A 57,671-nucleotide genomic window follows, 5' to 3' on the forward strand; every position below is an offset into this window, starting at 1 on the left:
AGAATTGAATAATTATTCATGCTCTGTGTTCCATTCATAGTTGAGCCTTCAATCGGGGAAGTCAAGCATGGACTGCCCCGGGCGAATGACTTGAGGGAAGCGCCAGGTGCCGGGCAGCGTCATGCTGCTCGCACCACTCCCCATCCCGGCATGGTTCCAGTGTAGCTCTGGAGACATTCTTGCTGCCTGAGTGCAGCACCCTCTGCGGTAGATTCCGATCAGGCAATGATCCAGGAATGATTTGTCATCTTCGTTCCGGACCAGCCGCCGGTGTGACGCGCCAAAACCCATGCTGGAACCCGGAAAAAGAGACTCGCTGACAGCGTCGTAGATTTTCGAAATGTGACGTTGCGGTAACGTGCCGATTGTTTTGTGGTCGACCGGCCCGGGATAAAGATTGTAACCTCTGGTTGTCGGGCACCCGTTCGACTAGGTTGTAGAATGTGCACCGAGGGCGGTTCGCGGTGGAGATCCAAGATTTCAATGTCTTCGGCACGAATTGTCGGCTCGGACCAACATTTCTCGGCACTTAACGACCTGGATTGCACCCGGGAGCCGATCCATCAGCCTGGGTCGATCCAGCCGCACGGCGCACTTCTGGCGATCAGTCCCTCGGCCGACCTGACGATCGTCGCCGGCAGCCGTAACATCGGCAGGATTCTCGAATGCGATCTTGCCCTATCGGGCATCATCGGGCTCGCAATCGGCGATATCCTTGGGCTGGATTTTGCCCGATCCGTGCAGATTCGGCTTCGAAACGGCGAGCTCCGGGCGGAAGCGCCCTGGCAGTCGATGCTCGAGTTGATGTCGAATGGCCGGCCGGTGCTGCTCGATGCCTCGGTACATCTCCATAACGAGCTGATCCTGGTGGAACTGCAGCACGCAGGCATGCAGGGTCTGGATGCAGCGGGTCTTCTCCGGAAACTCCAGAATATACTCGCCGGTCTTCGGGACGCGGAAAACAGCCTGGAAGAACTGGCCGGCGTCGCGGCGCAGGCCATCCGCCACCTGGTCGGCTACGAGCGGGTGCTGATCTATCGTTTCGATGCCGACTGGAACGGCGTGGCGATCGCAGAGGACAAGGAAGCGGACTGGGATTTTTCCCTCGTCGGCATACGCTTCCCGGCCTCGGATATCCCGGCGCAGGCGCGCAGACTATACGAGCGCAGCCCGATGCGATGCGTCGTCGATCGGGATGCGACACCGGTTCCGCTCGACCGGATGCCGGACCTCCTTGACGACCCGCTTTCGCAGGGGCCGATCGACCTGTCGTTCGCGCAGCTGCGCAGCCTGTCTCCGGTGCATCTGCAGATCCATCGGGAACTCGGCATCAACGGCACCATGTCCCTGTCGATCATGCGCGACCAGAAGCTCTGGGGACTGGTGGTGTGCCATCATCGTCTGCCGCATCATCCATCGGCCTCCCAGAAATCGGCTGCGTCGCTGATTACCAATGCCTTCGCGCTCGGGATCAGCGCCACCGAACGCAACCATGTCGAGCAGGCGCGGCGGGAGGATCTGGACCGGCTGTCCACCCTGCTGGCCTACATGGCCGAAGCGGACTCAGTGACCTCGGCGCTGACCACCGGCACCACCACGATCGGCAACCTGCTCAGTTCGTCCGGTGCGGCCGTGCTCTACGACGGCGAGGTGGCGCTGGTCGGACGCACGCCTTCGGAGGCGGAGGTGCGCGAGCTGGCGGAGTGGCTGCGAGTCCACCGGGGCAACACGACGCTGTTCCACACCAACAGGCTTTCGGTCGAGCTCCCCTCATGGGACAGGCTCACCTCGGTCGCAAGCGGCGTGATGGCGGTGTTCCTGTCCAGCGACCAGCGCGACATGCTGCTGTGGTTCCGGCCGGATGAGCCCGAACTCATAAGCTGGGGCAGCGGCGCGCATCTCAGCCCGGAGAGCAAGGCATCACGACCGGCGCCGATGTCTTTCACACGCTGGAGCGAGGTGCAGCGAGGCGTGGCGGTTCCCTGGACCAACTGGGAATCCGAGATCGCGGAAACACTTCGCCACGGCATCACCGAGGTCATCGTCCGCGCCCTGCACCGGATTCGCGACCTGAACGAGAAGCTGCGCCAGGCGCAGAAGATGGAAGCCGTGGGGCAACTCACCGGCGGCATCGCGCACGACTTCAACAACCTGCTGGCCGGGATCATCGGCAGCCTGGAGCTGCTGCAGATCCGCGTGGGACAGGGCCGCATCGGCGAGATCGACCGCTATATCGCCATGGCGATGACCTCGGCCAATCGTGCCGCCTCGCTGACCCATCGGCTGCTGTCCTTCTCGCGCCGGCAGACGCTCGACTCCAAGCCGGTGGACGTGAACCAGCTCACCACCTCGATGGAAGACCTGATCCGGCGCACGGTCGGCCCGGCGATCAAGGTCGAGACGGTCATCGCGGTCAGCCTGTGGAAGGCGCTGTGCGACGCCAATCAGCTCGAAAGCGCCCTGCTCAACCTGGCGATCAACGCGCGCGATGCGATGCCGGACGGTGGACGGCTGAGCATCGAGGCGGCCAATGCCCGCGTCGACGACGATTACGGGCAGCGCCATCCCGAGATCCTGGCAGGACAATACGTGGTGGTCTCGATCACCGATACCGGGACCGGGATGACCCCGGAGGTGGTTGGCCGGGTGTTCGAGCCGTTCTTCACGACCAAACCGCTCGGCCAGGGCACCGGCCTCGGGCTCTCCATGGTCTACGGCTTCGCCAAGCAGTCGAACGGCTATACCCGCATCGAGAGCGAGCCGGGCCGCGGCACCAGCGTGCACATCTATCTGCCGCGGGCACCCGGCATCGTCGAGCTGGAGCCCAGCGTCACCCTGTCGCTGTCGGACTCTGCGGTCAGTTCGGGCGAAACCGTGCTGGTGGTCGATGACGAACCGGTCATGCGCATGCTGATCGGCGACATGCTGCGCGATCTTGGTTTCGTCGTGCTCGAGGCGGCGGATGGGGCGGAGGGGTTGCGTGTGCTGCAGGCTACGCAGGGCGTCGACCTGCTGATCAGCGATGTCGGCCTGCCCGGAGGCATGAACGGCCGGCAACTGGCGGACGCGGCGCGGGTCCAGCGGCCCCAGTTGAAGGTGCTGTTCATCACCGGTTATGCCGGGAGCATGCTGGTCGGCGACGGTGTGCTCGAGCCGGCGATGCATGTCATCACCAAGCCGTTCGCACTCGACGTTCTGGCCGCCAAGATCCGGGAGATGATCTGAACGGCCGGATGGGTGTAAGAGGCGCGAAACAAGTCTGAGTCCCGATGCCATTCCACGTGTCCAGCCCGCCATCCGGCGACGCGGTCGAGCTTGTCGCCCACCTCATCCAGATGGCCCTGACGCCGGTCTTCCTGTTGTCCGCGATCGGGACGTTGCTCGGTCTGTTCAACACGCGCCTGGCTCGCGTGTCGGACCACATGGAGCACATCACCGAACTTCTGGATGCCGACACCAGCGGAAGCGACAAAGCCCGCCTGACGTCCCAGCTTTCCCGGTTGAAGTCCCGGACCCTCATGCTGGACGCCTCGATCGCGCTCGGTGCGATCGGTGGCGCATCGACCTGCGGTGCCGCGTTCGCCCTATTCCTGGGCGGGGTGCGAAACACCCAGGTCGCAGGCTGGCTGTTCACGCTGTTCGGCGTCGCCCTCGGCTGCGCGGTCTTTTCGCTGATCGCCTTCCTGGGCGACAGCCTGCTGGCGTGGCATGGGCTGCATCGTGACGGAGCGATGCCGAGGCCGCCAAAAGCTTAGCAACCCGACCATTCCGACACTGTTCTTGTGCATGACACCCAGGAACAGGAGGACGCCGTGGCGGATATCCAGGAGCCCGACACTTATGGCGAGGGCAAGCACGGGCAGGCCCGCCAGCTTGCGGACGCCGCGCTGAAAGCTCAGCGCGAAGGCCGTCTCGACGATGCCGACCGGCTATTCGCGGAAGCGACGCGGACCGATCCGCAGGCAGTCGAGGATGCGCTGATGCAGAGCGACGAGGGTGCGAAATACGATGCGGCCGAGATCGGCACCGATGCGGAAGTGGCGAGCATCAGCCGGACCATCGAACCCGGCTCCGACGCACCGTCACGCGCCGGGATCACCGGAACCGGCAGCGGCGCCGACGGCTAGGGAGACCGTCTTCAGTCCTGGCGCAATAGGATTGCCGGACTGGCTGCAAGCCCGCGACGGGTTGCGAGGTAGCCGGCCACGAGCATCAGCACGATCGCCAGGGCCATCACGGCGGCGACGGTGCCGGGAAGAAACGCCCACGGCGCCTTGAGCACGAGGTGCATCAGAAGCCAGCTCAGGCCCGCACCGACCCCGACCGCGCAGAGGCCGGCGATCGCGCCGAGGATGGCGAACTCGATCAGCCAGGCGGCACGAAGCTGGGCGCTCGTCGCCCCCAGAACGCGCAGCACGGCGGCCTCGGCAACCCGCTGACGCTGCGCGGCTGCGAGTGTCGCAGCCAGAACCAGCCCGCCCGACACCAGGGCCACGGCGCCGATCGCAGCCAGCGCCAAGGCGAGTTTGCGCACAAGGCCGCCGAGCTGCGTCAGGATGTCGGCGACGCGGATACCGGTCACGTTGGGCAGCGCGTCGGTCACGGCGGTCAGGATCGCGGCGTCGTCGGCCGGACGCCCGGTCGAGGCGACCGTGGCGACGACCGTATGCGGTGCGGCGGAGAGCAGGCCCGGTGACGCCATGAAGGCGAAGTTGAGCTGGAGCGAGCGCCAGGCGATTTCGCGCAGGCTCGCCACCTTCAGGTCGATGTCGCGACCGAGCACGTTCAGCCGGACGATCGAGCCGACATGCACGCCCCAGCCCTTGGCGAGGCCGGCATCGAACGACAGCAGCGGCGGCCCGGCATAGTCGGGTGCCCACCACTGCCCGGCGACGACATGGGTGTCGGGCGGTGCGGCGCCGGCGATGGTCAGGCCATGGTCGCCGCGCAAGGCCCAGCGCGTACCGGCTGTGGCCTGGACATCCTCGGCCGGCACGCCGTCCACCGCCACCACGCGGGTACGCAGGCTCGGCAGTTCGCGGACGTCGCCGACCGTCGGCATGGCGTGGAGCAGCGCGTCGAACCGAGAGACCTCGTCCGGCTGCAGGTCGATGAAATAGAAAGACGGCGCGTGTTTCGGGAGCTGGTCCAGCACCGCGGCCCTGAGGTCGCCCTCGGCCAGCGCGACGGTCGCCAGCACGGTCAGGCCGGCACCCAGCGCCAGCAGCAGTCGTGCAGCCGGTGCGGCCGGACGACTCAGTGCCGCCAGGCCCAGCCTCGCCCCGACACGCGCCACACCCGGACGCGGAGCGGGCCTCGGGATCGCCCGGGCGAGCCTGGTCAGGGCCCAGCCGGCCAGCCTGAACCCGACCAGGACGATCGCCGACACGACGCAGAAGCCGAGCGCGAGCCGCCTGTCGGGCGAAGTCAGCACGGCGAGCAGGACCAGCAGCGCCGACAGCCCGACCAGCCCGGCGACGGTCCGTGGCCGTCGTCCGATCCGGTCCGTCGATCCGCCGGCGGGACCGCGGAACAGCACCGCGGGCGGGACCGAGATCGCGCGCGACAGCGGGGCCAGGGTGAACAGGGAGGCGACGACGATGCCGAAGATCGAGGCCAGCCCGACAGGTGCCCATTGCAGCCCGCCCTGCGGCGCCACCGGCAGCAGGCTGGACAGCAGCTGCACCGCAATCGGTGGCAGCACGAGCCCGACGATAGCGCCGAGCACGATACCGGCGGCGCAGAGTCCGCCGACCTGGAGGCCGAACACCGTGACCGCCAGCACCGGCGGGCTCCCAAGCGAGCGCAGCACGGCGATGGTCTCGGTGCGGGACTCAAGCCAGCTCGAAACGCCGGCGGCAACGCCCATTCCGCCCAGCAGCAGCGCGGCCAGGGCGATCAGCGTCATGAACAAGGCGACCTGATCGACGACACGGGTCAAAGCCGGCGCGGCATCGTCGATGTCGCGGATGTGCCAGGCCTGGCCGGGGAAGCGGGTCCCGACCTCCTGTGCCAGAACACGCGATCGGGCCAGGCGGGCCGCCGCGGTCTCGGCCCGGTCCAGGTCCGGAAGCACGACGCGCAGCGATGTCGTCAGCAGCGCGCCGGGCCGCTGGAGGCCGGCCGCCGCCAGGGCGGACCGGGCGATCAGGATGGACGGCGCCAGTGCCGCCTGGCCGCCGGCGTCGGGCAGCCGGTCCAAAGCCGGGCCAAGGCGGAAGAACGTGTCGCCGAGGCGGAGCCGGGTACCGGGGCTGGCGCCGAGGCGGTCGATGATCAGCGGGTCCGCCAGCAGGCCCGGCTCGCCGCCGGCTCCCGCCAACGCGCCTGCCAGTGGGCCGGTGCCGCCAAGGGCCACCTGCCCCACCAGCGGATAGGCTGCGTCGACCGCATTCAGCTCGACCAGCATGCGACGCCCGGCGGGCCCGTAGAGCATGGAGCGCATGCGGACGACGTCGGACGTGCGCGCGCCCCGGGACTGCAGGAACGTAGCCAGCTCGGCCGGGAGAGGATCGCTGCTCTCGATCGCCAGGTCACCACCGAGAATGGCACGGCGCTGCTCGGCCACGCCGGACTGGATCGCATCGCGCAGGCCACCGATGGTGCCGATCGCAGCGACGCCCAGTGCCAGGCAGAGCAGGACGATGCCCATGCCGCGCAACACCCCGGTGCCGCCTCGCCAGTCGCGCAGCGCCAGGCGCAGCGCCAGGCGGACGGTGGCCGTCATCCCGCGCGGTGTCGCGTTCGCCATGGTCGCGAGCGGCCGGGTCTCGCTCACGCGGTTGCCTCTGCGGCGGCCCGGAGCTGTCCATCCGAGACGACGAGCTGGCGATCGCAGCGCGCCGCCAGGGCGGGATCGTGGGTGATCAGCAGGAGGGCGGTGCCCTGCTGGCGCTGCAGTTCGAACAGCAGCGCCTGCACGCTCTCGCCGGTGCGCACATCCAGGTTACCGGTCGGCTCGTCGGCCAGCAGCAGGGCCGGCCGTGGCGCGAAGGCGCGGGCCAGCGCTACCCGCTGCTGCTCACCGCCGGACAGCTGGCCAGGCAGATGTCCGAGGCGGTGGCCGAGGCCGACCTGGCGCAACGCGGCCTCGGCGGTTTCGAAGGCGCCCTCCCGGCCTGCGAGTTCCAGCGGCACCGCGACGTTCTCGAGGGCGGTCATGGTCGGGATCAAGTGGAAGGACTGGAACACGATGCCGATCCGCCGGCCGCGAAAGCGGGCCCGCTCGTCCTCGTTCAGGCTGGCGAGGTCGATTCCATCGACCAGCACATGGCCCCGCGTCGGACGCTCGAGCCCGGCGAGAAGCATGAGCAGGCTGGTCTTGCCGGAGCCGGACGGCCCGACGATCCCGACCGACTCTCCGGCCGCCACGGCCAGCGACATGCCGCGCACGATGTCCAGGGCATCGGGAGAACGCTCGCCAACTGTGGGAGCGGGCGCACGTTGCAGCCGCAACGCCCGGCGCCACCCCGCGTTGACGGCGACCGGACGGGACTGCACCGTCAGCCAGAGGTCGCGCGCCTCTACGAGAGCCGGGCGATCGTCCCGGGAAGGCGCCGATCGGTCACGTTGGGGCGTATGTCCATCCATGAAGGTTCCATATGGCCGCATGTCGCGCTGCACCAAGAGAGCGCGTCACCTGTGGCCGCTGATTGGCGCATCCGTGTTGGCGATCATGCTGTGGATACCGCATGGGCTCGCGGCCGGTTCCGGCACGTCGGCTGCTCCGGCGGGACAGGAAGCCGTGGCCCAGCCTGAACGCACGATCCGGATCCTCGCACTCGGCGACTCGCTGACCGCGGGCTATGGACTGCCGCACGACCAGGGCTTCGTGGCACGCCTGCAGGCGGCCCTCGACCAGGCGGGCGCGCATGCGACGCTGCTGGATGCCGGCGTGTCGGGCGACACCAGCGCCGGCGGGCTGGCCCGGCTGGACTGGGCTCTCGGCGATCACCCGGACGCGGCGATCGTCGAGCTCGGCGCCAACGATGGCCTGCGTGGGCTCGATCCGGGCCAGATGGAGCATAACCTTGGCGCGATCCTGGACCGGCTGGCAGCACTACATATCCCGGTCCTGTTCAGCGGGATGTTCGCGCCGCCCAATCTCGGGGCGCCGTACGGCCGGGCATTCCGCGAGGTGTTCGATCGGCTGTCACGCCGGCCCGGGCTGCTCTACGACCCGTTCTTTCTGCAGGACGTGGCCGGCAAGCATGGGCTGAACCAGGCGGACGGGATGCATCCGGCACCCGCCGGCGTGGCGATCATCGTGCACCGGATCACGCCGCTGGTCCTGAAGCTGGTGCAGACCGCACGGAACACGCCGACGCGGTAGGCGCCGCTCGAAGTTGCGTGTCCGGACGCCGTCGTCGACCCAGTCGCGCCGCCTGTACGCGCGCCGTTTCCGACGGCATGTAGAGGCCCGATCCGACCAGAACGCCGCTGCTGGCTGCCTTCCGCGGATTGGCGTTCCCGACTGCAAGAAATTGACGGTTCATGATGTCGTCGGTGAAAAGAGGATGCAGCCATCAACACTGGGCAGCTGGTAATCCGGCGCGCCTTTTCGCGCCGGGTCGGCGTTCTCAGAACAACTCGATATGGGTTTTGAAGCCAAGCAGAGCCGCATCATGCAGGTTCGTCTGCGCATTCGGACGGATGAAATACTGGAAATCGGGCGCGAAGGTGACGCCGCGCATCACGTGGATCTGGTAGGTCGCCTCGATATCCATGGTGTGGCTCTGGATGCCGGGCGTGCTGTCATTATAGAACTGCCCGCCATTGCCGGTAATGGGCAGGCCGAGTTCCTGCTGCAACTCCTCGGTCCGGGTCAGCGCATTCGATACCTGCAGGTAATTGAACGCGACCCCGACCAAGTCCTTCGGTCGCGCCTTCCAGAAGCCCTGGTCGAGCAGGGCGACTTCGTACTGGTCGTTGCGCGTCGAAGTGGACGGGTCGTTGTGGTAGAAGCCGCCCAGCACGATCAGGCCGTTGGTATTGCCCGGCCCGTTGCGCAGCAGCATCTGGTCGACCAGCACCCAGGCCGCCGTGGTGCCTTTACGCTGGCGCGGCGGCAGTCCGGTCTGACCGAGTGCACTGCCATTGACGTCGAAAAAGCCGTCCTTGTGGTTCTGGTTGTCATAGGCGAAACCGAGCTTGTAATGGCCCGGCAGCTTGTCTGGCCCGAACATCGGTTCGTAGCCGACTTCAACCGGAAATGCCTCACCGTTGATCTGTGCTGAGCTGAACCGGAAGCCCGAGCGGAAACCATTGGTGGCACTGTAGATGTTGGCCTCGGTAAAGAAGATACCCGTCTGGATATAGGTACTCTTGGTCGGACGCACCCGCACCCGGGTCGCCCAACCGCCATCCGGATAGGACGAATGAGCAGTGTTGTCCGACGATGCCTTGGGGTTACCGCAGAACGAGTTGTTCATGAAGTTGCAGTAGAGCGGCGACGCTGAGAAGTCGTTCAGGAACGGGATGCGGCCAGCGGTGATGTCGAAGCGCCCTCCGGCCAGCGTCTCCTCGCCGTATGCATAAACAAGATGCACCGCCACGTTGCCGCCAGCGCCATAGATCTCCTGGCTGGGGTTGAGATTGTCGCCGAAGATCCGGCTGGCCGGAATGCCGTAGCGGCCGACAACGACGCTATGCGTCGAGAAACCGGACAGCCCCGCCAGGCGCTGCCAATCGATATCGGTCTCGAACGCATACTGTCCGGCGTTGGTCGAGCCCTTGCGCGGACCGGAGACGATGCCGGAAAACTCGTTGGTGTCGTCGAGCAGGAGGTCGATGCCCGCCTTGCGCAGCTCACCGGTCCCGAACATGTCGCCGAACAGCGCTTCCGGAGCCGGCAACGGAGGTACCGCGGTGACGCTGGCCGGCAAGGCGACCCCAAGCGGCGTCGAGACGCGGGCACTCGGGTTGAGGGAGGTCTGCGCCCCTGCAGGAGCAGCCGCGAGCGCGATCAACAGGGCCAGACCGCTTGCTGCTGCTTCGATGGCTCTGGAGCCGCTTCTAACCGCAGCATCACGGCGGCACGCGGGCATCGTGCTGGTCTCGATCATAGTCTCTCTCCCAGGGCAGCGTTCCGGATCGTATACTGCCGCAGCTGGTGAACCCCCATGTTGTGACAGGTCGAAGCCGCGTCGTCCGCCGCTTTGGCCGGTCGCACGGAACACGGCACCTGGTTGTTGCAACATTGCCGCACTCGGGCCGCGGCGGTTCATCTGGCCGAAACGTGATGATGAAGAACCCAGTTCGAACCGAACTGAGCGGCCACGATGGCTGCAAAGCCCTGCGTTTATGCGCTCGGCGTCAGGGAGACGAGCGGCTCCGGCAATACGCTTCGGCAAGCCGACCGCTTCCGAGGCAGGCCCTGATCTCAAGAGCCCCGCCTAGCGGCTGCCGGCGTCCCAGAACGCGGTCTCCAGCCGAACGGCGGTCCGGAAATCGCGGAGCAGTAGCGGGAAGCGATCGGCGGCACCGCGGGTGGCGCCAAGCGACTCCAGCCGTGCAAGTCCATCACGAACCAGCCCGTGATAGGCCGCTCCGGAATAGGTCTGGATCCAGTCGTAATACGGGTTGCCATCGCGTCTGGTCGCGGGGTCGGCCGCGATGCGCGAGCCGATCTCGCCGTAGCCGACCAAGCAAGCGGACAGCACCACCATCAGGTCGAGCAGGTCTCCGGCCTGGGCGCGGTCCAGCAGGAAACCCGAATAGGCCAGCAGTTCGAGCGACTGCGGCTCGGCCTGAAGCGCCGCCTCGTCGAGGCCCCACTGGGCGCAATAGGATACGTGGATAGTAAGCTCGCCCAGCAGCAGGCCTGCGACGATACCGGACGCGGTGCGCATGCCCTCCAGCGTATCGCTTTTGTAAATCGCCAGTGCGTAGCAGCGCGCATACTGCAGAAGGTAGAGATAATCCTGCACCAGGTAGCGCCTGAAACGCTCCGGCTCGAGAGTGCCGTCGGCCAGGCCGCGCACGAACGGATGGTCGATATAGGCCTCCCATTCGGCGCCGGCTTCCCGGCGCAGCCGGCCGAACAGGCCCTGGGTGATGCTCGGCATCGCCGTCTCGGCACTCCAGACCATGCGTCTTTCCTCCTGCTCGCGACCGACGAGGGCCCGCGATGACCGGAGCAAAGTATGGAATTTGGTCTGGGCGCGCGACCCCCGCTATCCTGGCCGTATGCCTGCATCGGTGATTGCGCCTGAACATCGGACGGCGACAGCCGAGCCGAAACTGCCCGGACTACTGTTCGAGCGGCTGAGCCTGCATTACGGCGGGTGGGTCATTTTCAGCGATCTGGACCTAGTGATACGCGGCGGCGAGTTCGTGGTGCTGCTGGGCGCCAGCGGCGTCGGCAAGAGCAGCCTGCTGCGGATCGCCGCCGGCCTGGCCAGGCCGGAGACCGGTCGCGTCGTCGCTACCGACGGGCTCGGGCTGGCTGGCCGGATCGCCTACATGGCGCAACAGGACCTGCTGTATCCCTGGCTGACCGTGCTCCGGAACGTCATGCTCGGGTCGCACCTGCGCGGCGAGCCACGCGACCCGGACCGGGCGCTGCACCTGCTGGAACGGGTCGGGCTGGCGGACCGCGCCCGCGCGTTGCCGTCCGAACTGTCCGGCGGCATGCGCCAGCGCGCGGCGATCGCGCGCACCCTGTACGAGGATCGGCCGATCGTGCTGATGGATGAGCCGTTCTCCGCCCTGGACACGCTCACCCGCACCCGCGTGCAGGATCTCGCAGCCGAGCTGCTGGTCGGCCGCACCGTGCTGCTGATCACCCACGATCCGCTGGAGGCATGCAGGCTCGGCCACCATCTGGTGGTGCTGTCCGGCCAGCCGGCGACGCTCGGGGCGCCGATCTCGATCGACGGCCCGGTCCCGCGCGCGCTCGACGATCCCGAGTTGCTGCGCACGCAGGGTCGCCTGATGCGCGCACTGACCGAGGCGTCGGCAGGATGAGCCGGTTGGCGAACGCCGGCCGGCCGATGGTCACGCTGGCGGTGCTGGTCCTGGTCTGGTGGATCGTCAGCCGGGGTGCGGCGATCCCATCGTACCTGCTGCCCGACCCCGCATCCGTCGCCCGCGCTCTGTGGAGCCAGCGCACGCTGCTGATGTGGAGCACGTTCACCACCTTCAGCGAGACCGTCCTCGGGCTGCTGATCGGCACGCTGCTGGGAGCCTCGTGCGCGCTGGCGATCGTGTTCTCGCCTTTCCTGCAGCGCTGGCTGATGCCGGTGCTGCTGGTGAGCCAGGCGGTGCCGGTGTTCGCGCTGGCGCCGCTGCTGGTGCTGTGGTTCGGCTTCGGCATGAGCTCGAAGGTGGTGATGGCGGTGCTGGTGATCTTCTTCCCGATCACCGCGTCGCTGTCGGACGGTCTGCGACGGACCGACCAGGGCTGGATCGACCTGGCGCGCACGATGAATGCGCGCCCTCTCTCGATCCTGCGGCATGTGAGGTTTCCGGCCGCCCTGCCCGCGTTCGGCTCCGGGCTGCGCGTGGCGACCGCGATCGCGCCGATCGGGGCGGTGGTGGGCGAATGGGTGGGTGCGTCGTCCGGGCTCGGCTACGTCATGCTGAACGCGAACGCGCGCATCCAGACCGACGTCATGTTCGCAGCCCTTCTGGTTCTGGCGATGATGACCATCCTGTTGTGGACGGCGGTCGACAGGCTGCTGCGGCGGCTGTTGCATTGGGCGCCGGACACCACCGGCGGCGCCGGCTGACACGGCCGGATCCCGGATGCGGATGCACGAGCCGTTAAGGATTGCCCGCTAGAACCCTCCGGATCGCCGTCACCGACCGCGGCACTTGGATGTCATCATGCCAGAAGCCTCACCGTCCCGCGGCCAGGCGGCGAAATCGCCGTTGAGACCGATGGACAGTTCGCCGGAGCGGGTGCTTGCCCTTGCCGACGAGGCCGCCTCGATTGCAGCGGCGAAGGGACGGGCGATTACCGAGATCACCGTCCGGACACGCATCCTGGCCCTGAACGCTACCATCGAAGCGGCGCGGGCCGGGCCGGCCGGCAGGGGTTTCGCGGTCGTTGCCGACGCGGTCAGATCGGTTTCGAGCGAAGTCGGCCGGCTTGCCGCCGAGATGGAGACGGAGCTGGCCAATTCGCTCGGCGAGCTCAGGGAGGTGGGGGCCCGCATGATCGCGGAAACACGCGGCGAACGGCTCGTGGACCTCGCCTTCAACGCCGTCGAGATCATGGATCGCAACCTCTACGAACGGTCCTGCGACGTACGCTGGTGGGCGACGGACGCGGCGATGGTTGCGGTGGCGGGCAATCCCGGCGCCGAGGCTGCTTCCCATGCCCGGGAACGGCTCAAGGTGATCCTGTCGTCCTACACGGTCTATCTCGATCTCTGGATTTGCGGGCTCGATGGCCGGATCCTGGCGCATGGCAGGCCGGATCGCTTCCCCGGCGTCGCGGCGCTGGACGTGTCCCGGGAGAGCTGGTTCGGCAAGGCGATGAAAGCCGCGAGCGGCGAGACATTCGCGGTGGCGGATGTCACGGCCTGCACCGGCCTGAACGGCGCCCTGGTCGCGACCTATGCGGCGGCGATCCGGGAGGCAGGCTCGTCGCGTGGCCGGATCATCGGTGTGCTCGGCATCCATTTCGACTGGTCGCCCCAGGCCCAGGCGATCGTAAACGGGGCCCGCCTCGGCCCGCATGAGAAACGGCGCACGCGGGTCCTGTTGCTGGACGCCGGACATCGCGTCCTGGCTGCGAGCGACCGGACCGGAGTGCTGAGCGAGATCGTGGCGCTCGAGACGAAGGGCGCGGAGGCCGGGAGCTATCGAGGCAGCGACGGCGGCATGGTCGCCTTCCATCGCACGCCCGGCTACGAAACGTATCGCGGGCTTGGATGGTATGGGGTCATCCTGCAGCGGCCGTCCGGAGCCGCCTCTTGATTATTTGAGATGACCGGTCATATTGCCGCCGATGGCTCGATCTCCGACGCACAATGTCCGTGAGCGGCTCCTCGATGCCGGCGTCACGACCTTCAGCAGGTCCGGCTTCCACGGGTCCAGCGTCCAGGACATCACGGACGCTGCGGGCGTGCCGAAAGGCTCGTTCTACAATCATTTCGAGAGCAAGGAAGCGCTCGGGGTAGCCGCGTTGGATCAGTACTGGTCCGATGATGCAGGCGACCGGCTCAAGATCCTGGGTCAGCCCGGCTTGGCGCCTCTCGAACGCCTCAGGCACTATTTCGAACGGGCAACCGTCGATCTGGCGGCCAAGAACTACACCTGCGGCTGCCTGGCCGCGAACATGACCGCCGAGATTTCGGACCATAGTCCGGCGATCGCCAGTCAGCTTTCCGCCATCTTCGCGACCTGGAGCAGCCAGATCGCCGATTGTCTCGGCGAAGCCCAGGTGGCCGGCGAGCTCCGGCCATCGGTGGATGCCGGCATGCTGGCGACGTTCGTGCTCAATGCCTGGGAAGGTGCCGTCCTCCGCGCCCGGATCGAGAAGGGCGAACGCCCGCTCCGGCAGTTCATCGATGTGCTGTTCACGCAGCTCCTGCGCTAATCCGCCCGCCCGGGCTGCCCTTTTTTTCGGAATTTAAAAGATGACCGGTCATCTCGATCTTCTCGTAAGTGGCGAGTTCACGCCCAATACCCGATCCCGTGGTCATGTCGGCAATCGCCGCCGGCTCTGGCTCGCAGGCGCCGCGATCGCCGGCCTCTCGATCGGGGGTGCAGGCGCATTCGGTCCGCGCTGGCTGCATTCGGTCAAGTCGCCGCTGGCAAACCCGGCTACGACGCCGAGCACCGCGGTGCGTATGCGCTGAACCAGCGGGCTCAACTCGCCTGGAGGAACTGCAGCCCGGCCAGCCGCGCGTAGATGCCGCCGTCGCGGATGAGGCTGTCATGGGTGCCGGTGGCGACCACGCGGCCGGCCTCGATCACCACGATCCGGTCGGCATTGCGGACCGTGGCCAGCCGGTGGGCGACCACCAGCGTGGTGCGGTTGCGGGACAGGGTCACGAGCGCCGCCTGCACGGCCTGTTCCGATTCGGCATCCAGCGCACTGGTCGCCTCGTCCAGCAGCAATACCGGCGGATCGCGCAGGATCGCACGGGCGATGGCGACGCGCTGGCGCTGGCCGCCCGACAGGCGGACGCCCTTCTCGCCGAGGAACGTGTGGTATCCCTCGGGCAGATCCTCGAGAAAGTCGGCATGCGCGGCATGGCCGGCAGCACGCACCTCGGCATCGGTGGCGCCGGGGCGGCCGTAGCGGATGTTCTCCATCGCGGTGGTGCTGAAGATCACCGGATCCTGCGGCACGATGCCGATCCGGCCGCGCAGGTCGGCGGGCGACAGCTGCGAGATATCCACCCCGTCCAGCCGGATAACGCCCTCGGCCGGATCGTAGAAGCGGAGCAGCAGTTGCAGCACGGTCGTCTTGCCGGCACCCGAGGGACCGACCAGTGCCACGGTTTCACCCGGCGCCATCTCCAGCGAGAAACTCGACAATGACGCGGTATCCGGACGGGCAGGATAACGGAAGGTGATATCCTGGAAGCTGACCCGGCCCTCGGGCTTCGCCGGCAGTTGCTCCGGGCGGGCGGGTGCCGTGATGGAGGGACGCTCGGCGAGCAGTTCGCGCAGGCGGTCCGCGGCGCCTCCGGCTCGCTGCAATTCCCCCCAGAGCTCGCTCATCTGCGCGCCGGAACTGGCCAGCAGCACGGCATAGAAGATGAAGGCGGAGAGGTCCCCGCCACTGAGCCGCCCGGCGATCACGTCGCGGCCGCCGACCCACAGGCTGAACACGATTGCCCCGAAACCGAGCAGGATCACCGCGAAGATCAGCGTCGCCCGCGTACGGATCCGCTGCACGGCGGCAGCGACCGAGCGCTCGATCTCGACCCCGAACCGGGCGCGGTCGATCGGCTCGTGGGTGAAGGCCTGCACGGTGCGGAGCGCGTTGATGGTTTCCTCGGCATAGGCGCCAAGGTCGGCGATACGGTCCTGCGCCGAACGGGACAGCCGGCGTTCGCGCCGCCCGAACAGCACCAGCGGCAGCAGCACCAGCGGCACCACCAGCATGATCAGGCAGGCGAGCTTGGGGCTGGTCACCAGCAGCATCGCCAGCGAACCGACCAGCAGGATCGCGTTGCGCAGCCATTGTGACATGGCCGAGCCGATCAAGGCCTGCAGCACCGAGATGTCGGCGGTGAGGCGCGTCAGGATGTCGCCGGTCCTTGCGGTCTCGAAGAACGAGGGCGACAGCGAGATCACCCGCTCGAACAGGTCGCGCCGCAGGTCGGCGGCGATCCGCTCGCCCAGCCACGACACCAGGTAGAAGCGCAGGAAGGTCGCTACCGCCAGCCCGGCGACAACGATGAACATCAGCAGCGCCGCGCGATCGAGATGCGCCATGCTGCCGCTCGCGAAGCCGAGATCGATCAGCCGCCGCACCCCCTGCCCGAGGGCCAGCACCAGTCCGGCCGCAACCATCAGTGCCGCCGTCGCCCCGACACTGCGCCAGACGTACGGCCGCATGTAGGGCAGGAGCAGGCCGAGCGAGCCGATCCGGGGGGTGGGCATGATCAGCGCGAACCGATGTTGTGGAGGCCCGACGTTAGACGGGATCGGCCAGGCACACCTAACAGGCCGGGCTTCCGACCGGCCTGCGCCGGAACCGGATACCGCTGCCGCGTGGCACCTCTATCGGTTCGGTGCCTGGCTGAATGAAGCGCCCGGCACCTCTCCCGCCAGCGGATAGGCAGGCAACTCCGCCGGCGCGATTCCTTTGGTCGGCGGGTGCGTGGCGAGCCGCCCGAGAGCGACCGCGACCGCGGTGTCCAGCTGGATATCCTGTCCGCTGACGCCCTCGTCAGGCCGGTCATCGACCTCGGTGTCGGGGGCGACGCCCGTATTCTCGATGATCCAGTGACCGGTCGGATCGGCAAGGGCATCCTTCGGGATCGTCATCGCGGTGCCATCCATCAGCGACCATGGCCGGTTGATTCCCTGTACGCCGCCCCAGCTTCGCGTACCGACCAGAGGGCCAAGACCATACTGGCGAAAGTAATAGGGAAACTGGTCCCCGTCCGATCCCGAACCCCAGTTCAGCAATGTCACCATGGTGCGCGGCGGCACGACGACCGGCAGGGTCGAGACCGCGCGTTCCCGGTTGACGAAGACCCCCGCGAGAGAACGCCGAAGCACGTCGAGCACCGCCTGGCTGGTGAAGCCACCCAGGTTCCAGCGCACGTCGATGACCAGTCCATCCTTGCAGGCCTGCGGGTAATATTGCCGGACGAACTCCCCCCAGCCTTCTCCATCGAAGTCGCTGAGCAGCACGTAGCCGATGCGCCCGTGCGACAGCCGGTCGACACGTGCGCGGTTCCGCAGCATCTGGTCGAAGCCGCGCAACGTGATCTCGCTGCCGAGCGGCATGACCTGCAGCGTGCGCCGTGGGCCGCCTGCGGAAGACGCAACGGTAATGGACGCCTGCTGCAACGAGCCGGCCAGAAAGGCATCCGGATTGTCCGGCGCCCTCAGTTCGCGGCCGTTCACCGCCAGCAGGAAATCGCCATCATGCAGATCGAGGCCAGGCTCGGTCAGCGGGCTGCGGAACTCGTCGCGGCTGTTGTCGCCGGTGAGGATCCGGCCGAACCGGTATCGGCCGGATACAGCGTCGAGAACGTAGTCAACTCCCAGCAAGCCGGTCCGTATCGGCTGACGCGTATCGAGGCGCGACCCGGCGAGCAGGAAGGTATGGGAACTGGCGAGTTCGCCCTGCATCTGTCCGAGCAGATAGAGGAAATCGTCCTTGGAGCCGAGATGGGGAAGCAACGTCGCGTAGGCATCCCGCACCGCCTGCCAGTTCGTGCCGTTCATAACCCTGCTGAAGAACACGTCGCGGTCGAGCCGCCACGCATTCCGCAACATCTCAGTCCATTCCTGCCGCGGATCGATAGTCACCTGCAGCACGGACGGATCCAGCGCGACCTCCTCGCCTGGGGTCAGGCCGGTTCCGACGATATGCCAGCCGCCGTCGCGGCGGACAGCAACCGCGCCGCCTCCTGCGGCAAGGCTGTGACTATCGAGCCCGCGCGAGACGATCCGGTCGATGCGTGTCGACAGATTGAAAACATGGAACTGCGAATCCTGTCCCGGCAGGTCGCCGTCGATCAGTTGCGGGGGCTTGGTCTCGTAGAAGAGTCGGTCGCCCCTGACCTCCAGGCTCCCGATCACCGAAGGCACGACAGGAAGTGCCACGGCGCGTCCCATCAGGCCCGTCAGCTCCATGTGAAAAGGCGCCGGCGACGCCGGACGCGGCGCGACCGGTTGCAGCGGCGACGGGTCACCGGCGTCGAGCGTGGCTGCATACAGACCGTCCGAGTTGACGGTGGCGATGATGGTCTCCTCGTCACGGTCCGAGACCAGCGGCTGCTCGTTGCGTTGCGACACGAAGAACAGCACGCGGCCGTCCGCGGAGAAGCGCGGCATGCGATCGCTCTCCATCGGAGAGCTCACGATCGTATCCTGTCCGGTAGCCAACGCCTGCAGATGGATCGCACGCTGCCGGTTGGATCGCATCGTGCTGTAGGCCACCCACTGTCCGTCGGGAGAGAACGTCGCATCCCGGATCTCGGCCTCGGGATCCTGTGCGATCCGTCGCGGCGAGCCGCCATCGACGGGAACCAGCCACAGCTCGTGCGCGGCATTGGCGACCAACAGCTGCGTTTCATCCGGGGACCAGGTCGGCGTGTAGAGGGTGCCGGATGCGAAATGCGTCAGCAGTCTCTCCGGACCACCTTCACTTGGCCGGAGTGCGAGCTGTTGTTCTCCGTCGGCATCGGTCTCGTAGGCGATCCGGTGTCCATCCGGTGACCAGGATGGGTGATCCTCATCGGCTCCCGGCGTCGCGGTGAGGTTCCGCCAACCCGTGCCGGCGCGCAGTCCGAACAGGTCGCCCCGTGCGGAGAGCGCCAACTCGGTGCCGTCGGGCGACAGATCGTAATCGATCCCGTGCATCGCATCGACCACCCTTACGGTGCTTCCAGCCGACACCATGCGGGGCGAGGTGCGGACGCCGTCGTCGGGCACGTCCACCACCAGCCGCCGGAGCGTTTCCGATGGCAGGTCCACCGCATACAGCAGCCCGCCCTCCTGGAAGGTGATGGTCCGGCCGCCGAGGGACGGCGAGTCTACATCGAACGTACCGAAATGGGTGATCTGCCTGACCAGCTTCGTGGCGGTATCGTAGGCCCAGATGTTCATGCGGAAGCCGGCCCCGCGATCGGACAGGAAGTAGATCGTGTTGCCGAACCACATCGGAGCGGTGTCGGTGCCCTTCCAGTTGGTAATCCGGCTCAGCCGCTTGCTGTCGAAATCGTAGGTGAAGATATCCTGCTGTTGGCCTCCGAGATATCGTTTCGGAAGAGCGTCATTACGAAAGACCCTGTTGAACGCGATGGAATGTCCGCCGGGGCCGTATGAGAGGAGGCCGGAATGATCCAGGGGTAATGGTTGTGGCCATCCGCCCTCGATCGGGACCGAATAGGCGCGCACGATCTTCTGCGATGACGATCGGCTCGACGACAGGAATACGATGCGGCGCGAGTCCGGTGTCCACGCGACGAGCTCGGCATCGCTGACCGCGCTCGATGCGATGAACGTCAGGCGTCTTTCAGCTCCCCCGGATGCGGGAATGATATAGACGTCGCTGGTGCCTGCCCTTCGGGCCGTGAAGGCTATCCAGCGGCCATCCGGGGAGAAGCGGGGGAAATAGACGTCGCCGGGATCGTGGGTCAGCCGCAAAGCCGGGCCGCCGGAAACCGGTGTCGTCCAGAGCGCACCGTAGGCGACGAAGGCGACAAGCTTGTCTGACGCGTTGGCGAACCGCATCAGCGGAGGAACGCGGTGGTCGGAGGCCTGCGCCGAAACGGTGGCACCGAGCATCCAGACAGCGAAGATGCCGGCCCTGTGGAGACTGAGCTTTCTTGATCTCGACGGGCGACACGCCTGTCCAATTTCTGGCCGGGCCGTTGGCACCAAAGTCACCGCGTTCTCCATGCATCTCGAGCGGCAAAGCTGTAGCAAAGGGAATGCCATACCCGCTTCTGTCACAACTCGTTGTAAGGGCTAACCTTTTTCGGATCTGGTTGGCCGCTATCCTGAACCGCGCGCCGAAGATGGCGAGACCGGCCATTCGGTGGTGCAACAAGCCATTGGCTCGCGATACTGAACTGGCCGGGTCCAGCTATGCCCAGTTTCACCCGGCATACGCACTCGTTGCTTCCGGCTGATGACCATGGCCGTGATGCCATGACTGCCTTGCAGCATTTGGCCGTCATAATCGGCAGCAACCAGGAGTTGTTACCCGACGACCCGCGGTGCTGCCTCTCGAACCCCGAAACATGCTGGAAGAAAGTCTTGGCGAGTCGGGGCCTTGCCCGGCCAACAAGCAATCGAGACTGCACGCGCAGCCTGACACGTCCACCTGGCGCATTCGGCGGTGCTGCCTCGGCAGATGTCTATCAAGCTCGAGCACAAGCATGGAGGAGGCGTGTCAGGCCGCCTCGGGCGGACCGATCGCCACACCTCCGGCAGGCGTTCCTCGGGCGAGGCCAGATCGCTCGGACGGATCGGCGCCGCATGTCCATAGGCTGTGGATCATCTGATTCCGCTCGCCAGAACAAAGCTTAAATCCCAAAAGCTTAGCTTGGAATGTCCACCGGACCGACGTATCTGTGAGTAGGTTTTACGGCGTTTTTAACAAGATCTAGTGGATATGGCTCGCATGAGCAGCTAGATATAGGAGTGCGAGTCGCGCCGATGCGCTCGTGGTTCTACTGCCTTGCGACCCTCGGAGAGTTTCCCATGGACGGACATGTTTGGCCCCAATCCTGCACGTCCGGGAGCCTGCTGGGCCATACGGACCGGCTCGCCGGGGCGTTCGGAATTGCGCCCCTCGCCGGGCGTCCGCTCGATCGCGGCATGGGCGAGGCGGTGGGCCGCCGGACCGTCTTCAGGCCGGAAGACCATGAGAGCTTCGGGAACGTCGCCGACCGGGTCGCCCTCGGCAACACGCTGCTGGTGGCCGACACTGGAACGGCCGAACGGGCGCAATTGCGGAATGCGATCGCGACCGGGGCCCTGCTGACCTCTGGCCGGCATCTCCAGCATGGAGACGCCGCACAGCGGGACCGCAACCTCGAGCTGTTTACCAACTGCGCCACTGCAATCAGTTCGTTCGCCAAGTTCTACCTGCTGCTGAACGGATCCGGCGTCGGCCGTGCCTATGATGACGAGCTCTGCGCGGTGGATTGGGCCGATGCGCCGACCATGCTGCTGCACATGTCGCCCGATCACCCGGATTTCCCACGCGACCGCGCCGGGCTGCACCGCTTCGGCGTCGAGATGCAACTCCTGCCCTGGGGCACGACGCTCGACCGGTTCGATGCCGTGGCCGAGGCCCTGGTCCGGGCCTCGCTGAACGAGTGCCTGCTGGCCAGCCCGACCGACGCGCCGGCGCATGCCGTGCATCACCTGATCGACGACAGCCGCGAAGGCTGGGCGAAGGCGGTCGAGATCCTGGAGGCTATGGCCTTCCGCGGCGAGCGCGATGGCTGCCTGCTGCTCGACCTGTCGGTGATCCGTCCCGCCGGCAGCCCGATCGCCGGCATGCAGGGCCGCCCGGCCTCCGGTCCGATCTCCCTGCTCCGCGGCCTCATCAACATCCGCCGCCACGTGATCGAGCCGGCCCGCCTGCGCGCCGCATCCGCCGACCCGCTCGAGCTCTGGGAGCAGGCGCTGCTGGTCGATCATTACCTCTCCGTCGAGGTTCAGGTCGGTGGCGCCCGTCGCGCCGCGCGGATGGCGACCAAATCCTGGCGCGACCCGGGCGTGCTGCGGTTCATCCGCTCCAAGTCCGAGGGCGGCCTGTGGACGGCGAACCATTCCGTCATGGTCGACCGCACCTTCTGGGCGCTGCAGAACCGGGCCGAGGATGGCGAGCTTGCCGCCCACGCCCGCCTGGTGTTCGACGAGGTCACCCGCTGCGCCTACGTCAACGGCGAGCCCGGCTTCATCAACGGTGACCTGCTCGAGGACCACCGAACCGGTGCTGCCTGGAACAAGCCGATCTTCACCGACGGCCGCGATTTCCGTTCGGCGCGCTATCAGGTCGATATCGCGTCCGGACTGCTCGCGGACCTGTCGAAGCGTGCCAGCCAGGCCCGGTTCCCGGTGACCACCAATCCCTGCGGCGAGATCACACTGCACGTCACCGGCGGTTACTGCGTCATCGCCGATTTCGCGCCGCTGCTCGCCTGCCCGGTCGAACTCGGCTCGTTCATGCCAGGCTCCCCGTCCGACGAGGATGCGGCGCTGTGGGACCAGCGCGTGGCCGACTCCGTACGGCTCGGCGTGCGCTTCCTGCTGCGGGCGAACAGCATGGATGCGCTGTATGCCCAGGAGGTCGCGCGCACCAACCGGATCGGCATCGGCCCGACCGGCCTGCACGAGTGGGCCTGGATGCGGTTCGGCCTAGGTTTCCGCGACCTGCTCGACGAGACGCTTTCCGCACCGTTCTGGAGCATGCTGGACCGGCTTTCGCAGGACGCGAAGAACGAGGCCAACGCGTATGCCGACGAACTCGGCACGGCACGCCCGACCACGGTGACCACGGTGAAACCGGCGGGAACCACCTCGAAGCTGTTCGGGCTGACCGAGGGTGCGCACCTGCCCGCTCGCCGCCAGTATCTCCGCTGGGTGCAGTTCCGCGGCACACGCGACGCCGGCGAGGACTGGCTGCCCGGCACCGATCCGCTGCTCCCGGAATACGAGCAGCGAGGCTATCCGGTCCGCACCCTGCAGTCGTTCCCCGGCATGAGCATCGTCGGTTTCCCGACCGTGTCGCTGATCCAGCGCCTGGGTCTCGGCGATGCGCTGGTGACCGCGCCGGATGCCACGCCGGAGGAGCAATATGCGTGGCTGCGCCTGCTGGAGCGCCACTGGATCGGCGCCGAACAGGGCAATCAGGTGTCCTACACGCTGAAGGTCTATACCGACCGGTTCGACCTGCAGGCCTTTCGCGACATCGTTGCCCGCGAGCAGCCACACGTGCGCTGCTGCTCGGTGCTGCCGAGCAGGCCGGACGCTGAACTGGGCTACGAGTATCTACCGGAAGAGGAAGTCTCCGCCGCCCGCTTCGCCGCGATCGCGGATGCGATCCATGACGAGGCCGCACAGGAAGTTGTCGACTGGGCGCATCTGCAGTGTGCCAGCGGAGCATGCCCGATCTGACCATATCCGATGCCGTCCGGCCTGCCCGGGCGGTGATCGGTGGTGGTGCCGCACGGGGCTGCACCTGAAGCGGAACCCTGATACGGAGACATCACGCCGCACCTGCACGCGGCCTGATGAACCCAAATGGCACGGCGCCCTGCTCGATGTTGAACCGACCGGTGACAGCGCCAGACGACCAGGATCGGTCTCGATACCGTAAAGCCGGACCGTCGGCCCGGATCGGGTTCGGCGCCGGCCTGCTGGCCATGTCAGCGTTCGTGCCGGTCATCGACGGTCCGGCATGGGCCGGCGATAGCAGCGGCTACACCCTGTTCAACCCCACCCCGGACTCCAAGCTGCGCGGCATGAGCACCGACCGCCCGGGTGCGGCCGCCAGCCCGTTCACCGTCGATGCCGGCCATGTCCAGGTCGAGACCGGGCTATGGAGCTACTCGTGGGACCACTGGACGCCCGATGCCAGCCTCACCCGCAGCCAGATGCTGTTCAGCACGAACGTGAAGCTTGGCCTGAATGACTGGGCCGACCTGGACGTGATCATCCCGGCCTCGAACAGCCTGGTTACCCGCACGCCGGCCGGGCCAGGACAATCGAGCCGGATGTCCGGCCAGGGATTCGGAGACGTCCAGATCGGCGCGAAGGTGAACGTCTTCGGAAACGACGCAGGCGAGACCGAGGGGTTGGGTTTGCTCGGCTACGTGAAAGTGCCGACCGCCGCCAGCGGGCTCGGCAACGGCACGGTCGAGTTCACCCTGCTCGCGCCCTTCACGTTCGGCCTGCCGGCCGGCTTCTCGGCAACCGTGCAGCCCGAGGTCGGATTGCTGCGGAACGATCAGAAGCAGGGTTACCATGGCGACTACCAGCTCGCGGTGGAAATCGGACATCCGGTCTTCGGCACCGATACACTAACCGGTCAGGTCGGCCTGACGCTCGACCGTGAGGGCGACCACAACTCGGCCGAACAGGACACCATCGCGCCGGCCCTGCAGTGGCTGATCACGCCTGCGCTGCAGGTCGATGGCGGGGTCACGATCGGCATCGCGCGAGCCGCGACCGACTGGAACCCGTATGTCGGGCTCTCGTTCCGATATTGACCGGTCCCGTGTTCTCACGGCGCGCATAGGCGTTGGAACACCGGATACAGGCTGAGGCACGGCAACGGCTTGCGCTGGCGCAAGGGTAACTCTGCTACGTGCTGCGACCCCGCGGTGGACAATGTCGGACTGAGAACCCGATAATTCTCATGACCGAGATTACAAATCCGTATTGGCGAGATTCCCGGTCAAAAGGCTTGCGTGTCGACAGCAGTAAAGACCAATGCCTGAACGGAACGGTTTCTTATCCCTGATTCCGCGCCTTTATGGCAGCGTGTTTTGCCCAGATCCGGGCGAGATCTCCGCCCTCATGTTTCCAGAATTCCGTGTCTGCCTGGACAATGCGTTCCGAGGCACCTGTCAGATGCAGGCGCACCGCATCCCGCGCCTTCTCCGGATCCTGTTCGAGTATGGCAGCATAGATCTGGCGGTGCTCATCGGCGACTGCGGCAGAAAAATCGTTCCGACGGGCTTCGTTCGCCCGCGTGACACCGATCGCGCTCTGCATCGAGTCGGCAAACAACTGCACGAACTGCGTCCAATAGGCGTTCGACGTCGCATGGCCGATTGACAGGTGAAATTCCAGGTCTTCCCGAACACCGCTCTTGCCGTCGCGGGTAGAATGGTCGATCGCCAGCAAGGCCGCTTCGACCTCCCGGCACTGCCTGTTCGTGCGTCGAACGGCGGCAAGTGCTGCCATCTCCATCTCGATCGCACGGCGGACTTCCAGGAACCCTAGCAGGCCATCGATCGACTTGGGCATGGAGAGGCCCTCGCCGACCGGTTCGTTCGGTGCGCGGACACGGGTTGCGGCACCCTTGCGCGTTTCGAGCAGCCCATCGGACTTCAGGCGCGCAACCGCCTCGCGCACGACCGTGCGACTGACCTGAAAGTCGATCGCAATCGCCTGTTCGGACGGAAGCTTCGATCCGAGAGGAAAGACGCCGCGCTGGATGCGCTGGCGGATTGCGTCGGTCACCAGATCCGTCCGGCTTCGGGGCTGCATGGATGTTTTCCTAAATTCTGCTACCGAAGCACGCTGCACCTGGCTGTGACCTGCCGACGACCAGGCACCGCGACGCGGCGTTTCTCCGACAGGCCGTTCGACGAGGCAGGCCCCATAATGGGGAAAGCAACGTCTTGCACCTGATCTTGAAACGCGCAAACCTGTCATACAAGTGGAACAATCGACAGCGTTCAGGGGAGTGAAATGCGGGTTGCGGTCACTAAGGCTGCGCACTCCCCGAGACGCGGGCTGGTCGTCGCCATGCTGTGGCGCGGCACCATCACGGCACGCGACAGAACACCCCGGCCGAATGCGGCATGCGCTTCGACATGAGCTCGAGAAGGCTTCCCCTGGCGCGGAGGCGAGCGCCGGCGCGGAATGCGCAGTCAGACCAGCAGTTCGATTTCCGTATCCGGAGCCGGTTCGCCAAAGGTTATTTCCGAGACCCGAGTCTAGGGACTGCAAAGTCGAACCGGAGCCAGAAAGCGGTCGCGCATCCCAGAACGCCTTGCGTGATCAAGATGCCGTGGCTGCCGGTTTCGGTAGCCGGCTTGCAATGGTTGAAGCGTAGGCTGGCCGGGATGCGCTTCCGCTCTACTTTGAAAAAGGCGTTCGATGCAGTTAGCGGAGCCTGTCCTCCATCGCGCGGAGGCGCAAACACTAAGTAGGCTAACCATGCATAAAGCATGACAGGCGTAGGGTTTGTCCGACCACGCGAGAGCCTTAGCCATCTACCGCAGTAGCCGAAAACAGGCTGCGCGCAAGACATCGAAAAGAATCGAGGGGAAGATAATCATGTACAAGATCGACACGACCCCGACCAGTCGCCGTTCGTTGCTTCGGGGATCCGCCTTGGCGGCACTTGCTGCCGCCCTGCCTGTCCGTGCCCGGGCGCAGGCACCGAAGCGGCTCGCGTATCTCGCACCGGGTCTCGACCTGCCGTTCTGGCGCTTTGTTCTGAAGGGCGTCACCGACCAGGTAAAGGCCTCGGGGTTGCAGGTGACAGCGTACGACAGTCACAACAGCGCCCAGACCCAGCTGCAAAACGCCCAGGACGTAATCTCTCGCGGTGCGACCGGCATCGTCCTGTCCCCGGTCGACAGCTCGACCGCACCGGCGGTGCTGGCGATGGCGGCGCGTGCCGGCATACCCGTGGTGATTGCCGATATCGGCACCACGGGCGGCGACTATGTGTCGTTCATCACGTCGGAGAACGAGAAGGGCGCCTACGAGACCGGACAGGCGCTGGCCGTTCAGATCAAGGCAAAGGGCTGGAGCAGCGGCACCTACGGCCTGGTGACCATCTCGCTGGCCCGCAAGAATGGCCAGCTCCGCACCGCCGGGTTTCGCCGCGCCATGTCGGAGATCGGCATGAAGGAGGCCGGGATCCAGCAGATGCAGACCTACACGGCCGACGAAACGTTCCGCTTCACCCAGGACATGCTGACCGCCCATCCGGAGATGCGGGCATTGTTCGTGGAGACCGACCAGCCGACCTTAGGCGCGGCACGTGCGATCCAGGCCATGCGCCGAAAGGGCGATATCCTGCTGGCCGGCTTCGACGGGATCCCCGAGTTCGTGGGCATGCTGGAAAGCGGCGAGATGGCGGTGGCGGGAATGCAGCAGCCCTACCTGCTCGGACAGACCGCCGGCAGCGACATGCTCGATCATCTGGCAGGCAAGACACCGACGAAGTCGGTGCAGATCCCGGTCGAGATCGTGACCCAGGCCAACATCAAGGAAAAGCTGCCGCTGATCAGCAAGACCGTGTTCGCGAGCAGCGCCGGCTGACGTCGGCCCCGGGCGGCGGCAGGCCGGCACGATAGCGAGCGGGGCCGGGTATCATGAGCCTGCTGCAGCTTCGCGGCATCGGTATACGTTTCGGCGCCACGCAGGCACTCGACGATGCAAGCTTCGACCTGCTTGCCGGCGAAGTGCATGCGTTATGCGGCGCGAACGGCGCCGGCAAGTCGACATTGTCGCGTGTGATATCGGGCCAGATCCAGCCGGATCGGGGCGAGATGCTGCTCGACGGGGTGCAGCTCCATCTGCCGGGCGCGCGGGAGGCGCTTCGCCATGGCATCTGTATGGTCACGCAGGAAACAACGTTGGCACCGGATCTGTCGGTGCTGGAAAACATCATGCTGCCGAGGCTCGGCCTGCCGGGGATGCTGGACTGGGCCGGCATGCGTCGCGAGGCCGAGCAGCTGGTCGGCAGCCTGGGCGGCGAGATCCGGCTTTCCCTGGATGTTCCCGCCGGGACATTAAGCATCGGCCAGCGGCAGATGGTCGAGATCCTGAAGGCGCTCGCGGTGGACAGCCGGATCATCATCTTCGACGAACCGACCGCCTCGTTGTCACCGTTCGAGAGCGAGATCCTGTTTGAGATCATGCGCGGCCTAACGGCCCGCAAGCGCGCGCTGGTGTTCGTGTCGCACCGGCTGGAGGAGATCTTCGGGGTGTGCGACCGGGTCACCGTGTTGCGCGAAGGACGGACGGTCGCATCTGGCCTTCCTGCCGCGGACCTGTCCGGAGGCGAGCTCGTACGCATGATGATCGGCCGTGACCTGACCGATGTCTATGCACACGCGGATGGCGGCCCGCCCGTCGTACGGGGCGAGCCGGTGCTGCGCGTGCACCATCTCGAATCGCTGCCGGCAGTGCGCGACGTGTCGTTCGATTTGCATGCCGGCGAGATCGTCGGCCTGGCCGGTCTAGTCGGCGCAGGGCGCTCGGAAACGCTGGAGACCATCTTCGGCCTGCGGAAGCGCAGCGGCGGTAACGTCGAACTCGGGGGCGCACCGTTCGGGGCCCGGCGACCCGCGGAGGCGATCCGGGCCGGCCTGGCGCTGGTGCCGGAGGACCGGCGTCACCAGAGCATCGTCCCGGATTTCACGGTGCGCGAGAACCTGCTCCTCGCGCATCTCGGGCAGCGTCGCGGCCCCGGGCTCGGGTACGACGCCCGCACCGGGGAAGCGGGCAGGCTGCTGGACCAGCTTGGCCTGCCGCGTGCGCGTGCAGCGGATCCCGACCTGCTGAACTTCAGCGGCGGCATGCAGCAGAAGATCATCCTCGCGCGCTGGCTGTTGCTGAAGCCCCGTGTACTGATGCTCGACGAGCCGACGCGCGGCGTCGATATCGGCACCCGTAGCAGTATCTATGCCCTGCTCCGGCAGATCGCCGCCGCCGGCGTCGCCGTGGTGGTGGTTTCCTCGGATTTCGAAGAGATCATCGGCCTGGTCGACCGCGTCGTGGTGATGAGCGACGGCAGCTCGGTGGCGGAACTACCGAGCCGGCTGCTCAGCATCGAAAGCCTGGCCATGTTCGCAGCACCCAGGAGCTCGGCACAGCGCATGCGCGGTGCTCTCGATGCGCTGGTCTCCGAGCATGGCGGTGTCGCCAGCTGGATCGGCGTGGAGGGCAGCCGGCTGTTCTGCTTCGACCGCGCCGGCGACGATCGCGACGCGGAGCCGGGTTTCACCGCCGGATCGATCGTCGACGTGGCCGACACGAGGATCGCCGGCGCGCTCTCGATCCGTGGACCCGATTTTGTCGAGGAACCAAACGAGCCTGGTCCGCGCACGCTTCTCGTGCCGGTGCTTGGCCGTCGCGGCCATGAGCTTGGCCTGGTCGCCCTGACGCTGGCCGGCGGAAGGCAGCGTCCCGACCCGGCGGCGATCGCTAGGACCGTCATGGCCTGGACCGCCACCACGCGGCCGGCAGGAGATGCAGCTTGATGCCGAACGAGACCCGAACTGCCGCTCCTGCACCGAGTGGGTGGCGGCACGTGTTGCGGATCGTCACGACAAAGATCGAACTGCGCATGCTGTCGCTGACGCTCGCGGTCATGCTCGTGCTCAGCGTGGCGTCGCCGCATTTCCGGACACTCAACAACCTGTTCAACGCGATGGACCAGTCCGTCGTGGTCGGGATGGTCGCGCTGGGCCAGACGCTCGTCATCCTGATCGGCGGCATCGACCTGTCGGTCGGTTCGCTGGTCGGGGTGAGCGGCATTGTCATGGGCCTGTGCCTGCCGACGCTGGGGCTCGGTGGCGGTATCCTGGCCTGCCTGGCAACGGGGGCACTGGCGGGCACCTTCAACGGCCTGGTCACGACATTCGGCCGCGTGGCGCCCTTCGTCGTCACGCTGGGCATGATGTCGATCGCCCGCAGCCTGTCCTACGTGTTCAGCGGCGCCAGCTCGATCGGCAACATCCCGCCCGGGCTGGCCTGGCTGTCGAATGCGACGGCGCTCGGACTGCCGCTGAACTTCATCCTGCTGATCGCGGTCTACCTGGCGGCCTGGTGGTTCCTCAGCCGCGCCAAGGGCGGTCGGACCCTGTATGCAATCGGCTCGAACGTCGCCGCGGCCCGGGTTGCAGGCCTGTCGATCTCGCTCTGGAGCGTGCTGCCCTATATGGTCGCCGGGCTGATGAGCGGCGTGTCGGCGATCTTCCTCGCGTCGCGCGTGCTGTCGATCGATCCGCTCGGCGGGACGGGACTGGAACTGGATTCGATTGCCGCCGTGGTGATCGGCGGTGCCTCGCTGTTCGGCGGGCGCGGGTCGATCATCGGCACGCTGTTTGGCGTGTTCATCATGGTCTTCATCCGCAACGGCCTCAACCTGCTCGGTGTGTCGCCCTACTGGCAGGGCACCGCGATCGGGTCGATCATCATCGCCGCGGTTCTGCTCGAGCGGATATTCAGCCGCCGCGGCAGGCGCTGAAACCGGAACGGAAGAGGAAATTCACATGACCGACCATGGCCACCAGAGCGGCGATCATCCGTTCGGCCGTCACGCGAAACTGCCGCTGGGCGACCTGCCCGGTTCGCGGTATCCGGTCCCGGCCATCGAATCACGCGACAAGCGCTTTACTGCGCGGCAGGGAAACGCCTGCATCCAGCGCATCGCCACAGGGTTCCGCTGGGCCGAAGGGCCGGTCTATTTCCCGAATGGCGGCTACCTGCTGTGGAGCGACATCCCGAACAACCGCATCATGCGCTGGCTGGAGGACGACGACCATGTCAGCGTCTTTCGTGCCGATAGCCACCATGCCAACGGCAACACGCGCGACCGGCTCGGCCGGCTGCTGACCTGCGAGCACGATACCCGCCGGGTCACGCGCACCGAGATCGACGGCACCATCACCGTGCTGATGGACCGCCATGACGGCAAGCGCCTGAACGCCCCGAACGACATCGTCGTCGCCAATGACGGGGCGATCTGGTTCACCGATCCGGGCTACGGCATCGATGGGCCATACGAGGGGCATCGCGCTGAGTCGGAGATCGGCCGCCACGTGTATCGGCTGGATCCTGCGACCGGAAAAGCCACGGTGGTCGCGAACGACTTCCATCGTCCGAACGGGCTCGCCTTCTCGCCGGACGAGCAGCTTCTGTATGTCGTGGATAGCGGGATCACCCATGGCGGTCCGGCGCATATCCGGGTGTTCGACGTCGCCGGCGGAACGCTCCGGAACGGACGTATCTTTGCCGAGGATTTCGCGCCGGGCTTTACCGACGGTCTCCGGGTCGATGCCGACGGCAACGTCTGGTGCAGCATGGGATGGGCCGATCCGGAGGAAGACGGCGTGCGGTGCTACGCGCCGGATGGCGACCTGATCGGTAAGGTGCATCTGCCGGAAGGCTGCGCGAATTTGTGTTTCGGCGGCAGGAAAGGACACCGGCTCTTCATGACCGCGAGCACGTCCGTCTATGCGCTCTACCTCAACACGACAGGGGTCGCTGGCCGCTAAGGAGTAGGTTTGCGGGGGAGCATGAGGCCCTGCCCCATGCTCTCTTCCGGTCGTGCGGCTCCGTACGGCGCGGAAAGGCTCACTGCGCCAGGTAGCCGCCATCGACCGGAAGCACCGCGCCCGTGATGAAGGATGCATCGTCCGAGGCCAGGAACAGGATCGCCTGGGCGACCTCGGCTGGACGGCCGAGACGAGCCATCGGATGCCTCGCCTTGATGTCGTCGACATAGGCGTCGGAAAGCTTCTTGACCGCTTCGGTGGTGATCGTGCCGGGCGCCACCGCATTCACACGGATGCCCCGCGTCGCCAGTTCGACCGCCAAGTGCTTGGTGATGCCGGATGCAACGAACTTTGCCGGCCCATAAACTGCCTGGCCTTTCTGCCCGGCCTCGCCGGAGATCGACGACAGGCACACGATTGCGCCGCCACCGGACTGGAGCATGGCTTCCGCAGCGAACTTGCAGGTCAGGAACATGCCGCGCCCGTCGATCGCCATGACATGGTCGAAATCCTCGGCCGTGGCCGTCAGCAGATCGAGTTCCGGTATGATGCCGGCATTGGCAACCAGCACGTCCAGGCGACCGAATCCATCGACCGCTTCCGCGACCATCGCGCGCGCATCGTCATTCTTGGAGACATCGCCCACGAAGCTGCGCACCTCGGCGCCCGAGCCGGCAATGGCTGCACGCAGCTCCTCGAGCCGCGGCGCATCGATATCGTTGATGACGAGACGCGCACCTTCGGCCGCGAACAGCAGCGCGGTGGCCCGGCCGATGCCGTTGGAGGCGCCGGTGATCACGGCAACCTTGTCCTTCATGCGTCCAAGCCCGCGCGGAAGCTCTGCAGTCATGGTGTGTTCTCCTTCGTGAGGCAGGGGTGGGCGTGGCGCCTCAGCCTCCACGCCGTTTCTGATTGAGGCTGTCGATGAGCACGGCGCCGAAAATGACCGCGCCCTGGATGAACTGGACCCAGAACGGCTGCACGTTCTTGAGCGTCAGGCCGTTATTGATCAGGCCGATGATGAGCACGCCGAGCAGCGTTCCGAGGATGCTGCCCTTGCCGCCGAACAGCGATGCGCCGCCGATCACCACCGCGGCGATGGCATTCAGTTCGAGACCGGTGGCGGCGATCGGTTGCGCGCTGTCGAGCCGGCCCGCGAGGATGACGCCGCCGAGCCCGGCCAGCGCACCGCTGATGATGTAAACGATCGCCAGGGTACGGCCGACCGGGATACCGGCCAGGCGTGCGGCGTCGCGATTGCCACCGACCGCATACACTTCTGCGCCGAACACCGTGCGCGCCAGCACGAGCCCGGCGACCAGGAAAACGCCCAGGGTTATCAGGGCGGCAACAGGGATCGCACCGATGTTGCCGCCGCCGATGTTGTCGAACGCGTCGGGGAACGAGAAAATCGTGTTCCCGTTGGTGACGATGAAGGCAAGCCCACGCGCCATTGCCAGAACCGCCAGGCTGACGATGAACGGGCTCATGTTCAGGGTGGTGACCGCGAAGGCGATGAAGCTGCCCGAGAGCGCGCCGATGGCGATCCCGATCATGACGCCCACCACCACCGGCACGTGCGCATTCAGCGCCAGTCCCGCCATGACGCCCGAGAACGCGACGACGGAGCCGACCGAAAGATCGATCCCGCCGGTCACGATGACGAACGTCTCGCCGACCGCCACCACCCCGATCAGCGAACTCGCCAGCAGGATGGAGAGCAGGTTGGCCGAGGTGAGGAAGGCAGGCGTGGTCAGTGCGAGGTAGAGCGAAATTCCGACGAACCCGACCACGATCGTCAGTTCGTTGACGGCACGGGTAAACGAGCGAAATCCGAAGCGGCGATCCTGCGTGACCTGAGCCTGAACGGGTTCCATGACCTGGCCTTCTGGTGGGAGGCTTCGCATCAGCCGAGGGCCGCGAGCTGCATGACCCGCTCCTGGCTGAACTCGTCGCGTGGCACGGCGCCGGCGAGGCGGCCGGCGCGCATGACCAGGATCCGGTCGCTGATGCCCAGCAGCTCTATCATATCGGAGGAGACCACGAGTATCGCACCACCCTGTTCGGCAAGATTGTTGATCAGACGATAGACTTCGATTTTTGCACCGACATCGATACCGCGTGTCGGCTCGTCGAGCAGGAAGATGCGCGGGTGCGTCGTCAAGGCACGGCCGAGCACGATCTTCTGCTGGTTTCCGCCCGACAGCGACCGGACCGTCTGCCGGATGTTGGGCGTGCGAATACGAAGGGACTTCACCGCGTCGTCGGCAAGGCGATCCATCCGGCGGGGGACCAGGATGCTTTTGAGCCATGAGAGCTTCGGTAGCGTAGACAGCGCGACGTTGCTGCGCACCGAGAACGGCATGACCAGGCCCTCCCCCTTGCGATCCTCCGGGACCAGCGCCACGCCCGCGGCAATCGCATCCCGCGGAGACCGGATCCGGACGTCGCGGGCGTTGATTTTTATGCTGCCATGGCTTGCTGCCAGCGCACCGTAGATGGTCTTGAGCACCTCGGTACGGCCGGCGCCGATCAGTCCGCCGACGCCCACGACCTCGCCGGCCCGGACGGTGAAGGACACATCAGCAAAACGTCCGGTGGAACTCAACCCCGAGACATCCAGCAGCACTTCCCCGAGGACGGCATGCCGCTCGGGAAACAGCGCCTCGATCGGACGGTTGACCATCGCCTGGATCAGCGCGGGTTCGGTCCAGGCCTGTGTCGGGCGCGTGTCGACGGCCGATCCGTCGCGAAGCACCATGATCCGGTCGCAGACCTCGAACACTTCTTCGAGATGATGGCTGATGAAGACCAGCCCGACTCCCTCCGCGCGCAAGGTTGCGACAGTGGCGAACAGGATCTTCTGTTCCGCGGTGGTCAGTGTGGCGGTCGGCTCATCCATGACGATGACCCGGGCCTTGCGGGATAATGCTCGCGCGATCTCGACAAGCTGTTGCTGCGCGATACCGAGAGTGCGAACGCGCGTCTGCGGCGCGACGGTCAGGCCGACCCGCGCAAGCAGGGATTTCGCGGACCGGTTCAACACTGTGCGGCGAACCGCCCCCAGTGCATTGCGAGGCAGATGCCCGAGAAAGATATTCTCGGCAACCGATCGCTCCGGAATGAGACTGAGTTCCTGATGAATGACGATGATGCCGGCGTCGAGGGAGTCCCGCGGGCTTTTCGGCGAGAAGATGCCGCCGGTCAGCAGCATCTCCCCGGTATCGGCGGAATAGACTCCAGCCAGTATCTTCATCAACGTGGACTTGCCAGCGCCGTTCTCGCCGACGATGCCAAGCACCTCGCCAGCGTCGAGCGAAAGGCTGACCTCGTTCAACGCCTTTACGCCCGGAAAGCCCTTCGAAATGCCACGCATTTCGAGCAATGACGTCATGGCCAGACCCTATCCTACCGGCGGTTTGGCCTAGTGACTGATCTCGTCGCCCCAGAGGCCGTAGGATTTCGCAGCTGCGCTGTCGATCGTGGCCTTGGTGATCAACAAATGCGGCCAGAACTGGTGGGCCGGGATCTTGGACTTGTCGCCGTGCAGATAGGCTTCGACATAGTTCACCGACTGCTGCGCCATGGTGACCGGATTCTGCGACAAGGTCGCGTCCATCTGGCCGCGCCGGATGCTGCTCAAGGCCTGCTCAGTGCCGTCGATCCCGATGACGACGATATGCTTGGGATCGCCGATCGGCTTGAAGCGGTTGGCCTGGCGAATGGCACGTACGACACCCACCGCATTGTCGTCGTTTCCGTTGAACACCGCGTCGATGTCGTTATGCGCGGCCAGCAGCTGGGTGGTGATGTTGAACGCCTTGTCCGCGTCGAAATCGGCGGCCTGACGCGCTACCAGCTTCAAGCCCGGGTTGTCCTTCTGCAGCGCCTCGAACTCGGTCGCGAAACCGCGCTCCCGGTCGTCGCCGGCCGTGGTTCCGAGCAATCCCTCGAGATCGACCACGTTGCCTTTGACCGATCCGTAACGCTGCTTGAGCTGGTCCGCGATGAAGTCCGCACCTTCCTTGCCCAGCGCCTTGTTGTCGGTTTCGAGGAAGTTCACCTGGCAGCCACCACAGGCGGCGCCGCGATCGAGCGTAAAGACGGGGATGCCCTTCTTGTTCGCTTCCTTCACCACCGGCACGATCGAGTTCGCATTGATCGGATTCAGGATGAGTGCGGCGACATGCTGGTTGATCAGGTCGGTGACCTGGTTGGTCTGGGTGTTCGCGTCGCCATTGGCGCTGGTGTTGATGAGTTTCAGATCCGGATGAGCGGCGATACCGGACTGCACGCCCTTCGTCATCCCCTGGAAGAACGGGTTCGCCAGCGTTGCAACACTCAGCCCGATCAGGTCGGCGGCATGTCCGGCCGAGGCTCCGCACAAGGATGCCGCGGAGACAGCCGCGGCAGCGAGGTAGTTTCTTATCTTCGACATGGATCCCCCAATTATCATTTTATTATTATGTTGATGACCTGGACGTGGCGCCTCGTTGATCCTGTTTCTGGTCCTTTTTGTTTTGCGGAAGCGCCGGAGTTTTGAAGGCAGCGGCCTGAAAGCGAACGGGGCGTCTTATCCCGTTCCTGGCTCTCTGCCGATCAAACAATATGCTGCACTGCAAAAACACCGAACCGGCAATCCACTGAACATGCCCGATGACACAGGGGACTCGCGGACCGACATTTTCTACTCCGGACTATGCGATGGAAAACCTGTATGACACGTTTAGCGTGTTTGTGGGCCGGTGCAAGCCGGTTTCGATCGCGCGGAAGCAGTCCGGATGCCATTCAAAGTGTGTCTTGGCCAGATGCTGCGCCAATGGGGTTTGCCGGAGCGAAAGCTCGCCTGACCGGGAGGCAGTTGCGGCCTGGGCTGCCACCGGCAAGGGGGCATCACGCAGCTGAACAGCAACTCGCCGGCGCTGCGGTTCGATGCGTTGCGACTGGGCCTGGAGTTCACCCGGAAGCCACGCGTGCGGGAGGCTGGACGGCAATCGGCCGGACGATTTGCGCTTGAAGCGAAACCCGTCCGATCTCTGAGCGAGTTACCGAAAGATAAGGGTATCGAAACGGTTTCATCTGCGCGTGCTTGTCGGCTCTTCGTCCAATGATGCGCAGGGCGCGCCTGAACATAAACGTGCACCAGCTATGGTGAGAGTTACTGGAACCACGGACTGAAGTTGCTCGCTGTTTGGCTTCTTTTCAGAATTGGGCCTTCGCCGACCGGATTGCCCGCATCTCCTTCGCAGCCTGGTTCCGCATCGACCTGTGCGAACAAGATAGAACGGCTTCTCGTGACATTCGCGGGGGTACTGCTTCCGCCCGATGTGAATTCGGTGCATCTGATCGGATGAGCCGGCGTTCGTACGGCAACGTAACTGGAGGGAGATGATATGACGGAATTGGCAGATATCGGCGTGACGGGCCTCGCGGTCATGGGCGCGAACCTCGCACGCAATGCTGCGCGCAAGGGTTTTCGCGTCGCATTGAACAACCGCAGCAACGAGAAGACCGAGACATTGCTCGCCGAGCATGGTCAAGAGGGCTCGTTCATCGGCTCCAGCACGATTGCCGAGTTCGTCGCGAGCCTGGCGAAGCCGCGCGTCGTCCTGATCATGGTCAAGGCCGGCAAGCCGGTCGACATCGTCATCGACGAGTTGCTCGAACATATGGAGCCCGAGGACATCATCGTCGATGGTGGTAATTCGCTGTTCGAGGATACGCGCAGACGCGAGAAGACCGTGTCCGACCGGGGCCTGCACTTCGTCGGCATGGGCGTGTCCGGCGGCGAGGAGGGTGCGCTCGAAGGACCGAGCATGATGCCCGGCGGCACCCGGCAGGCCTGGGATCGCATCGCGCCGATATTCACCAAGATGGCGGTCAGCGTCGACGGCTTGCCGTGCTGCGCGCTGATGGGCCCGGACGGTGCCGGCCACTACGTCAAGATGGTGCATAACGGCATCGAATATGCCGACATGCAGCTGATCACGGAGGCCTACGACCTGCTCCGGACGGTGTATGGCCGCAGTGCCGCGGAGATCGGCGAGATCTTTGCCGGCTGGAAGACAGGTGACCTGGATTCCTACCTGATCGAGATCACCGCCGCCGTGCTCGCCAAGCAGGACCCGCAGGGCAAGGGTGCCCTCGTGGACATGATCCGCGACGAGGCGGAACAGAAGGGGACCGGCCGCTGGACTGCCCAGTCGGCGCTCGAGCTGGGCGTGCCGATCACCGCAATCACCGAGGCGGTGTTCGCACGGGCCCTGTCCGGGCGTCCGGAGCAGCGACGTGCCGCGGAAGCGACGCTGGGTGGTATGCGCGGCGGTACGCTCGAGGCCGGACAGGCGGAAATCGACAAAATCCGCGACGCGCTCTACGCCTCGAAGATCGTCGCCTATGCCCAGGGCTTCGAGCAGCTGACGGTGGCATCCAAACAGTATAACTGGGATCTCGATCTCGGCCTGATCGCCACCATCTGGCGGGGTGGCTGCATTATCCGGGCCAGCTTCCTGGACCGGATCCGCGAGGGTTATGCATCCCATCCGGATGCGCAGAGCCTGTTGCTGCAGGAGTATTTCAGCGCGGCGGTGCTCAAGGCGGAGCAGGCCTGGCGCGACGTGGTGGTGGTGGCCGTGCAGCATGGCGTCGCCGTGCCGGCATTCGCCTCTTCGCTTGCCTATTACGACGGTCTGCGTCGAACACGGGGTCCGGCTAACCTGCTGCAAGGCCTGCGCGACTATTTCGGAGCGCACACCTACCGGCGCACCGACCAGGAAGGCAGCTTCCATATCCGCTGGTCGCAGGACGGCACGGAGGTCAAGAGCTAGAGGGCGTCATGCAACCGTGCAGCATGATCGGACATACTTGCGGACGATGACAGGCAGTCGATGCCCCCACTCCGGGGCATCGACTGCCGTTCTTACCGGCCTGCCTCGACTGGCTCAAGCAGACTCCCTGAGCAGTGCCAGATAGTCCTCACGCGTGGGGATGCGCGGGTTGGTGAGATGGCAATGATCCCTCATTGCCTCGCCAGCGACGGTCTCCATGATCGGATCGGTGACGAGCATGGCACGCAGTCCGGACGGCAGGCCCAGGTTGCGGCACAGCGTCTGCACCGCCTGGTCTGGCTCCTCTCCGAAAATGTCGCGCAGCGTGTCCCACTTTGCACCGATGACACTGCGGTTGAACCGCAATACCGCCGGCATCAGCACCGCGTTCAGTGTCCCGTGGTGCAGATTCAGCTCCCGGATCGCACCGAGCGGATGCGTCAGCGCATGCACCGCGCCGAGCCCCTTCTGGAACGCCAGTGCGCCTTCCAGCGCGCACATCATCATGTTCCAGCGCGCGTCGATGTCCGAACCGTTCTCGAATGCCCGGGTGATCGCCGGCAGGCCACGCCGCAGCCCGTCCAGCGCGATCGCATCGGCAGGCGGGTTGACCGCCGACGCCATGTAGGTTTCCAGGCAGTGGGAGATCGCGTCCATGCCCGTCGCGGCGGTCAGCGACGGCGGCAGCCCGTAGGTCAATTCGGGATCGCACAGAGCCACCGTCGGCAGCATGAACGGACTGATGATCCCGAGCTTGCGGCCTTCGGCCGTAATGATGACGGCCGCGCGCCCGACTTCCGAGCCGGTTCCGGCGGTGGTCGGAACCGCGATCATCGGACAGATCCGGCCGTGTATCCTCGCCGCGCCGCCGGCGACAGCAGCGTATTGCATGAGCGGCGGCTCATGCCCGGACAGCAGGCGGACAGCCTTGGCGAGGTCGATCGAGGACCCGCCGCCAAGGCCGACGATGCCGTCGCAGTTGCCGCTACGATATAACGCGTGCGCCGCGGTGGCCGCCGCCTCGGTCGGATTTGCCGGCGTCCCGTCGAACACGTCGACGGAGCCGGCGAGCATGGCTTGCACCCGTTGCAGGAGCCCGATGCGAACCAGCCCTTGATCGGTGACGATCAGCGGCCGCTTGATGCCGAGTTCGGCCAGCAACGCCGGCAGTTTCTGCAGTGATCCCGCTTCGAATTCGATGCGGGTCAGGTAGGTGATCAGTGCCATGCGAGGGGTCTCTTCTGCGCCGTCCGCTGGTTCGGACAGATACCAGGCGAGCCTGCCAAGTCGCTCCCGGCGGACAGCCGCCCATCTTCGGTTGAAGTCATGAACCTGTCTCCGCTTCTGTATTCGGCTGAAGGCTGGTTGATCAGGTCCCTGGGCGATGCGCGGGGAAGTCTGCGTGCACCTCGAACATGATCTGGGCAGAAGAGGCCAGAGCCAAATGCTCCTGTCAACGCGGTGGCACCGCGAGATCCCGTACGCGGGCGGCCACCATGACGGCCGACTGTCGGCAGTACGATGGATGATTTGTCGCAGGTTGTTTGGTCTGTTGCAGCTATGGTTCGGGCGCCCACCACGCGGCTGCGTCTGCAATCGCCTGCTCCGGGATGCGTCACGGCTACATTGCCATCCATCGGACGGCGACGGTCCGAGATAGACCTGATGCCCGACACCCTGCAACTTGCTAACATGTAGTTTATCTACGGATCGCGGACCTTCAACCTCTTGACACGGTCGCTTGAGCGGCCTTTTCTAGAAAAACTACAGTTATCCACAGAGATGACAGGAGGAAAACGTGACAGACTCTCAAGGTAAACTACCGCGACGCCACCTGCTTCAGGCGGGTCTTGCGCTCGGAACCGCATTCGCGTTCACGTCGGCTGAGGCAGCGCCCAAGCCATTGCTGGTGTACAGCAACAAGAGCCTGGATTATTACTTCTTCGTTGTGCAGCAGGACGCGGTTCGTCGCGCCGCCGAGGCCCAGGGCTGGGAGTTCGCGTCGGTTAACGCCAACTTCGACAATACGGTGCAGCTGCAGCAGTGGGCCAGCCTGTTGTTGCGGAACCCGGCCGCGATCGTCAGCGACCCGATCGACAGCCAGGCGATCGTCAGCGCGATCAAGCGCTTCAACTTCAAGCATATCCCGGTCGGCATCGTCGACACGCCCGCCACCGGCGGCAACGTGGCGATCACCGTCGACTTCGACAACTACCGGGGCGGCGTCATGGCCGCCGAACAGATCGTCACCCGCCTGAAAGCCAAGAACGGCTCGCCGAAGGGCAAGGTCCTGAATTGCTATGGCGCCTTGCAGAGCGTCGCCTGGCGGCTGCGCAAGGAAGGGTTCGATGCCGAGATGGCAAAATACCCGAACATCACGGTCCTGGATCGTCCGACCGAGGGATTGCTGAACAACATGCTCAGCGTCACCATCTCGACCTTGTCGGAACATCCCGATCTCGATGCGGTCCACGCACCGAGCGATACCCCTTCGCGCGGGATCGTGACGGCGCTGCAGCAACGCGGTCACTGGAAGAAACGCGGCGAACAGGGCCATGTCATTTTCGTCAACGTCGATGGCGAGCCGATCGCGCTGCAGTGGATCCAGCAGGGATACATGGACGCGGAAATCTCGCAGGATCCGATCGCCTATGCCCAGATCACCGTCGACATGATCGCGAAATATGCGATGCACGGGCAGAAGGTTCCTCTCGGTCCCTACGAGAACAAGGAATATTTCTGGGAGAAGGGCGTCATTACAGACTCGCCCTCCGGACCCTCGCTGGTCATCCCCCCGTCGATCATCGACGAGACCAACGTGACCGATCCGAGACTATGGGGAAATGTCGCCTTCAATAAATGGGGCATGCATTATTCCTGATCCCCGGGAGACGCGATGATGTCGACGCAAACCCTGCACCATCCCGCTACGCAGGCGACGCCCGACGATGCGATCCTGCGCATCGAGCACCTGACCAAGGTGTATGGCGCATTCAGCGCGCTGAGCGACGTGACGCTGGATGTGCAACGCGGCTCGATCCATGGGCTGCTCGGCGAGAACGGTGCCGGCAAGTCGACGCTGGTCGGCCTGATCGCCGGCATGCGATCACCGACCGGCGGCAGGATCGTGTTCGACGGACACGAGATGCAGGGCGCCGACGTCAAGGCCATGGAGCAGGCGGGGGTCTTTCTCGTCACGCAGGAGCCGATGATCGTCGGTCAGCTCAGCGTGGCGGAAAACCTTCTGCTCGGTCACTGGCCCGCACGCCGCGGCTTCATCAACTGGAAGCGGTTGCAGGCCCAGGCGCGGCTGATGCTCGAAGGCGTGCAGATCGATCCGAACGCGCTCGCCGACGATCTCCGAGCGGTCGACCGCCGCAAGCTCAATATCCTGCGTGCCCTGTTCAGCGGCGGCCGGCTCATCATCCTCGATGAGCCCACCACGGCGCTGACCATGCGCGACCGGGCCGTGCTGTTCGATTTCATGCGCGAGCTCAAGAGCCAGGGTATCACCTTCATCTTCATCTCCCACTACAACGAGGAAATCCTCGATATCTGCGATGCCGTGACGGTACTGCGCGACGGGAAGCTGGCGGGCGGAAGCGACACCCTGGCGGACATGAGCTCCGCACACTTGTCGGAGTTGGTGCTGGGCCGGGGACTGGAATTGTTCCGCCGCGACCGGACCCGTCCCGAAGGGGAACAGGCCGGCAACAGCCTGCAGGTCGACGGCGTCGTCGCACCGAATGTACGGGTGCAGTCTTTCGCGATCGCGCGCGGAGAGGTGGTGGGCTTCGCCGGCCTGCTCGGATCCGGTGCCAAGGAGTTCGCGCAGACCCTGTTCGGCCTGAACCCTGCCACGGCAGGACGCCTGCACGCCGACGAGACCCATGTAGCCTGCTCGCTGCCGACGACACCGAGCCGCGCGCTTGCACGCGGCATCGCGTACCTGTCGGACGACCGGCGCCGTGACGGGGTGGTCGGGCTTCTGAGCATCGGCAACAACATCTCGTTATCGAGCCTTCCCGCGTTATCGCTGTTCGGCTTCGTCCGGCGGCAGGCCGAGACAAGCATGATCGGTCGCTATTTCCGCGAGCTCGGCGTCAAGGCGCCAAGCCCGGATGTCGCGGTCGACACCCTCAGCGGCGGAAACCAGCAGAAGGTCTGCCTGGGACGTCTGCTGGCGACGCAGCCGCAACTTCTCATTCTCGACGAGCCGACACGCGGCATCGATGTCGGCGTGAAGGAGGACGTCCACCGGATGGTCGACGCGCTGACCGCGCAGGGTCTCAGTGTCATCGTGGTCACCACCGATCTCGACGAGATGTCCCGGATCACCGACCGCGTCTGCATTTTTCTCGATGGCGAGATCGTCGAGACGCTGTACGGCGACGACATCACGCCCGAACGCCTGCGACAGGCTGCGTTCAGTTCCCCCATCACCGAGGAGGTCGCAGCGTGAGCGAGCAGAGCGTACGGGCCGGGCAGCCCGTCATGGAGGGCAGGGCCAACTTGCCACAGGCATCCGCGTCGTCACCGGCGATTAAATCCGGAGCCGGAACCCGCTCCCGCAACATGTCTGGCCTGCGCTGGGTTCTTCAGAACTCGGTGTGGCTGTGGCTGGTCGGGCTTGTCATCATTTTCGGCAGCCTGAACGCATTCTTCTTCAGCGTTGCCAACCTCCAGAACGTCATGATCCAGGCGACCGTGCTGGGGCTGCTCGCCCTCGCCGTGTCCCTGCCGCTGCTGATCGCCGAGATCGACCTCTCGATCGCCAGCAACATGGGCTTCTCGTCGGTAGTCGGCGCGATGCTGGTCAGTACCGGCCACTGGCCCTGGTGGCTCGGCATGGTTGCCGGTGTCAGCGTCGGCACCCTCGTCGGCTTCTTCAACGGCGTCTGCATCACCTCGCTCCGCATGGTGTCGCTAATCGAGACCCTGGCGATGATGATCATCCTGCAGGGCGCGTTGCTGGCGATCACGCACGGAAGCACGATCACCGATCTTCCAAATGGCTACTACTGGATCGGCCAGACGACGGTGTTCGGCTGGCCGTTGATGCCGGTGATTTTCGTGCTCGCCCTGATCGGCATGATGGTGTTCCTGCGCCTGACCGTACCGGGCCGGAGCGTCTATGCTGTCGGCGGCAACCCCCTGGCGGCGGCGAGCGCCGGCGTGCGCGTGCGCAGGATCAAGATCCTCGCCTTCACGGCCTCCGGCTTCCTGTCGTCGATCGCCGGATACCTGCTGGCATCGTGGCAGATGGCGATCACCTCGAACCAGGGCTCCGGGTTCCTGCTGTACGCCATCGCGGCCCCGATCATCGGCGGGGTGAGCGTGTTCGGCGGCCGCGGCCATGTTCTCGGCATCCTGGGCGGCGTGCTGCTGCTGACGGTCATTCATGTCGGGCTGTCGATCGTGAACGTGCCCTCGTTCTATGTGGACATGATCGGTGGTTTCGCGATCTTCATCGCCGTTGCGATCGACGCGATGCGCGTCCAGATCTCGTCCCCGCGCTAGCACCGGCCCTTTGAAGGACACCCCATGAAAACCATCGATATCCTGCCGTCCGATCATCAAGCGGCGACGCTGGTCGGACGGGTGTTCGATCCCGCCCTCGGCGGCCCATGCCTGGTCCATCTCCGTGGCGACCGGCTTGTCGACGTCACCTCGGCAGGCCCGACCATGGCCGACCTGCTGGAACTGGACGATCCGGTCGCCGCACTCCGCGCCGTCCCGTCGACGAACTCCTATTCCTTCGAGGAGATCCTGGGCGACAGCCTGGCACGACGCACCGACCGGCCGCACCTGCTGGCGCCGTGCGATCTGCAGGCGGTCAAGGCGTGCGGCGTGACGTTCGCGCGCTCGATGATCGAGCGGGTCATCGAGGAGCGTGCCAAGGGCGATCCCGCGCGGGCGCTGGCAATTCGCGAGCAGGTCGACCAGGCCGTGGGCGGGGCACTGGCCAACGTGCAGGCCGGGTCTCCCGAGGCGGCACAGGTCAAGCAGGTGCTGATCGAGAGCGGCTACTGGTCGCAGTATCTCGAGGTCGGCATCGGGCCCGATGCGGAAGTGTTCACCAAGGCGCCGGTCCTGTCCGCGGTCGGCGTGGGGAGCGAAGTCGGCATCCTGCGCGCGTCGAGCTGGAACAACCCGGAACCGGAAGCGGTGCTGGCGGTGAACAGTCGCGGCGTCGTGCGGGGCGCCACGCTCGGCAACGACGTCAACCTGCGGGACATCGAGGGCCGCAGCGCGCTGCTTCTCGGCAAGGCCAAGGACAACAACGCCTCCTGCGCGCTCGGCCCGTTCATCCGGCTGTTCGACGATGGTTTCGGCATCGACGACGTTCGCCGTCTCGAGATCACGCTGACCATCACCGGCGCTTCCGACAACTACGAACTGCGCGGCAGCAGCTCGATGCGCGAGATCAGCCGCGACCCGCTCGATCTGGTCTCGCAGGCGATCGGCCGGCACCACCAGTATCCGGACGGGCTGATGCTGTTCCTGGGCACGCTGTTCGCGCCGACCCAGGATCGCGACGTGGCCGGCCAGGGCTTCACCCACAAGCAGGGCGACCGAGTCGAGATCGCGACGCCGTCGCTGGGACGCCTAGTCAACACCGTGACGTTCGCCGACGAGGCCCCTGCCTGGACCTTCGGGATCGCCGCGTTGATGCGCAACCTCGCGCAGCGCGGCCTGGTCGGCCCCGTGGACCACGCCACGCGATGAGTCCTGCAAGGAAGCGCGTCGTCGTCACGGATCTCCGGTTCGAGGGACTTGCGCACGAGCGGGCTGCCGCGGAACGCCACGGCGCTTCGTTCCAGGAGTTCGACTGCCATGACGAAGCCGGGGTGGTGGACGCACTGCGGGACGCCGACATCGCGTTCGTCAATCTCGTGCAGGTGACGGAAGCGGCCCTCGCCGGCATGCGCGCGGATGGCCTGGTGGTGCGCTACGGCATCGGCACCGACAATGTCGATGTCGATGCGGCCCGCCGGCTCGGGATCAGGGTCGCCAACGTCCCGGACTACGGAAGCGACACCGTCGCGGATCACGCGTCGGCCTCCATGCTGGCGCTGCTGCGCCGGTTGCCGATGTTCGACGCGGCGATCCGGCACGATGGCTGGATCAACCCGGATACCGTCGGCCACCTGCCTTCCCTGTCCGCCACCACCGTCGGACTGGTGGGCGTCGGCCGGATCGGCCTGCTGGTCGCGCGCCGGCTGCAGGCGTTCGGCATCAGGATCCTGGCCACGGACCCGTTCGCGGATGCCGACGCGCTCCGCGCAGCCAATGTCGAGGCGGTCTCGCTCGAAACGCTATTGGGCGACGCGCACGGTATCTCGCTGCATCTCCCGGCAACGCCCGCGACCCGTCACATCATCGGCCCGGCATCGATCGGCCGGATGCGGCGCGGTGCGATGCTGGTGAACACGGCGCGCGGCGCGCTGGTGGATGAAACCGCACTGGCCGAAGCGCTCGGCGACGGGCGTCTCGGCGGCGCCGCCCTCGACGTGTTCGACCCCGAGCCGCTTGCGCCGAACTCGCCGCTGCGGACCCTGAGCAACGTCATCCTGACGCCGCACGCGGCATTCTACTCGGTGCAGAGCCTGGAAGCATTGCAGCGCCTCGCATCCGAGGAAGCGGCACGTGCGCTGGCGGGCGAGCCGCTTCGCTCGCGGATAGCATGACCGACCAGCCCACCATGATCGCGGAGACATCGATGACAGGCGAGCAATCCCCCTCCATCCTCATCGACGGGATCTGGTCCACGGACGGTGCCGAGGGATGGTTCACGGTGAGCAATCCTGCGACCGAGCAGCCACTGGCACAGGTCGCCACTGCCGGAGCCGCGATGGTGGATCGTGCGGTGCAGGCAGCACGCCGGGCATTCCCGGCCTGGCGGGATCTCGGCCCGCACAAGCGTGCGACCCTGCTCCAGGCGCTGGCGCGGGTCGTCGACGAGCGGCGGGACGCGATTGCCCGCATCATGACCGCCGAGCAGGGCAAGCCGCTGGACGAGGCACGCGGCGAAGTCAGCAAGGTCGCGCGGACGTTCGAGTTCTATGCCGGCGAAGCGGTGCGCCTGCTCGGCCAGACCATCCCGAACGAGGAAAAGGGCTTCCTCAGCCTGGTGGAGAAGGAACCGATCGGCGTCGCGGCGGCGATCGCGCCCTGGAACTATCCGGTCGAGCTGATCGGCTGGAAACTCGGGGCCGCCCTTGCCGCCGGCTGCACGCTGGTCATCAAGCCTTCCGAATATACGCCGCTTTCCGCCGTTGCCCTGATCGAGTGCGTCGGCCTTGCGGGCTTTCCCGCAGGCGTCGTCAACCTGATCCAGGGTGCAGGCCCGACGGGCGCAGCGCTGGTCTCGCATCCCGACATCGACAAGATCGCCTTCACCGGATCGGTGTCGGTCGGCGAGGACATCTTCCGCACGATGGGCGGCATCAAGTCGGTTTCGCTCGAACTCGGCGGCAACTGCCCGATGGTGGTGGGGGCCAGCGCCGATGTCGACGCCGCGGTCGCCGGCGCGGTGCGTCGCGGCTTCCGCAACATGGGCCAGATCTGCATCGCGGTGAACCGCATCTATGTGCACCGGTCGCTGTACGAGCGGTTCCTGGCCGGGCTGGTCGAGGGGGCCGGCCGGCTCAGCATCGCCAACGGGCTGGAGCGTCCGGACGCCGATCTCGGCCCGATGACCAATATCGACGGCATCCGCAAGGTCGAACGCCACGTGGCCGATGCACGCGAGAGGGGTGCACGCCTGCTCTGCGGCGGCGGCCGCCCGGATGGTTTTTCGCATGGGTTCTTTTTCCAGCCGACGGTGTTCGCCGATTGCACGCCGGACACGCTGGTGATGAGCGAGGAGACGTTCGGGCCGGTGCTGGGCGTGGCGCCGTTCGACACGCTGGACGAGGTCATCGCCGAAGCCAATGCCGGGCCGTACGGCCTCGCGGCCTACGTCTATGCACGCGACGTCGGTGAGATCTTCACGCTGACGCGGGCACTGTGCTTCGGCAGCATCGCCGTCAACAACGTGGATGCGGGGATCATGAACGCACCGTATGGCGGCCGGAAGCGCAGCGGCATCGGCTACGAGCACGGGCGCGAGGGCATGGAGGGTTATCTCGCCCTCAAGCATGTCCGGCTGCGGCACGGAGCGTAAGGCGGGCATGGCCAGCATCGCCTGCTTCGTCGGCATCGATCTCGGTACCTCCGCCTGCAAGACCCTCGCGATCGACGAGAACGGCCGGGTCCTGGCGCGCGGTTCGGCGGAGTACCAGCTCTCGACGCCGCGTCCCGGCTGGGCCGAACAATCGCCGGATGACTGGCAGGCGGGCTGCGACCGCGCCATGCGGCAGCTGGTGGCTGCGCTGCCGCCCGGCGCCGTCGTGCAGGCGATCGGCCTGTCCGGGCAGATGCACGGGCTGGTGGCGCTCGACAAGGACGACCGCGCGATCCGGCCCGCCATCCTCTGGTGCGACAACCGCACCGAGGCGCAATGCGCGACCCTGACCGAACGGGTCGGTGGTCTGGAGGCGCTGGTCGGCCTCACCGGCAACCGGATGCTGCCCGGGTTCACCGCCGGCAAGCTGCTCTGGCTGCGCGAGCACGAGCCCGAGACGCTCGACCGGATGCGGCGCTTCCTGCTGCCCAAGGACGCACTGCGCCTGGACATGACCGGCGTGCATGCGACCGACGTGTCGGATGCCTCCGGCACCGGCCTGTTCGACGTGCGTGCACGAAGCTGGTCCCGGCCGATGCTGGACGCGGTCGGGCTGACGCCGGAGCAGGTTCCGGCCGCCTTCGAGTCGCATGAGGTGACCGGTCGCCTGCGCCCGGTGACGGCGGCGCGCTGGGGCCTGCCGCCCGGCGTGCCCGTGGTCGCGGGCGGCGGCGATTCGGTCATCCAGACCACATCGATGGGGGTGATCGATCCCGGCGTGGTCGGTGTCACGATCGGCACCGCCGGCCTGGTCGGGGCCAGCGTCGCATCATGCCCCGACAATCCCGGAGCGCGCCTGCAGGTGTCGTGCGGCAATGCGCCCGGACGCTGGCATGTCATGGGCGTCACGCTGAACGGCGGCGGCGCGTTCCAGTGGTGGCGCGATGCGGTCGCGGCGCTGCCCGGCGAGACGCCCGATTTCGACACGCTGGTGGCCCTGGCGGAGCAGGTGCCGTGCGGTGCCGGCGGGCTGCTGTTCCTGCCCTACCTGATGGGCGAGCGCTGTCCGCATGTGGCGCCCGATGCACGCGGCGCCTGGATCGGCCTGACCCGCGGCCACGACATCCGGCACATGACCCGGGCCGTCATGGAAGGCGTGCTGCTGAACACCCGGTCGATCCTGGATGTGGTGGCGGCGTCCGGGGTAGCCTGGGAGTCGCTGCGGGTATCGGGAGGTGCCACGGCATCGCCGGCCTGGCTGCAGATGCTCGCCGACGTCACCGGACAGGAGGTGGCGACCGTGACCGCCGCGGCCGAGGGCGGCGCCTACGGAGCCGCCCTGCTGGCCGGAGTCGGCGCCGGGCGGTGGTCCTCGCTCGAGGAAGCGGTGACGCTGATCGCCACCACCTCCATCACCACGCCACGCGCGGCAGCGGCCGCCACGTATGACCGGCTTCATCCGATCCATGCCGCCTTGTTCGGCAGCCTGGGTGGAGCAATCGCCAGCCTGACCGCCTTCGACGCGGCGTCACGGCCGGACCAGGGAGCGTCCTCATGTTAAAAGCGATCGTGTTCGATCTAGACGGCACACTTGTCGACAGCGCACCGGACATCGCCTGGGGCATCAACCAGATGCTGGCAGAATACGCCTTGCCCGCGCAGCCGGTCGGGGTGATCGAGAAACTCATCGGCGAGGGCGCCAGCGTGCTGGTGACCAAACTCTATGCCGAGCTGGGCGTGGCGGTGGACGCGCAACGCATCGATGCGGATACCGCCAGCTATCTCGCGCATTACCGACTGCGCCCCGTCGCGGACTCGACGCTGTATGCCGACGCCGCCGAAGCCCTGCCGGCGTTTCGCAATGCGGGTCTGCGGCTCGGGGTCTGCACCAACAAGAACCAGGATCTGGCCGAAGTGGTGCTCGACCGGCTCGGGCTCGGCCCGTCGATCGAGGTGGTGGTCGGTTCCGATACGACGCCGCATCGCAAGCCGCATCCGGCACCGCTGCTGCATACGCTCGACCTGCTGGGCGTGGCGGCGGAACACGCCGTGTTCATCGGCGACACCAGGATCGATCGCGATTGCGCGGCGGCAGCCGGCGTCCGGTGCCTGATCGTCGACTGGGGAACCGGACCATCGGTGGACGTGCCGCCGGCGAACCGGCTGCGCCGCTTTTCCGACCTGCTCCGGGATGCCGTCCTGCATGGGTGAGGCTCCGGCTCACATGCTGACGGCGGTGGCGCAGGCCCGGCCCGGGTTGAGCCGGGCCGAGATGCGACTGGCCGATGTCGTGCTCAACCAGCCCGAAGCCGTGATCACCATGAGCATGACCGACCTCAAGCAGATGGCGGCCGTCAGCGACCCGACCATCGTGCGGTTCTGCCGGCGCCTCGGTTGCGTCGGCTATTCCGAGTTCAAGGTGCGCCTGGCACAGGGACTGGCACCGCAGCCACCGTTCAGCCACCAGCCGATCACCAGCCGCGACACGATCTCCGAAGCGACCGCCAAGCTACTCGCCAATTCGGTCAACGCGATCCGTCGGTTTGCCGAGGACCTGGATCCCGACGCGGTGGAAGCGGCGGCGGACCGGCTGGTGGCCTCCAGCAACACGTTCCTGTTTGCCCTGGGCCTGTCCGAGACCGTCGCTTTCGATGCCGAGCATAAGCTGTTCCGCCTCGGAATCCGCTGCCGCCTGGTCCTCGAGGCGCATCGCCAGGCGCTGCTGGCGCCGACATTGCGTAGAGGCGAGTTGATCGTATTTTTCTCGCATTCCGGCGATACCCGCACCCTGGTCAGCGCGGCGGCCAGCGCGCGTCGTGGCGGTGCATCGACGGTCGCACTGACGGCGCCCGGCTCGCACCTCGCCCGCGCCTGCGACATCGTCGTTGCCTTGCCGCGTTACGAGCACAGCGAACTCTATACGCCGCTGACGGCGAGGCTGAACCATTTCCTGGTGGTCAACATGCTGGTGGTCGCCGTCGGGCTCAAGCAGAAGCGCGAGATGCCGGAAAGCCTGGCGGCACTCGAACCGTGGCTGACCGAAAAATTCATCGATTGAAGGAGAACGAAATCATGGAACCGACCAAACCGCAGGACCGCGCCAAGCTTGCAGCCGGCCGCAAGGCGATCGAAGTCTACCTGAAGGACGGGATGAGGATCGGCCTCGGGTCCGGCACCACTTCGCACTGGTTCGTCCGTGCGCTGGGCGAAAAGGTTCGCGAAGGGTTCGACGTCGCCGGCGTCCCGACCTCCACCGCAACGCGCGACCTGGCGATCCAGTGCGGGGTACCGCTGCTCGATCTCAACGATGTCGAGGAGCTCGACCTCACCATCGACGGCGCCGACGAGATCGACCATGCCGGGCGCATGATCAAGGGCGGCGGCGCCTGCCTGCTCTGGGAAAAGATGGTGGCGCGCGTGTCGCGTCGCATGGTCGCGGTCGTCGATGACGCCAAGGTCGTCGACACCCTCGGGAAGTTTCCATTGCCGATCGAGGTGATCCGGTTCGGCTGGCGCAGCACCGGGCGCGAACTGCAGACGCTGTTCGGCCGGTTCGGGCTCGGGGATGCGCCGATGATCCTGCGCGGCGGAGAGGCCAACCCGGTCATCACCGACAGCGGCCACTACATTCTCGATTGGGAGCTCGACCGGATCGAGCAGCCGGACGCACTTGCCCCGCTCTTCAACGAGATCCCGGGCGTCGTCGAACATGGGCTGTTCGTCGGGATCGCGCACGAGATGGTCATCGGGCACGCCGATGGCAGCGCCGACGTCGTACGCCTCGACTGATCGATACCCGACACCAGGAGGACATGCATGTATCTCGAGAAGCTCAGCCTCGCCGGCAGAACCGCAGCCGTGACGGGCGCCGCACGCGGCATCGGTTACGCGTGCGCGCACGCCCTCGGTGAAGCCGGTGCACGCGTCGTGGTGACCGACCGCGATGGCGATGCGGCGGAAGCCGCGATCGTCGAGCTGAGGCGGCACGACATCGATGCGCATGCGTTCCCCCTGGATGTCACCGACTCCAAAGCCGTCCGCGACCTCGCCCTGCTCCTGAACAGCCGTTTCGACGGCATCGACATCCTTGTCGCCAATGCGGGCATCGTTCGCGGCGGCAAGGCGGAAGAGGTGGAGGATGATGACTGGCGGGCGGTCATCGACGTCAACCTGAACGGCGTATTCTGGAGCTGCCGTGAATTCGGCCGCCCGATGCTCGAACGGGGACACGGCGCCATCGTCGCGATCGGCTCGATGTCGGGCATGATCGTGAACAAGCCGCAGGAACAATCGTCCTACAACGCCGCCAAGGCCGGCGTGCACCACCTGACGCGCAGCCTGGCGGCCGAATGGGCGCCCCGTGGCGTGCGCATCAACGCGGTCGCGCCGACCTATATCGATACGCCGCTGACCCGGTTCGGGATGGAAGATCCGGCACTGAAACAGGCGTGGCTGGACATGACCCCGATGCAGCGGGTCGGGCGTCCGGACGAGGTTGCCTCGGTGGTCGCCTTCCTGGCCTCGGATGCTGCCAGCCTGATGACAGGCAGCATCGTGCTCGCCGACGGCGGCTACACCTGCTGGTAGCCGCTCAGTCTTCCGTCTCGTTTTGATCGGCGGAATAGCGGCCACTTGTTAACGTGTCGGATCCCAGGTCGGCGCCTCGTCAGACGAGAACTAGGCGCCGCCAGTTGTCACGATAGGGCAGGAGGTCCGCACAGGCATGCGGCATGACCGGGGAAAGGCCCGCCCGTGGCTTCGGATCGCATCCGAGCAGCGCCAGGGCGCCGCCGATCGTGCCCGACCGTCCGTCACCCGGATAGACCCGGCGCTGCGTGCCCAGCGCCGCCACCAGAGCGGGGAAGATCGGATTTTCCGCAAGCGGGCCCTCGATGATCAGGTCCCCGCGCGCACCCAGCGCATCCAGGGCATGATCGGTCAGCAAGGCGACATAGAGCGTCGCCAGGGCGGCGCGTTCGACCGGTGAGCGATCCCCCGCATCGACGACCGATCCCGCACGGCCGGAGAACGGGCCGGCCGGCGCGAAACTGGGGATCGCCATCGCGCCGCCGCGGAGGACGCTGTCGACGGCGGTGCTGGTCGGGACGGACATATCCCCCCCGGTGATGACGGCATACTCGCGCCCGCCCATGAAACGCGCCGTGCCGACGAGTTCGCCGAATGCGTCGACATTGCCGAGCATGTCGCGATCCTGATGCAGCCGCGCCGGGTCGACGCCATTGGCGAGCAGCACCGTCCAGGTTCCGCTGGAAACGACCGCAAACGGTTCCGTCCGTTGCCGCTGGACCCGATGCTGAAGGTAGGACGCATTGGAGTCGTGGATGCCGCACAAGACGACGCAGCGTGGGTCGAGGCCGGTAGCGGCAGCCATGGCGGGCGTCAGCGTGCCCAGCACGTCACCAGCTAGCCTCAGGGGCGCAAACCTCTGGGCCCAGCCTGAGAGGTTTGCCATCGGCGAGAACCGTGAGGTGGTGGGAACCCAGAGATCGGTGTGACAGCCGAGCGACGTGACTTCGCTCGCAAGAACACCGGACAAGCGCCACGCCCAGTATTGCGGATACGGCAGGATCCAGCGCACCGCCGCGAACAACTCCGGCAGCCGCGTCGCGGCATAATGGATCTGCCGGCCCATGTTGAGGCCGAGCGGCAATGACGGCGACAGCGTCAGTGCGAACGGATCGCGCAACGCCTCGTAGCCGGGGTTGTCGGCAAGGCGCGGATCCTCGTAATCCGGCGCAAGCAGAACATTGCCGCCCTGGTCGAGCATCACGCACGATGCACCATGCGCGACCGGCACGATCGCGCCGATTTTCTCGCGGTCCGGTGCATGTGCCAGCGCACCGCGCATCCAGCGCTCGAGCCCCTCGATATCGAGTTCGAGCAACGGGCCGCCAGTCCGTGGGGTGTTCGGTCGGCGTTCCGCGAACACCTCGCGTCCGTCGCGCATGTCGATGACGCTGAGCTTCGCGTTGCTCTTGCCTATATCGAGCACGGCAGCCAGGACAGCGCCGGGGAAAGGGGGCTGCACGGCGTCAGGCCATATGGAACATGCAGGGAAGATGCTCGGCCGGCGGGCCATTCGGACCGGGCGGCATCAGGTCGGCCATGTGTTGCCACCATCGCTGCATCACGGGATGAAGCGGGAGCTGGTCCATGGTGTGGCCGGGTGCGAGCGTCAGCACCGCGAACAGGCTGTCGGTCGGTTCATGCAGGAAGATGCTGTAGTCGCTGATCCCGGCTTCATGCAGAAGCGACACGAGGTCCGGCCAGATCGCGTCGTGTCGCTGCCGGTAGAGCGCCCCCTGCCCCTTGGCCAGCTCCATCCGGACCGCGATGCGGGTGCCGCCGCCATCGAGCACCGCGCCGCTCACCGGCGTCCTCCTGCCAGGCCGAAGCGCTTCAGCGCCGCCGGCACCGCCACCACGACGATCAGCATCGCGCCGGTCACCACCGACACCACGATGCCGGGCACATTCAGAAGTCCCAGCCCGAAATTCACCAGCCCCATCAGCAACGCGGCAAGGGCCACCCCGGCGATGGTGCCGACGCCGCCATCGATCGAGACGCCGCCCAGGATCACGATGGTGATGATGTCGAGCTCCCACCCCTGGCCGATCGACGGCCTGGTCGAGCCCAAGCGGGAAGTGAGCAGCACGGAGGCAAGCCCGGCGGCGACGCCGACCAGCACGAACAGGCCGAACCGGACCCGATCGACCGCAATGCCCGACATGCGCGACGCCACCGGATTGCTGCCGATCGCGATGATCCGTCGCCCGAGCGGCGTGTAGTGCAGCACCGCTCCTGCCACGACGCCCAGGCCGACAAACAGCACCAGTTCGATCGAGATCGGGCCGACAACATAACCCTGGCCAAACCAGCTGAACCCGGCGGGATAGGTCTTGAGCACGCCGTCACCCATGACCGCATAGGCGATGCCCCGGAACAGGGTCATCGTGCCGATGGTCGCCACGATCGACGGCACCTTCAGTCGCGCGATCAGCAAGCCGTTCAGGCAGCCGCAGGCGAGGCCGGCCGCCAGCGCACTCAGCACCACCAGGGGAAGCGGCAGCCCGGCCCGTGCGACCAGTCCCATGACGACCGAACACAGGGCGATCGTTCCGCCGACTGAGATATCGATCTCGCCGGCGATGATCACGAACGCCATCGCGAGCGCCACGATCGCCTTCTCGGTGACGCTGACGGCGACGTCGGATATCGTCCACAGGCTCAGGAAATACGGCGACATGACCGTGTTGATGGCAAAGTCGATGAGAATCGCCGCCAGGAGCAGCGTCTCCCAGCGGAACAGTTTCCTTGCGTGCAAGAAGATGCCGCCGGTGCGCGTCGCGGCTCCCTGGATGGCAAGGTCGCCCGTCTTCATAGCGCGGGTTGCTCCAGGATGCGCCGCACACTGGCCTTCTGGCCGCGCGCGTTCACGATGACCGCGGTCGTAATCACCAGGCCGCTCACCGCCATCTGGAAGAACGGCGACACCCCCACCAGCGGCAGCGCGTTCTTGATCACGCCGAGGAACAGGGCGCCCAGCACGACGCCCGCGACCGTCCCGACCCCGCCGGTGATCGAGACGCCGCCGATCACGCAGGCGGCGATGACCTGCAGTTCGAAACCGCTGGCGATGTCGGTGTAGGCCACCGCGAACCGCGACACCCAGAGATAGCCGGCAAGACCGCTGATCGCACCGGCGATGGTGAAGGCCACGAACTGCATCCAGCCGATATCGATCCCGGCATAGATCGAGGCGCCGGGATTATTGCCGGCGGCGAACAGGTTTCGCCCGGATATCGTCGCACGCAGGAAGAATGCGATCGCGGCCACCACGGCGACGGCAACCCAGGTCAGCATCGTGATGCCGCCGAAGCTCAACCGGACGAAGCCCAGGAACGCCGGCGACATCGCGTTGCTGTTCACCCATTTGCCATGCGACACGAGAAACACCGCGCCGCGATAGATCGACAGGGTGCCGAGCGTCACCACGATCGACGGCAGGCGCAGCAGCCAGATCAGCGCACCGTTGATGGCGCCGAGCGCCGCGCCGATCGCGATCGCCAGCAGGATCAGCACGGGAACGGCGATGCCGGGATAAGCCTGGTTGAGGGACGCCACGATCATGCCGGTCAGCGCAAGATTGGCCGCGATGGAGAGGTCCACGCCGCGCGAGATCAGCACCAGCATCTCGCCGACTGCCAGCAGGATCAGCAGCGCGGTATCGTCCAGCAGGCCGGACAGGTTCGCCGGCCGCAGGAACGCGGGATAGAGGGGGGCGATCAGGGCGAGCGCCAGCAGGATCAGCCCGAACAGGCCGGCCTCGCGCGTCAGGTTCAGCCGCCGGATGGTGGCCAGCATGCCTGTGTGGGGCTCAGGCATCGGTGGCCAGTCCGACGATCGCGGAGGCGGTCGCCTGGCTCCGGTCCAGCACGCCGCGCACCCGGCCGCGGCGCATGACCATGATCCGGTCCGCCATGCCGAGGATTTCAGGAAGCTCGGACGACACCATGATCACCGAGACGCCCTTGGCGACCATCTCGCCCATCAGCCGGTGGACCTGCGCCTTGGCGCCGACGTCGATGCCCTTGGTCGGCTCGTCCAGGATCAGTACGCGGGGCTGGGTCGCCAGCCATTTGGCGATCACCACCTTCTGCTGGTTGCCGCCGGAGAGTTCGTCGACCCGCTGGTCGAGCCCGGACATCTTCACGCCCAGCGCCGTGGCAAACACGCTGCTCTCGGCCCGCTGTTTCCGGCGGCTGAGAAACGGCCCGGTCCGGAAACGTTGCAGGCTCGGCATGGTGATGTTGTCGCGGATCGGCAGTTTCAGGTGCGCGCCCTGGCTCTGACGGTCCTCCGGCACCAGTGCGATGCCGAGCCCGATCGCCTCCTGCGGGGAGTTTATCCGGACGGGCTTGCCTTCGAGCACGATCCGGCCGCGATGGGCGGGGTGGAGACCGAACAGGGCCTCCATGACCTCGGAGCGACCGGCGCCGATCAGCCCGTACACGCCGAGGATCTCGCCGCGGCGCAGCGAGAAGCTGACATCCTCGAATTCGAGCGAGCGGCCGAGCGCCTCGACCCGCAGCACCTCGTCGCCGATCGGCACGTCCAGCTTTGGAAAGATCTGGTCGATTGCGCGCCCGACCATCATGTTGACCAGGCGGTCGCGGCCGATGCCTTCCAGCTCGCCCTGGCCGACACCCGCACCGTCGCGAAACACCGCATAGCGGTCGCACAACTCGAACACTTCCTCGAACTTGTGGGAGATGAACAGGATCGCGCGTCCTTCGTCACGCAGCGATCGGGTGATCGCGAACAACTGCTCCGCCTCGCAAAGCGACAGCGCAGCGGTCGGTTCGTCCATGATGATGATGCGCGCCTCGTTCGACAGCGCTCGTGCGATCTGCACCAGATGGCGCTGCGCTACCGACAGGCGCTTCAGCCTGACGCCCGGATCGATCGACGGGTCGAGGCGCGCCAGCACGGTCCTGGCCCGGCTGTTCATCACCGCCCAGTCCACCGTCCTGATGCCCGGCAGCCGGGCCCGTGTCGGACGCCCGGTGATGAAGATGTTTTCCGCCACCGACAACTCGTCGAACAGCACTGCCTCCTGGAAGATCGCGCTGATCCCGAGATCGCGTGCCTGGTCCGGAGAGGTGATGGCGATCGGCGCACCATTGAGGCTGATCGTGCCGCTGTCGGCCCGCACGATCCCGGTCATGATCTTGACCAGCGTCGACTTGCCGGCACCGTTCTCGCCCAGGAGCACCGTCACGCAGCCGGGATAGAGATCCAGCGTACCGCTGGTCAAAGCCTTGACGCCGCCATAGGATTTGGCGACGTCGCGCAGGCTGAGGATCGCATCCATTGCCGATGCCCCGCGGTTCAGAACAGCTTGGCGGCAGCGTCGATGTTGCTCTTGTCGTAGATCGTGGGCACACCGAGGGTGCCGTTCCCCTGTGCATCGAACGCGATCTTGCCGAGACGGCCTGCATCGATCGACTGTCCGGCCGCGCCCGTTCCCTTGATCAGGGCATGCGATATCTCGACCACCGCATAGCCGATATCGACCGGGTTCCAGATGGCGAAGCTCTTGATCGTTCCCTTCGCCACGGCACCGGCGCATTCGCTCGGAAGCCCGAGACCAGTCACGAACACCTTTCCGGTCTTGCCGGCATCCTCGACCGCCTTGGCGCTGGCGGTGATCCCGACGGTCGACGGGGCGATGATGACCGCGAGGTCCGGGTATTTCTGCAGCAGCGCCGTCGCCTCGCGATAGGATTTGTCCGAGAGGTCGTCGCCGTAGACCGTGGCGATGAGATCGAGGCCGGGGGTCTGCGGCAGCGCCTTCTTCATCGCCGCGATCCATGCGTTCTGGTTCGTCGACGTCACGGTGGCCGATACGATCGCCACCTTGCCCTTGCCGCCACAGGCATCGGACGCAAGCTTGTTGCAGGTGATGCCGACCTGTTCGTCGGTCGCGTCGGCAAGATACAGCAACCTTCCGTC

46 protein-coding genes (1 of these 46 running past the window's edge) are annotated in these 57,671 nt (G+C 66.1%); 28 read left to right on the forward strand and 18 right to left on the reverse strand.

The annotated features are described in order from the left end of the window. Nucleotides 1–372: 372 nt before the first annotated feature. From HN018_RS17945 to HN018_RS17955, 3 genes are read left to right on the forward strand one after another with little or no spacing between them, the layout of a single operon-like run. The gene (locus HN018_RS17945; protein WP_172443490.1) at nucleotides 373–3,225 is read left to right on the forward strand and encodes a response regulator; all 2,853 of its coding nucleotides are present in this window, start codon (nucleotides 373–375) and stop codon (nucleotides 3,223–3,225) included. Nucleotides 3,226–3,269: 44 nt separating this feature from the next. Beyond that, nucleotides 3,270–3,755, forward strand: coding sequence for a DUF2721 domain-containing protein (locus tag HN018_RS17950; RefSeq protein WP_171835283.1), 486 nt, complete (start codon nucleotides 3,270–3,272; stop codon nucleotides 3,753–3,755). 57 nt (nucleotides 3,756–3,812) lie between these two features. After that, nucleotides 3,813–4,127, forward strand: coding sequence for a hypothetical protein (locus HN018_RS17955; RefSeq protein ID WP_171835284.1), 315 nt, complete (start codon nucleotides 3,813–3,815; stop codon nucleotides 4,125–4,127). An 11-nt stretch (nucleotides 4,128–4,138) separates the two neighbouring features. Here the strand turns inward: HN018_RS17955 and HN018_RS17960 are convergent, their stop codons facing one another. Both HN018_RS17960 and HN018_RS17965 read right to left on the reverse strand, forming a co-directional pair. After that, nucleotides 4,139–6,778, reverse strand: a complete 2,640-nt coding sequence (locus HN018_RS17960; protein WP_171835285.1) for an ABC transporter permease — start codon at nucleotides 6,776–6,778, stop codon at nucleotides 4,139–4,141. Beyond that, entirely contained in the window at nucleotides 6,775–7,590 is an 816-nt protein-coding gene (locus HN018_RS17965; RefSeq protein WP_171835286.1) for an ABC transporter ATP-binding protein, read from the reverse strand. The genes HN018_RS17960 and HN018_RS17965 overlap by 4 nt, the downstream gene beginning before the upstream one ends. Between HN018_RS17965 and HN018_RS17970 the strand changes: the two genes are divergently transcribed. Then, nucleotides 7,589–8,332, forward strand: coding sequence for an arylesterase (locus tag HN018_RS17970; RefSeq protein ID WP_239478801.1), 744 nt, complete (start codon nucleotides 7,589–7,591; stop codon nucleotides 8,330–8,332). The genes HN018_RS17965 and HN018_RS17970 overlap by 2 nt on opposite strands. 247 nt (nucleotides 8,333–8,579) lie before the next feature. On the opposite strand, the gene HN018_RS17975 is transcribed toward HN018_RS17970, so the two are convergent. Further along, nucleotides 8,580–10,064, reverse strand: a complete 1,485-nt coding sequence (locus HN018_RS17975) for a carbohydrate porin (RefSeq protein ID WP_171835287.1) — start codon at nucleotides 10,062–10,064, stop codon at nucleotides 8,580–8,582. A gap of 330 nt (nucleotides 10,065–10,394) precedes the next feature. Continuing rightward, complete coding sequence (locus tag HN018_RS17980) at nucleotides 10,395–11,090, reverse strand: TenA family protein (protein ID WP_171835288.1); 696 nt, start codon at nucleotides 11,088–11,090, stop codon at nucleotides 10,395–10,397. Nucleotides 11,091–11,199: 109 nt separating this feature from the next. Here HN018_RS17980 and HN018_RS17985 point away from each other — a divergent pair, with 109 nt between their 5' ends. From HN018_RS17985 to HN018_RS18005, 5 genes are all read left to right on the forward strand, one after another. Continuing rightward, entirely contained in the window at nucleotides 11,200–11,967 is a 768-nt protein-coding gene (locus HN018_RS17985) for an ABC transporter ATP-binding protein (RefSeq protein ID WP_456307001.1), read from the forward strand. Then, nucleotides 11,964–12,731: an ABC transporter permease gene (locus HN018_RS17990; protein WP_171835290.1), complete on the forward strand. Its 768-nt coding sequence runs from the start codon at nucleotides 11,964–11,966 to the stop codon at nucleotides 12,729–12,731. Before HN018_RS17985 ends, HN018_RS17990 begins: the two co-directional genes overlap by 4 nt. 97 nt (nucleotides 12,732–12,828) lie before the next feature. Continuing rightward, nucleotides 12,829–13,926 carry a methyl-accepting chemotaxis protein gene (locus HN018_RS17995; protein ID WP_171835291.1) on the forward strand — a complete coding sequence of 366 codons (1,098 nt, stop codon included), beginning with the start codon at nucleotides 12,829–12,831 and terminating at the stop codon, nucleotides 13,924–13,926. Nucleotides 13,927–13,957: 31 nt separating this feature from the next. Continuing rightward, nucleotides 13,958–14,548 (forward strand): TetR/AcrR family transcriptional regulator, encoded by a 591-nt coding sequence (locus tag HN018_RS18000; protein ID WP_171835292.1) that lies wholly within the window; start codon nucleotides 13,958–13,960, stop codon nucleotides 14,546–14,548. A 40-nt stretch (nucleotides 14,549–14,588) separates the two neighbouring features. Continuing rightward, the gene (locus HN018_RS18005) at nucleotides 14,589–14,810 is read left to right on the forward strand and encodes a hypothetical protein (protein WP_171835293.1); all 222 of its coding nucleotides are present in this window, start codon (nucleotides 14,589–14,591) and stop codon (nucleotides 14,808–14,810) included. 10 nt (nucleotides 14,811–14,820) lie between these two features. Here the strand turns inward: HN018_RS18005 and HN018_RS18010 are convergent, their stop codons facing one another. Together HN018_RS18010 and HN018_RS18015 are read right to left on the reverse strand one after the other, a co-directional pair. Then, entirely contained in the window at nucleotides 14,821–16,569 is a 1,749-nt protein-coding gene (locus tag HN018_RS18010) for an ABC transporter transmembrane domain-containing protein (protein ID WP_171835294.1), read from the reverse strand. A 120-nt stretch (nucleotides 16,570–16,689) separates the two neighbouring features. Further along, nucleotides 16,690–19,935, reverse strand: a complete 3,246-nt coding sequence (locus HN018_RS18015; protein ID WP_171835295.1) for a S41 family peptidase — start codon at nucleotides 19,933–19,935, stop codon at nucleotides 16,690–16,692. Between the two features lie 921 nt (nucleotides 19,936–20,856). Between HN018_RS18015 and HN018_RS18020 the strand changes: the two genes are divergently transcribed. Continuing rightward, the gene (locus tag HN018_RS18020) at nucleotides 20,857–23,283 is read left to right on the forward strand and encodes a recombinase (protein WP_239478802.1); all 2,427 of its coding nucleotides are present in this window, start codon (nucleotides 20,857–20,859) and stop codon (nucleotides 23,281–23,283) included. A gap of 161 nt (nucleotides 23,284–23,444) precedes the next feature. After that, nucleotides 23,445–24,377, forward strand: a complete 933-nt coding sequence (locus tag HN018_RS18025; RefSeq protein ID WP_171835296.1) for a transporter — start codon at nucleotides 23,445–23,447, stop codon at nucleotides 24,375–24,377. 244 nt (nucleotides 24,378–24,621) lie between these two features. Here HN018_RS18025 and HN018_RS18030 read toward each other — a convergent pair whose 3' ends face one another. Further along, nucleotides 24,622–25,383 carry a FadR/GntR family transcriptional regulator gene (locus HN018_RS18030; protein WP_171835297.1) on the reverse strand — a complete coding sequence of 254 codons (762 nt, stop codon included), beginning with the start codon at nucleotides 25,381–25,383 and terminating at the stop codon, nucleotides 24,622–24,624. A gap of 795 nt (nucleotides 25,384–26,178) precedes the next feature. Between HN018_RS18030 and HN018_RS18035 the strand changes: the two genes are divergently transcribed. From HN018_RS18035 to HN018_RS18050, 4 genes are read left to right on the forward strand one after another with little or no spacing between them, the layout of a single operon-like run. Continuing rightward, nucleotides 26,179–27,174, forward strand: coding sequence for a substrate-binding domain-containing protein (locus HN018_RS18035; RefSeq protein WP_171835298.1), 996 nt, complete (start codon nucleotides 26,179–26,181; stop codon nucleotides 27,172–27,174). 53 nt (nucleotides 27,175–27,227) lie between these two features. Next, nucleotides 27,228–29,120: a sugar ABC transporter ATP-binding protein gene (locus tag HN018_RS18040; protein WP_171835299.1), complete on the forward strand. Its 1,893-nt coding sequence runs from the start codon at nucleotides 27,228–27,230 to the stop codon at nucleotides 29,118–29,120. Further along, entirely contained in the window at nucleotides 29,120–30,109 is a 990-nt protein-coding gene (locus HN018_RS18045; protein WP_171835300.1) for an ABC transporter permease, read from the forward strand. The genes HN018_RS18040 and HN018_RS18045 overlap by 1 nt, the downstream gene beginning before the upstream one ends. 25 nt (nucleotides 30,110–30,134) lie before the next feature. After that, nucleotides 30,135–31,139, forward strand: a complete 1,005-nt coding sequence (locus HN018_RS18050; protein ID WP_171835301.1) for an SMP-30/gluconolactonase/LRE family protein — start codon at nucleotides 30,135–30,137, stop codon at nucleotides 31,137–31,139. Nucleotides 31,140–31,218: 79 nt separating this feature from the next. Here the strand turns inward: HN018_RS18050 and HN018_RS18055 are convergent, their stop codons facing one another. From HN018_RS18055 to HN018_RS18070, 4 genes are read right to left on the reverse strand one after another with little or no spacing between them, the layout of a single operon-like run. Next, complete coding sequence (locus HN018_RS18055; RefSeq protein ID WP_171835302.1) at nucleotides 31,219–31,989, reverse strand: SDR family NAD(P)-dependent oxidoreductase; 771 nt, start codon at nucleotides 31,987–31,989, stop codon at nucleotides 31,219–31,221. Between the two features lie 40 nt (nucleotides 31,990–32,029). Then, a complete protein-coding gene (locus HN018_RS18060) occupies nucleotides 32,030–33,016 on the reverse strand; it encodes an ABC transporter permease (RefSeq protein ID WP_171835303.1) in 987 nt (328 codons plus the stop codon). A 29-nt stretch (nucleotides 33,017–33,045) separates the two neighbouring features. Then, nucleotides 33,046–34,533, reverse strand: a complete 1,488-nt coding sequence (locus tag HN018_RS18065) for a sugar ABC transporter ATP-binding protein (protein ID WP_171835304.1) — start codon at nucleotides 34,531–34,533, stop codon at nucleotides 33,046–33,048. A 30-nt stretch (nucleotides 34,534–34,563) separates the two neighbouring features. Beyond that, nucleotides 34,564–35,577: a sugar ABC transporter substrate-binding protein gene (locus HN018_RS18070; protein WP_171835305.1), complete on the reverse strand. Its 1,014-nt coding sequence runs from the start codon at nucleotides 35,575–35,577 to the stop codon at nucleotides 34,564–34,566. A gap of 55 nt (nucleotides 35,578–35,632) precedes the next feature. On the opposite strand from HN018_RS18070, the gene HN018_RS18075 reads away from it, so the two are divergent. Both HN018_RS18075 and gndA read left to right on the forward strand, forming a co-directional pair. Beyond that, nucleotides 35,633–35,860 (forward strand): hypothetical protein, encoded by a 228-nt coding sequence (locus tag HN018_RS18075; RefSeq protein ID WP_172443491.1) that lies wholly within the window; start codon nucleotides 35,633–35,635, stop codon nucleotides 35,858–35,860. A gap of 672 nt (nucleotides 35,861–36,532) precedes the next feature. Beyond that, nucleotides 36,533–37,966: an NADP-dependent phosphogluconate dehydrogenase gene (gene gndA, locus HN018_RS18080; protein WP_171835306.1), complete on the forward strand. Its 1,434-nt coding sequence runs from the start codon at nucleotides 36,533–36,535 to the stop codon at nucleotides 37,964–37,966. A gap of 114 nt (nucleotides 37,967–38,080) precedes the next feature. On the opposite strand, the gene HN018_RS18085 is transcribed toward gndA, so the two are convergent. Further along, entirely contained in the window at nucleotides 38,081–39,193 is a 1,113-nt protein-coding gene (locus tag HN018_RS18085) for an iron-containing alcohol dehydrogenase (protein WP_171835307.1), read from the reverse strand. A gap of 571 nt (nucleotides 39,194–39,764) precedes the next feature. Between HN018_RS18085 and HN018_RS18090 the strand changes: the two genes are divergently transcribed. Genes HN018_RS18090 through HN018_RS18140 form a run of 11 tightly spaced genes read left to right on the forward strand, consistent with a single transcriptional unit; the run spans nucleotide 39,765 to nucleotide 51,722 of the window. Further along, entirely contained in the window at nucleotides 39,765–40,847 is a 1,083-nt protein-coding gene (locus HN018_RS18090) for a sugar ABC transporter substrate-binding protein (RefSeq protein WP_171835308.1), read from the forward strand. 15 nt (nucleotides 40,848–40,862) lie between these two features. After that, nucleotides 40,863–42,428 carry a sugar ABC transporter ATP-binding protein gene (locus tag HN018_RS18095; RefSeq protein WP_204259571.1) on the forward strand — a complete coding sequence of 522 codons (1,566 nt, stop codon included), beginning with the start codon at nucleotides 40,863–40,865 and terminating at the stop codon, nucleotides 42,426–42,428. Beyond that, nucleotides 42,425–43,486 carry an ABC transporter permease gene (locus tag HN018_RS18100; protein ID WP_204259572.1) on the forward strand — a complete coding sequence of 354 codons (1,062 nt, stop codon included), beginning with the start codon at nucleotides 42,425–42,427 and terminating at the stop codon, nucleotides 43,484–43,486. Before HN018_RS18095 ends, HN018_RS18100 begins: the two co-directional genes overlap by 4 nt. A gap of 24 nt (nucleotides 43,487–43,510) precedes the next feature. Continuing rightward, nucleotides 43,511–44,695, forward strand: a complete 1,185-nt coding sequence (locus HN018_RS18105) for a fumarylacetoacetate hydrolase family protein (protein WP_171835309.1) — start codon at nucleotides 43,511–43,513, stop codon at nucleotides 44,693–44,695. Then, the gene (locus HN018_RS18110) at nucleotides 44,692–45,657 is read left to right on the forward strand and encodes a C-terminal binding protein (protein ID WP_171835310.1); all 966 of its coding nucleotides are present in this window, start codon (nucleotides 44,692–44,694) and stop codon (nucleotides 45,655–45,657) included. Before HN018_RS18105 ends, HN018_RS18110 begins: the two co-directional genes overlap by 4 nt. After that, the gene (locus HN018_RS18115) at nucleotides 45,654–47,135 is read left to right on the forward strand and encodes an aldehyde dehydrogenase family protein (RefSeq protein WP_204259573.1); all 1,482 of its coding nucleotides are present in this window, start codon (nucleotides 45,654–45,656) and stop codon (nucleotides 47,133–47,135) included. Before HN018_RS18110 ends, HN018_RS18115 begins: the two co-directional genes overlap by 4 nt. 7 nt (nucleotides 47,136–47,142) lie before the next feature. Continuing rightward, nucleotides 47,143–48,696 carry a xylulokinase gene (gene xylB / locus HN018_RS18120; RefSeq protein WP_204259574.1) on the forward strand — a complete coding sequence of 518 codons (1,554 nt, stop codon included), beginning with the start codon at nucleotides 47,143–47,145 and terminating at the stop codon, nucleotides 48,694–48,696. Continuing rightward, nucleotides 48,690–49,346 carry an HAD family hydrolase gene (locus HN018_RS18125; protein WP_171835311.1) on the forward strand — a complete coding sequence of 219 codons (657 nt, stop codon included), beginning with the start codon at nucleotides 48,690–48,692 and terminating at the stop codon, nucleotides 49,344–49,346. Before xylB ends, HN018_RS18125 begins: the two co-directional genes overlap by 7 nt. Beyond that, entirely contained in the window at nucleotides 49,339–50,193 is an 855-nt protein-coding gene (locus tag HN018_RS18130; protein ID WP_171835312.1) for a MurR/RpiR family transcriptional regulator, read from the forward strand. Before HN018_RS18125 ends, HN018_RS18130 begins: the two co-directional genes overlap by 8 nt. A 14-nt stretch (nucleotides 50,194–50,207) precedes the next feature. Next, nucleotides 50,208–50,924, forward strand: a complete 717-nt coding sequence (gene rpiA, locus HN018_RS18135; RefSeq protein ID WP_171835313.1) for a ribose-5-phosphate isomerase RpiA — start codon at nucleotides 50,208–50,210, stop codon at nucleotides 50,922–50,924. A gap of 27 nt (nucleotides 50,925–50,951) precedes the next feature. Continuing rightward, complete coding sequence (locus HN018_RS18140) at nucleotides 50,952–51,722, forward strand: SDR family NAD(P)-dependent oxidoreductase (protein ID WP_171835314.1); 771 nt, start codon at nucleotides 50,952–50,954, stop codon at nucleotides 51,720–51,722. Nucleotides 51,723–51,801: 79 nt separating this feature from the next. On the opposite strand, the gene HN018_RS18145 is transcribed toward HN018_RS18140, so the two are convergent. The 6 genes in view from HN018_RS18145 to rhaS are tightly spaced (at most 17 nt apart) and all read right to left on the reverse strand, a layout consistent with a single transcriptional unit that may run on beyond the window. Beyond that, nucleotides 51,802–53,184 (reverse strand): FGGY-family carbohydrate kinase, encoded by a 1,383-nt coding sequence (locus HN018_RS18145; RefSeq protein WP_171835315.1) that lies wholly within the window; start codon nucleotides 53,182–53,184, stop codon nucleotides 51,802–51,804. Nucleotides 53,185–53,188: 4 nt separating this feature from the next. Next, nucleotides 53,189–53,527 (reverse strand): L-rhamnose mutarotase, encoded by a 339-nt coding sequence (locus tag HN018_RS18150; RefSeq protein WP_239478804.1) that lies wholly within the window; start codon nucleotides 53,525–53,527, stop codon nucleotides 53,189–53,191. After that, nucleotides 53,524–54,537 carry an ABC transporter permease gene (locus HN018_RS18155; RefSeq protein WP_171835316.1) on the reverse strand — a complete coding sequence of 338 codons (1,014 nt, stop codon included), beginning with the start codon at nucleotides 54,535–54,537 and terminating at the stop codon, nucleotides 53,524–53,526. Before HN018_RS18155 ends, HN018_RS18150 begins: the two co-directional genes overlap by 4 nt. Next, on the reverse strand, nucleotides 54,534–55,541 hold the full coding sequence (locus HN018_RS18160; RefSeq protein ID WP_171835317.1) for an ABC transporter permease: 1,008 nt from the start codon (nucleotides 55,539–55,541) through the stop codon (nucleotides 54,534–54,536). The genes HN018_RS18155 and HN018_RS18160 overlap by 4 nt, the downstream gene beginning before the upstream one ends. After that, nucleotides 55,534–57,030, reverse strand: coding sequence for a sugar ABC transporter ATP-binding protein (locus HN018_RS18165; protein WP_171835318.1), 1,497 nt, complete (start codon nucleotides 57,028–57,030; stop codon nucleotides 55,534–55,536). Before HN018_RS18165 ends, HN018_RS18160 begins: the two co-directional genes overlap by 8 nt. A 17-nt stretch (nucleotides 57,031–57,047) precedes the next feature. Next, nucleotides 57,048–57,671 carry the 3' portion of a rhamnose ABC transporter substrate-binding protein gene (gene rhaS, locus HN018_RS18170; protein WP_171835319.1) on the reverse strand. The gene runs 372 nt beyond the window's last position, so the window shows 624 of its 996 coding nt (coding positions 373–996); its start codon lies beyond the right edge, outside the window; its stop codon occupies nucleotides 57,048–57,050.

The organism is Lichenicola cladoniae, assembly GCF_013201075.1.
Classification (GTDB): domain Bacteria; phylum Pseudomonadota; class Alphaproteobacteria; order Acetobacterales; family Acetobacteraceae; genus Lichenicola; species Lichenicola cladoniae.

Bases quoted from the DNA above. Each gene is read 5' to 3' on its own strand.
- HN018_RS17950 (WP_171835283.1), top strand. From the start codon at position 3,270: ATGCCATTCCACGTGTCCAGCCCGCCATCCGGCGACGCGGTCGAGCTT.
- HN018_RS17970 (WP_239478801.1), top strand. From the start codon at position 7,589: ATGAAGGTTCCATATGGCCGCATGTCGCGCTGCACCAAGAGAGCGCGT.
- HN018_RS17965 (WP_171835286.1), bottom strand. From the start codon at position 7,590: ATGGATGGACATACGCCCCAACGTGACCGATCGGCGCCTTCCCGGGAC.
- HN018_RS17975 (WP_171835287.1), bottom strand. From the start codon at position 10,064: ATGATCGAGACCAGCACGATGCCCGCGTGCCGCCGTGATGCTGCGGTT.
- HN018_RS17980 (WP_171835288.1), bottom strand. From the start codon at position 11,090: ATGGTCTGGAGTGCCGAGACGGCGATGCCGAGCATCACCCAGGGCCTG.
- HN018_RS17990 (WP_171835290.1), top strand. From the start codon at position 11,964: ATGAGCCGGTTGGCGAACGCCGGCCGGCCGATGGTCACGCTGGCGGTG.
- HN018_RS17995 (WP_171835291.1), top strand. From the start codon at position 12,829: ATGCCAGAAGCCTCACCGTCCCGCGGCCAGGCGGCGAAATCGCCGTTG.
- HN018_RS18000 (WP_171835292.1), top strand. From the start codon at position 13,958: ATGGCTCGATCTCCGACGCACAATGTCCGTGAGCGGCTCCTCGATGCC.
- HN018_RS18005 (WP_171835293.1), top strand. From the start codon at position 14,589: ATGACCGGTCATCTCGATCTTCTCGTAAGTGGCGAGTTCACGCCCAAT.
- HN018_RS18010 (WP_171835294.1), bottom strand. From the start codon at position 16,569: ATGCCCACCCCCCGGATCGGCTCGCTCGGCCTGCTCCTGCCCTACATG.
- HN018_RS18015 (WP_171835295.1), bottom strand. From the start codon at position 19,935: ATGCTCGGTGCCACCGTTTCGGCGCAGGCCTCCGACCACCGCGTTCCT.
- HN018_RS18020 (WP_239478802.1), top strand. From the start codon at position 20,857: ATGGACGGACATGTTTGGCCCCAATCCTGCACGTCCGGGAGCCTGCTG.
- HN018_RS18030 (WP_171835297.1), bottom strand. From the start codon at position 25,383: ATGCAGCCCCGAAGCCGGACGGATCTGGTGACCGACGCAATCCGCCAG.
- HN018_RS18035 (WP_171835298.1), top strand. From the start codon at position 26,179: ATGTACAAGATCGACACGACCCCGACCAGTCGCCGTTCGTTGCTTCGG.
- HN018_RS18040 (WP_171835299.1), top strand. From the start codon at position 27,228: ATGAGCCTGCTGCAGCTTCGCGGCATCGGTATACGTTTCGGCGCCACG.
- HN018_RS18045 (WP_171835300.1), top strand. From the start codon at position 29,120: ATGCCGAACGAGACCCGAACTGCCGCTCCTGCACCGAGTGGGTGGCGG.
- HN018_RS18050 (WP_171835301.1), top strand. From the start codon at position 30,135: ATGACCGACCATGGCCACCAGAGCGGCGATCATCCGTTCGGCCGTCAC.
- HN018_RS18055 (WP_171835302.1), bottom strand. From the start codon at position 31,989: ATGACTGCAGAGCTTCCGCGCGGGCTTGGACGCATGAAGGACAAGGTT.
- HN018_RS18060 (WP_171835303.1), bottom strand. From the start codon at position 33,016: ATGGAACCCGTTCAGGCTCAGGTCACGCAGGATCGCCGCTTCGGATTT.
- HN018_RS18065 (WP_171835304.1), bottom strand. From the start codon at position 34,533: ATGACGTCATTGCTCGAAATGCGTGGCATTTCGAAGGGCTTTCCGGGC.
- HN018_RS18070 (WP_171835305.1), bottom strand. From the start codon at position 35,577: ATGTCGAAGATAAGAAACTACCTCGCTGCCGCGGCTGTCTCCGCGGCA.
- gndA (WP_171835306.1), top strand. From the start codon at position 36,533: ATGACGGAATTGGCAGATATCGGCGTGACGGGCCTCGCGGTCATGGGC.
- HN018_RS18085 (WP_171835307.1), bottom strand. From the start codon at position 39,193: ATGGCACTGATCACCTACCTGACCCGCATCGAATTCGAAGCGGGATCA.
- HN018_RS18095 (WP_204259571.1), top strand. From the start codon at position 40,863: ATGATGTCGACGCAAACCCTGCACCATCCCGCTACGCAGGCGACGCCC.
- HN018_RS18105 (WP_171835309.1), top strand. From the start codon at position 43,511: ATGAAAACCATCGATATCCTGCCGTCCGATCATCAAGCGGCGACGCTG.
- HN018_RS18110 (WP_171835310.1), top strand. From the start codon at position 44,692: ATGAGTCCTGCAAGGAAGCGCGTCGTCGTCACGGATCTCCGGTTCGAG.
- HN018_RS18115 (WP_204259573.1), top strand. From the start codon at position 45,654: ATGACCGACCAGCCCACCATGATCGCGGAGACATCGATGACAGGCGAG.
- xylB (WP_204259574.1), top strand. From the start codon at position 47,143: ATGGCCAGCATCGCCTGCTTCGTCGGCATCGATCTCGGTACCTCCGCC.
- HN018_RS18125 (WP_171835311.1), top strand. From the start codon at position 48,690: ATGTTAAAAGCGATCGTGTTCGATCTAGACGGCACACTTGTCGACAGC.
- HN018_RS18130 (WP_171835312.1), top strand. From the start codon at position 49,339: ATGGGTGAGGCTCCGGCTCACATGCTGACGGCGGTGGCGCAGGCCCGG.
- rpiA (WP_171835313.1), top strand. From the start codon at position 50,208: ATGGAACCGACCAAACCGCAGGACCGCGCCAAGCTTGCAGCCGGCCGC.
- HN018_RS18140 (WP_171835314.1), top strand. From the start codon at position 50,952: ATGTATCTCGAGAAGCTCAGCCTCGCCGGCAGAACCGCAGCCGTGACG.
- HN018_RS18155 (WP_171835316.1), bottom strand. From the start codon at position 54,537: ATGAAGACGGGCGACCTTGCCATCCAGGGAGCCGCGACGCGCACCGGC.
- HN018_RS18160 (WP_171835317.1), bottom strand. From the start codon at position 55,541: ATGCCTGAGCCCCACACAGGCATGCTGGCCACCATCCGGCGGCTGAAC.
- HN018_RS18165 (WP_171835318.1), bottom strand. From the start codon at position 57,030: ATGGATGCGATCCTCAGCCTGCGCGACGTCGCCAAATCCTATGGCGGC.